Here is a 57671-nt window from a genome sequence, read left to right as displayed (position 1 = left end):
GCTCGTCGTCGGGCGCAGCGCGCGGCCGCGTGGCGACCGACATCTCTTCGTGCAGGCGCGCCTCCTCATGGGCGTGCGGCTTGGCGAAGCGGGCAAGCAGCAGATAGGCGACCGGCGTGATGAACAACGTCACCAGCGTCGCGAAACCAAGACCGCCGACGATCACCCAGCCGAGCGCAATACGCGCTTCGGCACCGGCGCCATGGGCAAAGACCAGTGGCACGCCGCCGAGGATGGTGGCGATCATCGTCATCATCACAGGGCGAAGGCGTAGCGCGCAGGCCTTCTCGATCGAGGACCGCACATCTTCGCCCCGGTCGCGCAGCTGATTGGCAAATTCGACGATCAGGATGCCGTTCTTCGCCATGACGCCGACCAGGAGCACCAGGCCGATCTGGCTGTAGATGTTGAGGCTGGAGCCGGTGATAACAAGCGCAAAGACGGCGCAGGCAAGACCAAGCGGCACCGTCGACATGATGATCAGCGAGGACAGCACGCTTTCGAACTGCGCCGCCAGTACCAGAAAGATGATGACGATGGCAAAACCGAAGGTGAGCGCCATGCCGCTCGAATTCTCTTCCAGCGTCGCGGCTTCGGCGAGCGGCAACAAACGCGAGCCCGCCGGCAGTAGCGGCGCGGCAAGTTCAGTGACCTGCTTGACCGCATCGCCGAGCGACATGCCGTTCTTGAGGCCGGCGGTGATTGCCACCGAGGCCAGCTGCTGCTCGCGGTTGAGCTGCGGCGCGACCGAGCCTTCCTTCATCGTGGCGATGACCGACATCGGCACGATCTTGCCGTCGCCGGTCTTCAGGAACACGTTCTCAAGGTCGGTCGGATCGTCGATCGGCCGCGTCGTCGAGGTCAGAAGCACGGGATAGGATTCGCCGTCGACGAAGACGTCGACCACCGAGCGCCCTTCGAGCAGTGACTGGATCGCCGTCGAGAGCCCGGTTATGTCGATGCCGAGATCGGACGCGCGCTCGCGATCGATCGCCACCGATACCTGCGCTTGGCTGGGCTCGTTGGTCAAGCGCGGCGTATCATACTGCCCAGTGGCCTCCAGGGCCTGCACCAGCTTGGCGGCCGCCGCCGTCAACGCCTCGTGATCATTGCCGATCAGCGCCATCTGCAGACCACTGCCGGCCCCGCGGATGCGCAAGCTGTTGGAGGAGATGGCATTGCCGCGCAGCGCCGGCACCCTGGAGGCTGCCTGGTTGATATCGCCGACGATCTCCGTCTGTGTCCTGTCACGTTCTCCCCAGGGGGCGAGGGTCAGCACCATGAAGCCGCTGTTCAGCGACCCGCCCTGCCCCGAGATCGAGAAGACGTTGCGGATGTCACCGCTGTCGACCAGCGGCTGCAGATATTCCTCGACGAGCTGCATCTTGTCGCGGGTATATTCGAGGCTCGATCCCTGCGGCGTCGTCAGCCGCATCATCACCATCGAGCGGTCCTCTTCGGGCGTCAACTCGCTCTTGACCGTCGAGAAGGCGACGAGTGCCGCGCCGGCAAAGATCACCGAGAAGAGGATGACGACGAAGGGCGCGTTGAGACAGGCGTGCAGGGCCCATTTGTAGAGACTGGCAAGCGCGCCGCCGAAGCGACCGAGCGCGCCGTGATCTTCGAGCATCGGCTTCGTCAGCATGCGCGAGGCAAGCATGGGACACAGCGTCAGCGCCACGATCGACGACAGCCCGACCGAGAAGGCGAGCACGAAGCCGAATTCGCGGAACAGGCCGCCGACCTGTCCCGGTAGGAAGGAGAGCGGAATGAAGACGGCCGCCAACGTCGCCGTCGTGGCGATCACCGCGAAGAACACCTCGCGCGTGCCGAGCACCGCGGCCGCGCGCGGCCCCATGCCTTCGGCGCGCCGGCGCACGATATTTTCGAGCACGACGATCGCGTCATCGACGACGAGGCCGGTCGCCAGCACGATCGCGAGCAGCGTCAGGATGTTGATCGAGAAGCCGACCATGTAGATCGCCGCCAGCGTGCCGATCAGCGCCACCGGCATGCTGACCGCCGGGATCAGCGTCGCCCGCCAATCGCGCAGGAAGAGATAGATGACGGCAGTGACGATGACGGCGGCGAGCACCAGCGCCAGCACCACCTCGTGGATCGCACCTTGGATGAAGACGGCGTCATCGCTGGTGATGGCGATCGTCGTGCCCTCGGGCAGCGTCTTCGACAGTTGGTCGACGGCCGCCTTGATGCCGGTCGAGATGTTCAGTGTATTCGACTGCGCCTGGCGGATGATGCCGAGGCCGATGCCCAGCTTGCCGTTGGAGCGCAGCGCCGTTTCGCCGTCGCGCGGCCCGAGCATCACCGTCGCGACGTCGCCGAGCCTGACGCGGTCCTGCAGGATGACGTTGGAAAAATCCGCCGGCGTCTGCAGGTTGGCGGTCGCGCGCACCACGATATCCTGCGTATTGCTCTTCAGCGAGCCGGCCGGTACGTCGAGTGCCGCATTATCGAGCGCCTTCGTCAGGTCGCCGATGGTCAGCCCGCGACTGGCGAGAGCGCCCTGGTCGACGTCGACGCGGAACACCTTCTCCTGGTCGCCATATTCCTCGACGTCGGCAACCCCGTCGACGGAGGCGAGGCGATCGATCACCTCGTTTTCGACCAGTTGGGTCAGGTCGTCCATGTTGAGCTTGGTGGAGGTGACGGCGAGGCGCATGATCGCCGAGGAATCCGAATCCGCCTTGACGATCTGCGGCGCATCCGCTTCGTCGGGCAGGTTCTGGGTAATGCGGCCGATCGCGTCGCGCACGTCGTTGGCGGCGACCGAGAGATCGATCGCATCCGAGAATTCCAACGTCACCCGGCTCTGACCGAAGGACGAGGTCGACGAAATCGATTTCAGGCCGCTGACGCGCGCGACCGCCCCCTCGATCACCTTGGTCAGCTCCTGGTCGATCGTCTGCGGCGATGCGCCGTCGAAGGTGGTGCGCACGGTGACGACGGGACGGTCGACATCGGGCAGTTCGCGCACTTCGACGCCGACATAGGCGGCAAGGCCGGCAACGACCATCAGCGTGTTGAACACCAGCGCCAGGATCGGCCGGCGAACGAAAAGCGCGGTGAAGCCCTGTTTGCCCGAGCCTCTGTCCTGATGAATCTCGGTCACGCTCATCGGGCGACGACCCCCGCATTCGCGGCGACGTCGGCGTTGACACGCACCGCCCCACCCTCACGCACGCGCTGCAGGCCCTGTGTGACGATCACGTCGCCGTCCTTGAGGTCGGCTTTGACGAGTACGAAATCCGGGTTGCGCTGCACGATGCTGACCCGCACCTTGCGTGACTTGTCGTCGTTGACCTGCCAGACGAAGGAGCCCTGCGAGTCCCACTGCACGGAGACCGGATCGACCGCCGGATATTTGTCGCCGGCAAATTTCATGCTGACGTTGAAGGACATGCCGGCGCGCAGTTCATCCGAACTATTGTCGATCTTGGCGCGCAGGCGAAGCGTGCGGCTTGCCGCGTCGATGCGGTTATCGACGGCTTCGACCACGCCCGAAAACACCTGTCCCGGCCGTGCGACCGACATCGCCTCGACCGGCTGGCCGACCGATACTGTATTGGCGAAGCGCTCCGGCACCCAGTAATCGACGAGGATTTCCGAACGGTCGTCGAGCGTGACGATCGGGATACTCGTCGTGACGTTGTCGCCGATATTGACCGGTACGATGCCGACGATGCCGTCGATCGGCGCGGTGATATTACGCCGTGCGAGATTGAGCTCGGCGGCCTGCAGTTGCAACCGAGCACCCTGCTCGGCGATCTCGGAATCGAAGACGTCCATGCGCGACACGCTGGACTTGATGTTGTGATAGAGATTGGATTTCTCGACGGCGGCCTTGACCGCCACATCGGCCTGGCCGCGGGTGATCACCTGCTCCTCGCTGTCGAGCTTGGCGAGCACCTGCCCGGCCTTGACCCTATCGCCCGACTTGATGAGGATTTCGCGGATCGTGCCCGATGCCTGCGGCGTGACCGCGACCGAGCGGATCGCGTCACCCGTGCCGATGGCGTTCAGCCGGTCGTTGACGACGCCCTGGACGACAGCCTGCGTGGCGACGAGAATGGCGCTGTTGCGCCCGCCGCCACCTCGGCGGTTCTGTCCCTGCCCGACCTTGCCCGTCGCCACGCTGCTGCCCTTGCGCCCGGGCAGGAGCGTCGGCATCCGCTGTCTCTTCAGCCTTCGGCGCGATCTTGGAAACGATGCTGTCTGGAATACCTGCATCGCGCATCATATCGCCGGCGCCGGGCACAAAGAAAACCCACGCGGCAAAGCCGGCAACAATGGCGATGATCGACAGTATGAACTGCTTCCAAAAGGCCATTCACGTCTCCGGAGGGACTCGAGGTTGGACCAGGGTCGGTCGAAAGAGGCGTTGCGGGATCAAGATTCCCCTCTGATGCGACAATATCGCGCGTTTGCAGCTTACCGGCAAGCATAAGCAGGCGGCATTACCGATTTGTAATATCAGCAAAGAATGGAAATAACCCGGCCGCTCACTTTTGCTTGAACGGACACTCGCCCATGTCCTTGACACCGCCGATTATCGGCCGAGATACCGTACAAATCCCTGGCGATGCGGGTTGGACGTCTATCGGCGCATCGACCACCGCAGGCCCATCACGGCCGCAATGCCCAGTATCGGCCACACCGCCCAGAACTGCCCCGTCCAAGTGAAGAGGTTGATACCGGCAATGCCGAGCGCCAGGATTGCCAGCGAGGTGATCCTGCGATTGAACAGGATCTGATCGCGGTTCCAGGCAAGCGCCGCGACGACGGCGAGCGCAAGCACCGGAAAACGCCCCCAGAAGACGCCCTGCCATGACAGCAGATTGATGCCGATCAGGACAGCGGCGATGACGGCGAGCACGCCGTACAGCCTGCGTCCGCGCGGTATCGGCCTTGCCTCGGCCGTATCAGCCGCCATAACCGCCGCCGGCTGCGGCTGCGGCTGCGGACGCGCGGAGCCGGATCGTTGAGCGGGCGGCGTCTCGTCCTTGGCGTCGCCGATCTTCACCGCGTAGCTCGGCACGCCTTCATCGACGTTCTTCACCATCAACGGTCCGAGAAACTCGAAACCAACAGTCACCTTGTTGCGGACCTGGTCGTAAACGGAACTTGATATGACGATGCCGCCGGCCGCAGCCGACGCCTGCAGCCGCGCCGCTATATTGACCCCGTCGCCATAGATGTCGTCGCCTTCGACGATCACGTCGCCGAGATTGATGCCGATGCGGAAGAGCATGCGCCCGTCGGCCGGGCGGCGGGCGTTGAAGCCAGCGAGTTCGTTCTGAGTGTCGACGGCCGCGCGCACCGCTTCGACCACGCTCGGGAAATCGGCGATCAGTCCATCGCCCCAGGTATTGATGACGCGGCCGCCATGGCTTTCGATCAGGCGCCCCATCGCCTCCCGGCAGCGCTTCAGGCTCGCAAGCGTCCCCTCCTCATCAGCCCCCATCAGCCGCGTATAGTCCTGCACGTCAGCACAGAAGATCGTCGTCAGCTTGCGCCGCGTGTCACTCATGGTCTCTCGTCTCCGCGCTATCCGCCCTCGGGAAAGATTGCTGCAAAGGCTAAAACTGGTCGATTGGAGATCATGGGCTATTGCAGCGGCGGTAAGTTACTAAGCCTTTGTCTTCGTTGCCACCGATAATTGTTGATCGTCGACCCGCATTTTCCCGGACATGAGAGGCGGCGTGGACGATTCAGCTTTCTTCATTCGCCCAGTCATTGACCTTCAAACGCTCCGAAACACACGGAAAAGCCTTGTCGCGCGTGACGAGGGTTGCGGCAGTTGCAACTGAATGAGCGGCAATCATCATATCGAGGGGCGACAGGGTCATGCTTTTGGCTTCGCAGGCAGTGCGCAGGTCGCCATAAGTTCGCGTGATGTCGTGATCCCAAGGAACAACGTCGACCCGGTGCAGGAAATGCTTGATCCGTTCTGACAGCGCCTTCAGATAGCCTCGCTTTGCAAGACCGTAACGGCTCCAGATCTATCTAAGTCCGGCAATTCAAGAAAAACGCCAGGTTACTGAATGATCTTGCGCGGGCTCGCCGTGTGTTCTCTCGCGACGCTGTTGGAATCATCGATTTCCTGAAGCAGGACCTCGTAGCCCCAGAGATCGGCAAGATGCTGCAAGACCAGTTTCATGTCGGCTTCCTGAAGATAGCAGCCATTCATGACGATGTGCTGCAGCAACAGGCGGCGGTCGCCGGCGAGGTCGACATCGACGATATCGATGGCCGGATCGGTCCAGCCGATATCGTATTCGCGGGAGAGCTGGCGGCGGATGCGCAGGTATCCGCGCTCATTATGGATCGCCGAAACCAGCACCCCCTCGGTCTGTTCGGGATCGTCGTAGAGATGGAACAGCCGCAGCTGCCGGATCAGGTTCGGGCTGAGGAACTGGCTGATAAAGCTTTCGTCCCGGTAATTGGCCCAGATGTCGCGCAGGACCGCCATCGCATCGCCTCTTCCGGCGATATCGGGGAACCATGCGCGGTCCTCTTCCGTCGGCGTCGTGACGATCCGCTCGATATCCTGCATCATCGCAAAGCCAAGCGCATAGGGATTGAAGCCCGAGAACCGACGGTCGTCATAGCTCGGCTGGAACACGACGTTGGCATGCGACTTCAGGAATTCGAGGAAGTTTCCGTCGCTAATCTGCCCCCGCCCGTGAAGCCGGTTCATGATCTGGTAGTGGACGAAGGTGGCGGTTCCCTCGTTCATTACCTTGGTCTGCCGCTGGGGGTGAAAATATTGTGCGACGTGGCGGACGATGCGAAGGATTTCACGCTGCCACGGCTGCAACCGCGGCGCTGATTTTTCGAGAAAATAAAGGATGTTGTCCTGCGGAAGACCGAGGGCGGCGCGGCGCTTTTCCAGGCCGCTGTCGCCCGCCTTCCGAGCCTTGCCGACAGGGACAGTGCGCCACAGATCGTTGAACATCTGCTCCTCGTGGGCGCGGCGCTCCTGCTGTCGCTTCTCCTCCTGGCGAAGATCGATCGTGGTCTTGCCCGCGTATCGATGCACCCCGTGCGACATCAGCGCATGGGCTGCATCCAGCGTGCGCTCGACGGCCATCTCGCCGTAACGCTCCTCGCAGCGGGTGATATAACCCTTGGCGAAATCGAGGTAATCGAGGATACCCTCGGCATCGGTCCATAGCTTGAAGAGATAATTGTTCTTGAAGAAATGGTTGTGGCCGAAGGCCGCATGCGCGGTGACGAGCGTCTGCATCGTCGCCGTGTTTTCCTCCATCAGGTAGGAGATGCAGGGAGAGCTGTTGATGACGATCTCATAGGCGAGGTCGCGCATCCCGCGGCGGTAGAAGGTTTCGTGATGCGCGAAGTGTTTGCCGAAGGACCAATGGCGGTAGAAGAGCGGCATGCCGGTCGACGAATAGGCATCGAGCATCTGCTCCGAGGTAATGACTTCAATCTGGTTCGGATAGACGTCGAGGCCAAGTTCGCCGAGCGCGATCTCCTCGCAGGCGTCGTGAATGCGTTGAAGTGTTGAAAAGTCCCAGTCGGCCCCCTCGAACAACAGCCGTTCTCGTGGCCTCATCGTCATGGTCATGGCGTCACCTTCGACTGTGCGTCACGTTTCTGGAAGAGATCATGGAAAACAGGGAAAATTTCGTTTCGCCGGCAGACCTTGCGCATCGAAAGCGGCTGCAGCTCGGAACGGATCCCGTCATAGAGCATCCAAAGCGGTGAGCGTGATATCGAGGAGTCACCGCCTTCTTCGCCGACCTCGATATAGGCGAAATACTGGCACAGCGGCAAAATCTCGCGCAGCAGCTGTCCGCTCAGGTTCCCGTCGGAATGGGCGTTGTCGCCGTCCGATGCCTGGGCGCCATAGATATTCCATTCCGCCGGATCGAAACGCGCCGCGATGATCGCCCGCATTGCCGCTAGCGCACTGGAGACCAGCGTGCCGCCGGTTGCCGGACCATAGAAGAAGGTTTCCTCGTCGACTTCCTCGGCCTTGTCGGTATGGCGGATGAAGACGATCTCGACTTTCTTGTAGCGTTTCGACAGGAAAAGGTAGAGCAGCAGGTAGAACCGCTTCGCCAGGTCCTTCATGTGTTCCGACATGGAGCCGGAGACGTCCATCAAGCAGAACATCACGGCCTTTGCCACAGGCTTCGGCTCGTTTTCGAAGCGGCGATACCGCACGTCGAGCGGATCGATATAGGGAATGCGCCGGCTTTTTTCCGTCAGAGATTTGAGTTTTGCCTCAAGCGCCAGCCGGCTCTCGTCGTCCTCGCATTCCTCGATCTGCCGCTGCAGGGCTTCGATTTCTTCGCGGCGCGGACGGTGAAGCGCGACACGGCGCATCATCGCGAGCCTGGTCGTGCGACCGACGGCAATGTTGGACGGCGATCCCGACACGGAATAGCCGGCACGGAAGGGAGTTTCCTCCTCGGTTTCGGCCAGACGCCGCTTGGCAAGATCGGGCAGTTCCAGATCGTCCAGGAACACATCGAGGAATTCCTCGCGCGTCAGCACAAAGCGGAAGCCGTCCTCGCCGTCACCTTCGCCCGCATCCTTGGGTTTTCCGCCCCTGCTCCCCGGCGGGCGCGGAAGAATGTCGCCTTCGACAAAGGCCCTGTTTCCAGGCAGGATGTGGTCGCGAATGCCGCCATCGCCCCTTCTCAAGTTCGGCTCGGCCATTCCATCGATCGGCAGGCTGATTTCCCCGCCGTCGAGCACATCGCGAATGTTCCGGTTTTGCAGAGAACGCTTTACCGCCTGCTGCACGGCGCCCTTCATGCGCCGAAGAAACCGTTGCCGATTTTCCAGACTTTTACCGCGCGGATTTAGCCGACGGTCGACAATGTGCATATTGGCTCCACATTAACTTGCCTGTTTGACGCGCATGTACCATTCGACGAGGCGCCGAACCTGCCTCTCCGTGTAGCCCCGCGCAGCCATGCGCGAGACAAACTCGCTGTGTTTCTTTTCTGTTTCCGAATCCTTCTTCGAACCGAAGGATATGACGGGCAAAAGATCCTCGACCTGCGAGAACATTCGTTTCTCGATGACTTCCCGGATCTTCTCGTAGCTCGTCCATGACGGATTCTTTCCGCCGTTGGCTGCCCGTGATCTCAAGCAGAACTTGACGATTTCGTTGCGGAAATCCTTCGGATTGGCAATTCCCGCCGGCTTTTCGATTTTCGTCAGTTCCTGGTTGAGGAGCTCGCGGTCGAGAAGCTGGCCGGTATCGGGATCCTTGAAATCCACATCTTCGATCCAGGCATCGGCATAATCAACGTAGCGATCGAACAGGTTCTGTCCGTAATCCGCATAGGACTCAAGATAGGCCTTCTGAATCTCATTGCCAATAAACTCTGCGTAACGCGGCGCAAGATCGGCCTTGATGAATTCCAGATAGCGCTTCTCGACATCGTCGGAAAACTGCTCGCGTCGGATCGACTGCTCCAGCACATACATCAGATGAACCGGATCGGCGCCGATATCCGTGGTGTCGTGATTGAAGGTGGAGGCGAGCACCTTGAAGGCGAAGCGGGTCGATATGCCGTCCATGCCCTCGTCGATGCCAGCGGCATCCCGATATTCCTGGACACTGCGGGCGCGCGGATCCGTTTCCTTCAGGCTCTCGCCGTCATAGGTGCGCATCTTCGAGAAGTATGTCGAATTCTCATGCTTGCGCAGACGCGAAAGCACGGAGAAGCGGGCCAGCATTTCGAGCGTCGCGGGGGCGCACGGCGCATCGGCGAGTTCCGATCCCTCGATCAGCTTCTCGTAGATCTTCTGCTCTTCCGTGACGCGCAGGCAATAGGGCACCTTGATCACGCAAATACGGTCGATGAAGGCCTCGTTGTTCTTGTTGGCCTTGAAGGTTTGCCATTCCGCTTCGTTCGAATGCGCAAGGACGATGCCGGAGAAGGGTATGGCGCCGATATTCTCGGAGCCGATATAGTTTCCCTCCTGCGTCGCCGTCAGCAGCGGATGCAGCATCTTGATCGGCGCCTTGAACATCTCGACGAATTCGAGCACGCCCTGATTGGCGCGGTTGAGCCCGCCCGAATAGCTGTAGGCATCGGGATCGTTCTGGGAATAGGTCTCCAGCTTGCGGATATCGACCTTGCCGACCAGCGACGAGATATCTTGATTGTTCTCGTCTCCAGGCTCGGTCTTGGCGATGGCGATCTGGCGCAACCGCGAAGGCTGTACTCTGACGACGCGGAAGCGGGAAATATCGCCTCCGAAATCGTCGAGCCGTTTCAGGCACCACGGACTCATCAGTCCGCTCAGGCGCCGCAGGGGAATGCCGTATTGCTCCTGGAGGAGCGATCCCATCGTGTCCGGGTCGAACAGGTTGAGAGGACTTTCGAAAACGGGGCTGATCTCGTCACCCGCCTTCAGAACGTAGATCGGATGAACCTCCATCAGCAGCTTCAGCCGCTCCGCCAGCGATGACTTGCCGCCGCCGACCGGGCCGAGCAGATAAAGGATCTGCTTGCGCTCCTCGAGCCCCTGCGCCGCGTGCCGGAAAAAGGAAACGATGCGTTCGATTGTCTCTTCCATGCCGTGGAAACCAGCAAAGGCCGGATAGATCCGCATGGTCCGGTTCATGAAGATCCGGCCGAGGCGCGCGTCCTTGGCGGTATCGACCATCTGCGGCTCGCCTATCGCGGCGAGCAGGCGCTCGGTCGCATTGGCATAGGCAAGCGGTTCCTTTTTGCAAAGGTCGAGATATTCCGCGATCGACATATCGGTTTCGCGACGCGCATCATAACTGCGGGTGAACGCATCAAATACGGATTCGCTCAGCATGGGCCCTCCATTCAAGGTTAATGCCACAGGCTTCAGGTGTCCCTATAACCATCGAGATGGCCATGACGTTCCTGAGAATCAATAGTTTCTTCGGCTATTCCACGCTCACCGGCCATTTCTAGCAATGCACAAAATTGTGCATCCACCGGTTCTTTAATTACTGTACGAAACTGTCGATCAGTATAGTTGAGAAAGCCCCCATGGCGGTATCAGCACATTTCACGACGTGACAGAAAGATGAAAAAGGTGTGCAATGTCGCCCGTGATTCGAGATCACGAAAGTCAGCGATTGGCAGGCGGCGAACCTGCTTCGATCGGTGAATATCGATGCGCGACGGATCGTATGTCATCGAAATTTGGGGATATTCTTAGAGAATCAGGCGCATGACTATCATGCGCCTGATTTGCGATCATGTCTCCACAGGCCTCTCAGCCGTTGAACGCATTCTCGAGCACAGCGACGTCGATCTTGACCATGCCGAGCATCACTTCGGTCACGCGCCTCGCCCGCTCAGGGTCGCTGTCGGCGATCATCTCCGATAGCACGCGCGGCACGATTTGCCAGGAAAGGCCCCAGCGGTCCTTCAGCCAACCGCAGGCCTCCGGCGTACCGCCATTGGCGAGGAATGCCTCCCATATTCGATCGATCTCGGCCTGACCTTCGACGAGGATCGCAATCGAGAAGGAATGGTTGAAGCTATCGAGCGGGCCGGCCTTCATGGCCAGGAAGAACTGGTCGGCGAGCGTGAACTCGATCAGCTCGACGCTGCCGGGAGGCCCGCTCGGCGTTTCCGCCTGAAGTATGGTGGTGCGGCCGATCCTGGAGTCCGGGATAACAGACACGTAGAATTCGACGGCTTCGCGCGCTTCCTCGGCGAACCAGAGATTTGAAACGACCTTCGGCATGAAACGGCCTCCTTGTTGACGGGTGTTGATCCGGACTGCTGTCCGATGCCTCAAGGACGCCTTACTGGCGCCGGTTCCGACACGCCGTGATCGGAATTTTAGCCCTGCCCGCCCGCATCTTGACCGCAGCCGGGCTCGGCGGCGGCCTTGCCGCCTGTAACATGCCGCCTGGATAGCGCCGGCTCGGGAATGAAAGCAGAACATCTTTTCTGGTCTTTCCTTCCCGAATCACTACATTACGCGCCATGAGCAATAGTTTCGACGATATGCCCTTCTTCGACGAAGAGCCGGGCGAGATGGCGCGCAAGCCGCAGCCGCCTGCCGCACCCGCCGAAAGGGCGCCCGCCACCGGTGGCGGCATCGCCGCACGCGCCATGGCGGCCCGCGACGGCGGCAAGCGGCCGGATTACCTCACCGGGCTGAACCCCGAGCAGACCGAAGCCGTCGAAACGCTGGAAGGCCCCGTCCTCGTGCTCGCCGGCGCCGGCACTGGCAAGACGCGGGTGCTCACCACCCGCATTGCCCATATCCTCAATACCGGCCGCGCCTTTCCCTCGCAGATCCTCGCCGTCACCTTCACCAACAAGGCCGCCCGCGAGATGAAGGAGCGCATCGCGCTGCTCGTCGGCGGCGCCGTCGAAGGCATGCCCTGGCTCGGCACCTTCCATTCGATCGGCGTCAAACTTCTGCGCCGCCACGGCGAGCTCGTCGGCCTGCGCTCCGATTTTACCATTCTCGATAGCGACGACGTCGTTCGCCTGATCAAGCAGTTGATCCAGGCCGAGGGTCTCGACGATAAGCGCTGGCCGGCCAAGCAGTTCGCCGGCATGATCGACACGTGGAAGAACAAGGGGCTCGGCCCGGCCGATATCCCCGAGGGCGACGCTCGCGCCTTTGCCAATGGCCGCGGCCGCGATCTCTATTTCGCCTATCAGGCGCGCCTGACGACGCTGAACGCCTGCGATTTCGGCGACCTGCTGATGCATCCGATCGCGATCTTCCGCAAGAACCCGGACCTCTTGAAGGAATATCACGGCCGCTTCCGCTATATCCTCGTCGACGAGTACCAGGACACCAACACCGCCCAATACATGTGGCTCAGGCTTCTCGCCCAGCGATCCAAAGGCGAGCCGCAGAACGTCTGCTGCGTCGGCGACGACGACCAGTCGATCTACGGCTGGCGCGGCGCGGAGGTCGACAATATCCTGCGCTTTGAAAAGGATTTCCCCGGCGCCAAGGTCATCAAGCTCGAGCGCAACTATCGCTCGACTGAACATATCCTTGGCGCCGCCGCCCATCTGATCGCCCATAATGAGGGTCGTCTCGGCAAGACGCTGTTCACCGACCGCTCCGATCCGGACGACGTCAAGGTGCAGGTCCACGCTTCCTGGGATTCGGAGGAGGAAGCCCGCGCCATCGGCGAGGAGATCGAGCAGCTCCAGCGCGGCAAGCATCTCTTGAACGACATGGCGATCCTCGTGCGCGCCTCGTTCCAGATGCGCGAATTCGAAGACCGCTTCGTCACCCTCGGCCTCAACTACCGCGTCATCGGTGGCCCGCGCTTCTACGAGCGCCTCGAGATCCGCGACGCCTTGGCCTATTTCCGCCTCGTTGCGCAAGCCTCCGACGACCTCGCCTTCGAACGCATCGTCAACACCCCGAAGCGGGGCCTCGGCGATACGACGGTGCGCGCGCTGCACGACTATGCGCGTGCCCGCGATATCCCGATGCTTGCGGCGGCCGCCGACATCATCGAGACCGACGAGCTGAAGCCGAAGGCGCGAAAGGCGCTCTTCGACGTGATTCAATCTTTCCGCCGATGGCAGGAACTGCTTGAAAAGACACCGCATACCGAGCTGGCCGAGCAGATCCTCGAAGAGTCCGGCTATACCGACATGTGGAAGAACGACAAGAGCGCCGAAGCGCCGGGCCGCCTTGAGAACCTCAAGGAACTGATCCGCTCGATGGAAAGCTTCGAATCGATGCGCGGCTTCCTCGAACACGTCTCGCTGGTGATGGATGCCGAGACCAACGAGAACCTTGATGCCGTCTCGATCATGACGCTGCACTCAGCCAAGGGTTTGGAATTCGACACCGTCTTCCTGCCCGGCTGGGAGGAAGGCCTCTTCCCGCACCAGCGCTCGCTGGACGAGAGCGGCCGCGCCGGCTTGGAGGAGGAACGCCGCCTCGCCTATGTCGGCATCACCCGCGCCAAGCATCGCTGCCACATCTGGTTCGTCTCCAACCGCCGCATCCATGGCCTCTGGCAATCGACCCTGCCCTCACGCTTCCTCGACGAACTGCCGGAAACCCATGTCGAGGTCGCTCAAATGGAACAGAGCTACGGCGGGTACGGCCGCGGTGGCTACGGCCAGTCCCGCTTCGACAAGGCCGAACCCTTCGCCAATTCCTATTCCACGCCCGGCTGGAAACGCGCCCAGGCCAACAAGACCGACGCCACACGCGACAATTGGGGCACCCGCTCCGGCCACGCCGTCGAACGCATCGGCTACGGCGAGAGCGGCCCGAAGGGGCGCACGATCGAAGGCGAGCTGGTTGCCAAATCGACCTCGTCGGAACCGTCGAGATTCACCCTCGGCGACCGCGTGTTCCACCTGAAATTCGGCAACGGCAACATCACCGGCATCGAAGGCAACAAGCTGACGATCGAGTTCGACCGGGCCGGACAGAAGCGGGTCTTGGACGGGTTCGTCGAGCGCGTGTGATCTCACCTCGGCACGACGCGAGAACGTTTACCCGAGCATCCGCATCCTTCCGATCCCAACAATATCGTTGATCAGCGCAATGCCGATTCCGGTGGCGACGATTCCCAATCCGATCAGGAAGAGCCGGCGAGACCGATCATATTTGACGGCAAAGAGAGAGTCGCGCGCCAGCAGATCGGCAAAGACCTTCACCTGGATGGCGATGCCGATCGTCAAGAACAGCATCGGCGGAATATCGATGCGACTCCAGTCGTTGGGGTTGGAAACCCAGACACTGATGAAATTGAGCGAGAAACCGAGGATGATCCCGGCCGCTGTCAGCGACCCGTTGCGAAATGTCGCATCGATCTTTTCGTCGGGATCCGGCTCGGACATGGCTTCGCTTCCCGCTGCTGAGGGTAAGAAAGGCAGAAATCATGATCCAGAGCAAGCTCGACCTGACATCGCCCTCACAGGAAGCAGACGAAATGTCGCAGCCGCGCAAACCCCGGCACTCCGCCCATGGCTCCTCCGCACGCTTCATTACGACAATTTCAGGCAAACACGGACATGGATTTAATCGCCTCCAGACGAAGCAATCGCTGAAAAAAGCCAATAATTCCAATGAAACAACTTTGGTAACCGAAAGGTTAACGTGCGTCGCCCCGCGCCGTCAATCGCACTTCTACCCTGTCAAAACGTCGCTTTGACGCCTTGTGCAAATCAGCTTAGCCCAAAGGCTGCCCACCCATGAAAGGCGGGCTTCATGACGAACTTTTCGAAGGAGGTTCAAGTGACCAGTGTTTCATCTCTCGGCAGCACAATGACCCAGTACCAGTCTCCGCTTTCCAGTCTGGACAAGAATGGCGACGGCGTCACATCGGCGGACGAGTTGGCCGCCGCCTCGCAGTCCTCGACATCGGCCATGGCGTCGACCGACGGCGACGACAGCGGCACCGATATCGTCAAGAAGATCACCGCCGACATTCTGTCGCTGATGCTGTCCATGCAGAAGACCGACAGCAGCGACGATCAGGCCGACGGCAGCGATCAGAGCGACGACAATTCCAAGGGCGTCTTCGCCGCGATGGATACGAATGGCGACGGCAAGTTGACCGAATCCGAATTTATTGCCGCCGAACCGAACAGCATCAAGACTTCGGGCGACAGCGATCCGCTCCTCACCAAAGTGCTGAGCGACATGCAGACGGCCCTTCAGGCCTACCGCAATACCTACGGCGCTTCCGCCGCAGCAGGCGATTCCGCAACCGAAGACGTGGCGGCGGTCTAGCTGGCTGAAATCCGGGCTCTGCCGGGGGAGCCTCGATCCATCGATGCCGCACAAAAGTGTCCACGCAGGCAGATCGATTTGGCGGCACTTGCCACCGTCGTCGGCCGTGTCTGCGATCCGGAAATCATGCACGTGCCTTGCCGCTCCGCTCCATTTCACCACGAGAACCGCCACCAGCTATCGCAATGATTGCATTAGAGCATTCTGCTTTGACGACTTACTGCCGCTAGCGCCAGAATTAACACTTGCGCGTTCGCGCCTGGAAATCCACTAGTTGATCCATTCGGTGTGCTTAGCGTCCTACACTGCAATAAAGCGAAGGGATTGGCCTTGATGAAAGCGCTGCTGCTCGTCGACATTCAAAACGGCTTCTGTCCAGGCGGCAATCTGCCGGTGCCTGACGGCGACAAGGTGGTTCCCGTCGCAAACAGACTGATCGACAGCGGCAAATACGACCTGATCGTCGCCTCGCAGGACTGGCATCCGCCGGGCCACGGCAGCTTTGCCTCCGCCCATCCGGGTGCCGCCGCCTTCGAGATGGGCGAACTGTCGGGCAAGCCGCAGATGATGTGGCCTGACCACTGCATTCAGGGTACGCTTGATGCCGAACTGCATCCCGAACTCAAATCCGAAGAGATCGACCTGATCCAGCAGAAGGGCGAGAATCCTGATATCGACAGCTATTCGGCCTTCCGCGACAATGACCGCGATGCCTCGACCGGCCTTTCCGATTTCCTCGAGGATCAGGGCGTCACCGACCTCGACGTCTGCGGACTGGCGACCGACTATTGCGTCAAGTTCTCCGCGCTCGACGCGCTGGAGATGATGCCTGGTATCCACGTGCGCTTCATCGAGGACGCAAGCCGCGGCATCACGCCCGAAGGCGTCGCCGCCGCCATCGAAGAGATGCGGGCGCATGGCATCGCGATCATCGACAGCGTCAAGGCCTTGGCCGGCTAGTTCAGCTCGGATACCGCCAGAAAAAACCGCGTCGAATGTCGGATCGGTGCAAGTTAATCCGTCCTCGGCTCTGAACACACCAACAATGGGAGTTGAGAGATGAGAAAACTAGTTGCTGCAGCCTTCGTCAGTTTGGACGGTGTCATGCAGGCGCCGGGCGGGCCGCGGGAGGATCCGACCGGCGGCTTCACGCAGGGCGGCTGGACCGTCAATTATTGGGACGAGCCGATGGGCCAGTTCATGGGCGGGATCTTTACCGATCCCTTCGAACTGCTGCTTGGCCGCAAGACCTACGAAATCTTCGCCGCGCACTGGCCCTTCGTCGGGAAAGACGATCCAATCGGCAAGGTCTTCAACGCCGTGACCAAATATGTCGCGACCACTTCCACCGAGCCGCTCACCTGGGCAAATTCCGTCGCCCTGCGTGGCGAAGCCGCCGCCGAAATCGCCCGGTTGAAACGAGAGGACGGTCCCGTCCTCCTGACACAGGGCAGCAGCGGCCTGTTGCAGACCCTATTGGCGCATGACCTGATCGACGAATTCCGGCTCCTGACTTTTCCGCTCGTCCTCGGCCAGGGCAAACGCCTGTTCGGTCGAGGCGCCAAGCCGCAGGCGCTGAAGCTCACTGCCAACACGATATCGACGACGGGCGTCATCATGAGCGTCTACGAGCGCGCCGGCGCAATCAAGACAGGCACATTCGAGCTGGCGCAGCCCTCGGAGGCCGAGATCGAACGCCGGGAGCGGATGAAGCGTGAAGGCTGAACGCGCCTTTGCGATTGCGGGGCCGCGGGCACTGTCGCGTCCCGTCTAGAGGCTCGTGCCCTTGTTCGTCTATTCGCGCTCCAATCGCGGCGCCACTCCCGAAGGTGTTGCCGCCGCAATCGACGAAATGCGGACGCAAGTCACAATGATCAAATGCGTGGACGTGTGTAAATAAGCTGCCGGCCGGTAGCTTATTTCAGGACGTAGACGTCGAACGTCTCATCGCTTCCGACAACCGCGCCGAAACGCTTGACGAGGCTTGTCGCGCTCTGGAAAGCAGAAATATCTTCCGGCGTCAGAATCAACCGCCAAACATAGCTTTCACGCAGGGAAACGGGCGCAGTAATCTGATCAAGTCGTTGTGAAAGAAGGATGACAACAGGGACATGCTCACTCTGCTGCAATCGGTGTGCCGTTTGCAGAATATCGGCAAGGCTGAGCGAAAGCCGCGCATTCCAGGTATATCGTACGACGGCGCCGAACCGCTCCTCCCGCAGAAGATAGGTGCGGTTGCGGACGTAATAGGGCAAGGCTTCCACCAGATAGTCGGGATCCGCCATGATGACCGCATCCTTGAGATCGGGGCGCGATTGAATGAACGCACCGAGATCCTTGCTTCGGCTCAGGGGTATTTCGGCTATGAAGGCCTGGTGGACCTTCTCGACGCCGGACACGACCTGTAGCGCCAGCAATATCAGGAAGCACAGGCGCCCGAACTTTACGATGCCGCCAACAGCCTCGATGCCTGCAACGCCCGCCCCGTCGCGCTGAGACTCTATGGCAGGCGGTGATCGCGATCATGAAAACCAGCCAGAGCGCCTGATGTCTGTATCCGCCGGGATAGACAAGCGTAAAAAGCAGCGAAAGCCCCAAGAGAACCAGTCCCGCTGCGATCATAGCCGGCCATCGGTTCGCCAGCGCCAACAGGCTGCCGTAGATGAGCGCGGACATCAACGCTGCGAAAATCTGGGCGGCCAACGGATACGCAACGACCAGTTCAAGGACGCTGTTGGGATAGAACGCCATAAAATGGGAACTGGTCAGGGCAAAAGCGCGAAGGACAAGCAAAGCGAAATTCTCGCCGCTGAGATCGTTCTGCCCCGTATCGTTGAAGGTCGGATAGACTGTTACGAAACATAAAACAATTCCAACCGCGGCAATGGCAGCGGCGGTCGCAAAGGCCCGATATGCCGTCAGAGGCGGCCTTGGCCGGGCCAGAATTAAATCGAAAAACCAATAGGCGAGGAAGCCGCCGACGAGGACGACCGAATGGACGTTCGTATTTGCCAGCAGGGCAAACAACAGGCCGAGCAATATCCCGTTGCGTGCTCCTTTCTCCCAACTGAGGACGATAAGGAAAATCACCAGCATGCTGATGCCGTAATTTCGCGACATCGCGGCATAATCGAAAATCGAAAAGCTGCCGAACAGCGACAGAAGCATGATGGAAAGCGGCAGTTTCAGCCTGAAAACAAGAAGATAGGCCGCGGTCGCTGCAATCGTCAGTGCGACGATCTTCAGGACGACAGGTGAGCCGACCACGGCATAGGCGGCGCGCAGCAGAATATACCAGACAGCAGGATGACCCTCACCATGCATCCGGCGAAGCATATCGATGAAGTTATCCCCTTGAAGCGCGAGTGACAACGCACGAACCTCGTCACGCCAGACCGTTTCGGACCAGCAGAGCGCAGACGCCAGCGCAAGCCAGACCATAAGGATCAACGCCTTGCCGAGCTTGGCAGATCGAGGTTCATCGATAACAGAGACAATCACGGCCAAATAACACGCAACCCGGTGAACGAAAGCGTCACGACCATATCGGCGCAGAAATAAATTGGCGTTAAGTGAAGGCCTCTTTTGGTTTCAGGGCGCTGAAGCATGTCGCGCGAAACTGTGCAGCGGTTTAAGCGCGACAAGCGAATTTGAAGATCGCGACGCGCTTTAGAATTTTTCCTCCCTCTCAAGCAGATGGATATCCTCGGCGACGTCGTCCATTCTCTGCAATAATGCGGCCTGGGCATCTCGTAGCCCTCGATTGTAAAAGTACGGCCCGATCTCCTCGGCGAAGAAGTCAAGCAGGAATTCAGCCGGCAATGCACCGATGGGATCGAGTTCCCGGTCGAAATAAGCGCGGATGCGCGAAACGATTTCAGCCTTTTCTTCCTTGGAAAATTCGATCTTTTTCATAGCTGCCTCTTTGCCGAATGCGATCGGGACTTTGATGGTTCAGCAAAATCGATTGGTCAATCAAGGAAATTCAATTGCCGTCGCAAGCCGTAGACCATAAGGGAAAACTTGAATTCCAACTGGACAAGATCGCATGAATCGCGCCGACTTTGTTGAAGGTTTGCGGGGCGGCTCCGCCGTTGCGTTGGCATCGGCGCCCTTTGGCGCTCTCTTCGGAGCGCTGGCGGTCGAAAATGGCATGTCGCTTTCCGAAGCCGCCTTCATGAGCGCCACCGTCTATGCCGGCGCCAGCCAGATGGTCGGCATTGAACTCTTCGGTCACAATGTCCACGCCTGGCTGATCGTACTGTCGATCCTCGCCGTCAATTTCCGCCACGTGCTCTACTCGGCGGCGCTGGCGCGCTACATCGGCCATTTCACGCCGGTGCAGAAATTCTTTACCTTTTTCCTCCTCGTCGATCCGCAATTCGCCGAAGCAGTCAAGCGCGCCGAGGCCGGCCGGCAACTCACCTTCGCCTGGTATTTCGGCTTCGCCATCATCATCTACATTCCGTGGGTGCTGATCAGCATCGCCGGCGGCCTGCTCGGCGGTTTCATCGGCGATCCCAAGGCCATCGGCCTCGACATCCTGTTGCCGGCTTATTTCCTCGGCATCGTCCTCGGCTTCCGCAAGCGAGACAATTTCCTGCCCGTGGCGCTCGTCAGCGCGGTGGCATCCGTGTTCGCCTACCGCCACGTCGGCTCGCCCTGGCATGTCAGCCTCGGTGCCGCCGTTGGCATCGTGCTTGCCGCCCTGTTGCCGCTGCCGCCGCAACCGCAAGATCTCGAAGCCGACGCCCTTCAATCCGAAGTGCACGAGGTCTGAGCCATGGAATTCGATCTTCACATGGCGCTCGTTATCCTCGCCGCAGCCGCCGCCACCTTCGCCACCCGCATCGGCGGCTATATCCTCATCACCCGAATGAAAAGTATTCCCCCGCGCATGGAGGCGGCGCTGAATGCCGTTCCGGCGGCCGTGCTGACGACGCTCGTCGCACCCGCCTTCTTCATCGGCGGCTGGGAATCGAAGCTGGCGCTGATCGCCGCCCTCTTCATCGGATTGCGCTTCACCCATACATGGATGCTGGTTGCCGCCTGGATCGTCGTGATGACCTGGCGCCACACGATCGGCGCCTGAGCACCGGCCCGAAGCCGGCGCAGAAACTCAAGGCATTATAGCGTCGCCGACGCCGTAATGCCGTTCTCTCAATATTCCAGCGGCAGCGTCGCGTGTTCGAGCCACGCCCTGACATCGTGATCGTGGATGAGCGGCATCAGCGCCTCGCATGTGCGGCGATGATAGTCGTTGAACCAGTGCAGTTCGTCATGGGTCAGAAGCTCGGGAATGACAAGGCTGCGGTCGATCGGGCAGAAAGTCAGCGTTTCGAATCCGAGCATCGGCGCGTCGCCGCCCTCGATCTCCTCGGCCCCGCGCACATAGATCAGGTTCTCGATGCGGATGCCGAAACTGCCGGGCCGATAATAACCCGGTTCGTTCGAAAGGATCATGCCGGGCAGCAGTTCCTGCGTCGAAAGCCTGGAGATGCGCTGCGGCCCCTCGTGCACCGAGAGATAGGAGCCGACGCCGTGGCCTGTGCCGTGAGCGAAATCGGCGCCGGCCCGCCACAGCGCGATGCGCGCCAGCGGATCGAGGTCGCAGCCGCGCGTGCCCTTCGGGAAACGTGCCGTGCTGATCTCTATCATCCCCTTCAGCACCAGCGTGAAGAAGCGCCGATGCTCTTCCGATACCGTACCTATGCCGACGGTGCGGGTGATGTCTGTCGTGCCGTTGATATATTGCGCACCCGAATCGATCAGGAAGAGTTCGCCGGCCTCGATCAACCGGTTGGTCTCGGTCGTCACGCGGTAATGCATGATCGCCGCATGTTCGCCGGCGCCCGAAATCGTGTCGAAGGAAATGTCCTTCAGAGGGTTCTGCATGCTCTGGCCGACGCGGGCACGCGCCGCTTCGAGATGCTCGGCAGCAGCGATCTCGCTCACCGTGCCAGGCTTCGTCTGCGACAGCCAACAGAGGAATTCCACCATCGCCGCCCCGTCCTGCAGATGTGCGGCGGCCGAGCCGTTGATCTCGACGTCGTTCTTCACCGCGCGCGGCAGCTTGGCGGGATCGGCGCCCTCCACCACTTCGCCGCCCGCCTTACGGATGATCTCCGCCAGCGCATAGGCGGCGATATCAGGGTCGATCAGCACGCGGCCGCCATCTCGCGAAACGGCGGCAAGCCTCTCCTCCAACGCCGAGGGCGGCAATTGTGTGCAGATCTGCGCGAGATAGGCCTCCGGCTCGATGCCGGTCTTGCGCTTGTCGAGGAAGAGCTCTGCCCGGCCGTCGGCATGAATGATGGCGCGCGCCAGCGGATGCGGCGTGTGCGGCACGTCGGCGCCGCGGATATTGAAGACCCAGGCAACCGAAGAAGGATCGGCGATCAGCACCGCCGCAAGGTTCTTCTTCGAAAGATCGGTGGCGATCGTCGCGATTTTGTCCCTGGCCAGCATGCCGGCCTGCGCGAGGTTCTGGATGCTGACCGCGCCGAGCGGCTCGGTTGGCCGGTCGCTCCAAAGCCTGTCGAGCGGATTGTGCGGCAGGAAGACCAGCGTGCCGCCAATCTGCGAAAGCGCCTTTTCCAGACGGCGCACCTCTGCACCCGCATGCAGCCATGGGTCGATGCCTAGCCGCAGGCCCTTGCCGCCGTTTGCGGCAAGCCAGAGGTGCGGCGGTTCGTTCACGAGGTCGCCGCCCGAAAAGACCGAACCGTCGACCTGTTCGGCAAGCTGAGTCACATAGCGCCCGTCGACGAAGACGATCGCCTGCGTGCGCAGGATGAGCGCAATACCGGCCGAACCGGTAAAGCCCGTCAGCCATGCCAAGCGCTCCGAACATGCGGGAACATATTCGCCGTTGAACTCGTCGGCGCGCGGCACGAGAAAGGCGTCGATGCCGAGCGAATCGAAACCGGCGCGCAGCGCCGATACGCGATCCCTGCCGAATTGCGGCGTGGAAGTGACTTCGAAAGACTGGAACATGCTGGAAACCCGAATAATTGAGACGAATCCGGTTAATGGGATGCCGGCCATGTTAGCGAAATTTCAACTGATGGGGAGAAAAAGCGACCAAGCGAGTCGAAAGCCCTGGGACCGCTCAACATTTTGACGGAACTGTGACGCCAAAAGTTAATTTGGCACGCTTTATGCATTGGCCGCATGGCTCCCATGAGCGAAACCCTCTGCCTCCGCATTTCAGAATAGCTATATAGGCGTCATCGAACGGTTCGCGATGAACCTATAACAAAGGAATTCTTGAAATGACCGCCTCTCTCTCGCGCTTCGCATATAGCAGCCCGATGCAGGCTGGCGAACGCCAGACCGTGCGTCACGTGATCGGCGCCCGCCGCCCGCAAAACGAGGACAGCCTCAAGCTGCTCGGCGCCGGCCAGCGGGCCACGCGCCACAAGGGCGCCCCCAGCTACGCGTTCTAAGCCTGAAAGCCAGTCCGTCTCCTCCCTCCCGGACCGGCCTATTGGAATGCAGTAGAGCCCGCTTGAGCGCTCCTCCCCTTGAGCTCGCGGGCATTGACCGGATAGACCGGTCGAAGGCGGTGCCATTGGCACCGCCTTTTTCTTATCTTCAACAAGGCTTGGGAGGTACGCTATCCTGTGGAATGATCCGGTCGCAGCTTGCTCCATCTTCTCCCCTCGGAGAGAAGATGGCCCGAAGGGTCGGACGAGGAGGCCACACGGCAGGCAATTCATTACCCTTCGCTGCGCTCTGCGCATTCGCGGCTTCGCCGCTCACCCCCTCATCGCCTCGCTATCGTTCCGGCACTTCTCCCCGCTGGGGAGAAGAGGACACCGCATTCGCCTCCCCAACTCTCGCCTTCATCAAGGCCGATCGAGGTGGATGGTCACCCAGCCGTTGCGCCAGATGGTTCTGACGTGGCGAAGCCGCGCGCCACTATAGGCGGCAATCACCTTCCAGCGTTGCCCGGCAAGGATGCCGGAGAGAATAACCGATCCGCCAGGCGCAAGATGCGTCGCAAGCTTCGGTGCCATGCGGATCAGCGGCCGCGCGAGAATATTGGCGATGATGAGATCGAAGGGACCGTGCTCGGAAAAGGCCGTCGAGTGGAAGCCCGGCGCTGTCCTGGTGACGATGCCCGAGGCGATGCCGTTGCGGCGCACGTTCTCGGCCGCCACCTTCGTCGCGATCGGATCGATGTCGGTCGCCAGCACCGGTATGTTCCTGAGCTTGCGCACCGCAATCGCCAGCACACCGCTGCCGGTGCCGAGATCGAGCGCGTTGCGGACCGGGCGCGAGCGCAACACGGCATCGATCACCTCGAGGCAGCCCGCCGTCGTGCCATGATGGCCGGTGCCGAAGGCTTGGCCGGCATCGATCTCGATGGCGATGTCGCCGGGGCGGATCTTGTCGCGGTCATGCGAGCCATGCACCAGGAAGCGCCCTGCCCGGACGGGCTTCAGCCCCTCCAGCGATTTCACCACCCAGTCGATCTCGGGGATGACTTCCCGCTCCAGCCGGGCATCGGGAAAAGAGGCCTTCAATGCGTCCTCGACGCGGGATTGCACCTCCGCCTCGTCCTCGGCCATCATGTAGATCGAGGCTTCCCAGATATCCTTCTTCTCATCGATCTCCGTGGTGCCGATGGCAAAGTCTTCTTCACCGAAGACCGCGCTCAGAAGGTCGAGGATCTCTTCGGCCTTGCTTTCGGTCGTCGTCACGTAAAGGCGGATTTCACTCACGATAGGCGGTCTTTCCCGTTTCCGTTGCCCGCCGCCGGTCGAGCCAACGCCCCATCACGCTGAAGCTGTCACCCCTTGCTGGCGAGATTCTCCAGCTTCTTTACCGCCGTGTCCGGGTTTTCGCCATAGGCGATCGTTCCGGAAAACCGCCCGGCCGAATCGAGCAGGAAGACCGAGGCGGTGTGATCCATCGTGTAGTCGCCGTTCGGATCCTTCTCGTCGACCGGCACTTTCTTGGCGTAGACGCGGAAACCCCTGATGACGTCGGCGATCTTGTCAGGCGCGCCTGAAATGCCGATGATGCGCTTGGAAACATTGGAGACGTATTCGTTCATGATCTCAGGCGTGTCGCGCTCCGGATCGACGGTCACGAAATAGGCCTGTAGCTTGTCGCCCTTCGGATCCACCTTCTCCATCCATCCGTTCAACTCGAAAAGTGTCGTCGGGCAGACTTCCGGGCAATGGGTAAAGCCGAAGAACAGCGCCGTCGGCTTACCGCGCAACGCCTGCTCGGTGATCGGCTGCCCGCTTTGGGAGACCAGAGTGAAGGGCACGCCGAAGGGCGGTTCGGCCACCATGTCCCTCGACTTCGTCAGGTTGAGCGTGTAGGCACCAAGAAACCCGGCAAGTATCAGGACACCGACCCAGACGGCGATGCGGAATGTCTTCATTGGCATGATCCTCGATCCGGGCGGAGATGTACCGGCCCCCCCTTGCCCCGCGTGATTATAGCCTCGACCGGACGCGCGCAATTCAAGAATATGTTTTCTGACCGGTGGTTAATTGTCTCACCGATAGAAACTGCAACGGCAGCGAAATCCGACGTCGGGAATCTGCGCGGATCAAAAATGGCGTGTTTGTGAATAGCTTGCCTTTAGAGCGGCGGATAATCGGAAAATACATATCGTTAGGAAAGACTTAAGCCGTCACATCTATATTTAACAGCGGTTCTGCATCGCCTCTCCCGCCGGAGACAACTGGGAAGAATTCTGACCATGAACAACAATAACGCCATCAAGCAGTCGGGCGCTTATCTCGAAATCGTTTCGTTCCACCTGGGCGATCAGGAATTCTGCATCGACATCATGGCTATCCGCGAAATTCGCGGCTGGGCGCCGGTGACGCCGATGCCGCACACCCCGCCCTACGTGCTGGGCCTCATCAATCTGCGCGGTGCGGTGATCCCCGTCATCGACATGGCCTGCCGCCTCGGCATGAAGATGACCGAGCCCTCCGAGCGCTCGGCGATCATCGTCACCGACATCGCCGGCAAGCTGGTCGGCCTGCTGGTCGAGCAGGTTTCCGACATGATGACCATCAAGAGTGAAGACCTGCAGCCGCCGCCGGAAATCATCCCGGAAGCCCAGCGCGCCTTCTGCCGCGGCATCGTCGCTCTCGAAAAGACCATGGTTTGCTTCTTGAACCTCGACACGGTTATTGCCGACGAGCTGACACAGGCCGCATAAGAACAACCGCTCCTCGATCGGAAGGCCGCCTGCAGCCGATCGCTGCGGGCGGTTTTTTTGTATTTAACGGACCGGCAGCGCAAGGTGCCGCAAGCAGACGGACACGCCGTCACCTTCCAATTGCTCGGACGGAGACTACCTCCCCCTCCGATAAAGTGCCCGGTCAGGAGCCTTCCATGCGTGTCAGCACCTACAAGATAAACATCGACGACGATCGGGTCGACGACCTGCAACGGCGCCTGCGCTCGACGCGATGGCCGCCAGCACTCGACGCCGACAGCTGGGAAGACGGAACAAGTCTCGCTTTTCTCAAGGAGCTCCTCGCCTATTGGAAAGACCATTTCGACTGGCGCGCGCAGGAGACGCGCCTCAACACGCTTCCGCAGTTCATTGCCGAGATCGATGACCTGTCGATTCATTTCGTCCACCAGAGAGGAAACGGGCCCTCGCCACTGCCACTCATCCTCACGCACGGCTGGCCGGGCTCCTTCTTCGAAATGGAGGGGATTATCCCAATGCTGGCGGATCCTGCAGCACATGGCGCCGACCCTGCTGATGCATTCGATGTCGTCGTGCCGTCCCTTCCGGGCTACGGCTTCTCGCAGGCGCCAGGCTCAGCCGGGATCGGCCCCTATGAAATATCGGGACTGTGGCTGAAACTGATGCAGGGTTTGGGATACGAGACCTTCTGCCTGCAAGGCGGCGATATCGGCGCGGCCGTTTCGAGCTGGCTCGCCTACCGTTTTCCACAGAATACGACAGCGCTGCACCTGAACTATATTCCGGGGAGCTACCGGCCGCCGCTGGGCGCGGGACAGGCACCGATTTCGACGGAGGAACAGGCCTTTCTCGAACGCGCCGCGCAATGGGCCGATAGCGAAGGCGCTTACGCCCACATGCAAGGAACGAAGCCGCAGACGCTTGCCTATGCACTGACGGATTCGCCCATTGGCCTCGCTGCCTGGATCAGTGAAAAATTTCAGGCGTGGAGCGACGGCGATATCAGGACGACGTTCTCTCTCGACGCCCTCTTGATCGAGATTTCGATCTATTGGTTCAGCGGCACCCTGGATTCGTCGCTTAGGCTCTACAAGGAAAGCCGAAAGCGGCCGATGCATTTCAAGGCGAACGAACGCGTCCTGCCGCCACTCGGCGTGGCGCATTTCGCAAGGGAATTGCCCCAGCCGCCACGCTCTTGGGTCGAACGCGTCTATGACGTCAGGCGATGGACCGAAATACCGAAGGGAGGCCATTTTGCCGCCATGGAGCGGCCCGAGCTTCTGGCCGAAGATATCCGCGCTTATTTCCGCCCATTCAGGACGCGCTGATCACTGCGGCCTCCCATTCTTCCAGACAACGTTCTGCCCATAGAGCGGAATGGTCGAGATCGACATCTTCGCCGAACCGTCGGTCAGTTCGCGCGAATGGGCGAGATAGATCAGCGTGTCGTTCGTCTTGTCGTAGATGCGGTTGACGACCAGGGTCTTCCAGATCAGCGACATGCCTTGGCGGAACACCTCGCTGCCATCCTTGGACAGGTCGATATTGCCGATCTCGATCGGCCCGGTCTGCCGGCAGGCAATGGAATTGTTGGACGGGTCCTCGAACCAGTTGCCGTTCTTGAACCGGTCGATCAGGCTGCGGTCGAAATAGGTGACGTGGCAGGTGATGCCCTTGACCTCGGGGTCGGAGACCGCCTCGACGACGATGTCGTTGCCGATCCAGTCGACCCCGACCTTGCCGACGACTTCGGCCGAGGCAGTACCTGCGGAAACGGCGGCGAAAGAGAAGGCGGCGAGGAGAAGATTGCGCAGTCTGGACATGGCGGCTCCCTGAATAATCCGCATTCTAGATAAGCATGCACCCATGCTTTGCAAGAAATGGAGCTCGCGGAAGGGATCAGCCTTTCCGGCAGGTGCAGGGCTCGTAGGCCCGCGCCGTCAGCCGGCCGGGCCGCATGCCGATCAGCGCCGGTATCGCGTGAACGGCATTGGCCTTTAGCGCTTTCGCCATCTCGATCGCCGCCGCCGCGCAGACCGCGGCATCCTCGGCGGCGTTGTGGTGCACGAAACGCAGGCCGAGATGCTCGGCGATCAGGTTCAGCCGGTGCGAGACGAAATGCGGCCAGATTCGCTGCGCCATCTTCAGGCTGCAGAGATAGGTAAGCTCCGGATAGGATTGCCGGTAGAGATCGAGGCTCGCCCGCCAGACGCTGAAATCGAAGGCGGCATTGTGCGCGATCATCGTCGCGTCGCGAAAATCTTCCTCGAACTCGTCCATCACCTCGGGAAACTCGGGCGCATCCTCGACATGCTCCGGCCGGATGCCATGGATTGCGATGTTCATCCCGGAGAAGCGCATGTCCCGCGGTCGGATCAGCCGCTCCTCGACGCGCGTCACTCTGTCGTCCTCGATCCAGGCAAGGCCGACGGAACAGGCGCTGCCGCGCTGTTCGTTCGCCGTCTCGAAGTCAATTGCGATGGTCTTCAATGCAGTAACCCGAATCGTTTCTTCGGGAACAGGAATACCGCCCCGCTTCCGGCCGTGCAAATTCGACACGACGCAAGGTTGACTTTTTAGCCCACATACCGAAACTTGCTGCCATGATCGTTTCCCTTACCATGGCAGCGCTTATTCATCACACCACGACCCTCGAAGGGTACGCGGGAGCGATGGCGCGTTAGCAGCGATCCGATCATCCCGAAGACCCTGCCGAGGCGAGCAGGGTTTCGGAAACCGGCTCTCCTCGTAAAACCGATGGAGAGCATGAATGTCCGAAAACGAAGAGAATGAACCTCGCGGCCGAGCGCGCCTGCCAGATGGCATCCTCGTGCGTGCCGTCCGCCTGTCCGATGCAGAGGAGATCACCGATCTCATAAATCTGCCGGGCTACCGGGCCGGCACCTTGAGGCCGCCCTACCAGCGGGTCGAGGAGGTTCGCAAGCACATGGAAAACCCGTCGCCAGGCGCGCTCAACCTCGTCGTCACCCAAAATGGCAGGATCGTCGGCAATGGCGGCCTTAACCGCCTCTCCGGCCGTAGGCAGCACGTCGCCAGCATCGGCATGGGCGTGCATGACGATTTCACCGGCCGCGGCTTCGGGCGGATCCTGCTCGGCGCGATGATCGACGCTGCCGACGACTGGCTCGATATCAAACGGCTGGAACTGACCGTCTACACCGACAACGACGTCGCCATCGGCCTCTACCGGAAATTCGGCTTCGAGCAGGAAGGCCTGTTGAAGGCCTTCGGCTTTCGATCCGGCGAGTATGTCGACGCCTATACGATGGCGCGGCTCAGGCAATGAGCAAACGGGTTGGCGGCTTGCCGTCAGCCCCTCAGCCGCTGATCAGCGCCAGCCATTCATCCTCGTCCATCGTCTGCACGCCGAGTTCGCGCGCCTTGTCGAGCTTGGAGCCGGCGCCGGGGCCGGCGACGACGATGTCGGTCTTCTTCGAGACCGATCCCGCCACCTTGGCGCCGAGACTTTCGGCCCTCGCCTTTGCCTCGTCGCGGGTAAACTTTTCCAGCGAGCCGGTGAAAACCACCGTCTTGCCGGCAACCGGACTGCCTGCCGTCTTCGGTTGCTCGGCCTCCTCGGGCGTCACTTCCTCAAGCAGTCGGGTGATCACCTCGACATTGCGCGGCTCCTTGTAGAATTCGACGATAGCCCGCGCCACGACCTCGCCGATGCCCTCGATGGCGTTGAGATCGTTCCAAGCGTCGCCGGCAAGTGTCTCGGCCTCGCGCATCCCCGTCTCAAAGGCGGCATAGGTGCCGTAGGAGCGCGCCAAGAGCTTCGCCGTGGTCTCGCCGACATGGCGGATGCCGAGCGCGTAGATGAAGCGGTGGAGCGCAATGCTGCGCCGTTCGTTAATCGCCGCATAAAGCTTGCCGACGCTCACCTTGCCGAAGCCGTCGATATTCTCCAGCTTGGTTAGCGATTGCTGCTGACGCTTCTCCAGCGTGAAGATATCGGGCGCGGTGCGGATCTGCAGCGACGCGTCCTCATTTTCGAAGAAGAAGTCGATCTGCTTCGAGCCGAGGCCCTCGATATCGAAGGCGTTTCGCGAAACGAAATGCTTCAGATGCTCCGTGGCCTGCGCCCTGCAGATGAAGCCGCCGGTGCAGCGGGTGACCGAATCGAGCTTGCCGGTCTTCTCATGTCTTTCACGCACGGCATGAGAACCGCAGACCGGGCAGGTCTTCGGAAATTCATAGGGGCTGGCCTCGGCCGGCCGCTTCTCCATGACGACGTCGAGCACCTGTGGGATCACATCACCTGCGCGCTGGACGATGACGGTATCGCCGATGCGGATATCGTGCTCGTCGTCGCGGATGCGTTCGCCGCTATTGCCAATGCCCCTGATGTAATCCGCGTTGTGCAGCGTCGCATTGGTGACGACAACGCCGCCGACCGTGATCGGCGTCAAACGCGCCACCGGGGTCAAGGCGCCAGTGCGGCCAACCTGGATGTCAATATTCTCGACGATCGTGAAAGCCTGCTCGGCAGGAAACTTGTGCGCCGTCGCCCAGCGCGGCGAACGCGAGCGGAAGCCGAGACGGGCCTGCAGTTCGAGACTGTCGACTTTATAGACGACGCCATCGATATCATAGTCGAGATCCGGGCGCTTGAGCCCGATCTCGTCATAATGCGCCAGGATGTTGGCGACCGAGTTCAACCTTTTCATCAGCGGATTGACCGGAAAACCCCAGTCCTTGAAGGTCTGCACCACACCGAACTGTGTATCGGCGGGCATCTCCGACATCTCGCCCCAGGCATAAGCGAAGAATTTCAGCTTGCGACTTGCCGTCACCTTGGCGTCGAGCTGGCGCAGCGACCCGGCCGCGGTGTTGCGCGGATTGACATAGGTCTGCTTGCCCTCCGCCTCCATCTGCCGGTTCAGCGCCAGGAAGTCGCTCTTAGCCATATAGACCTCACCGCGGATCTCGACGACGGCGGGAACGCCCTTCGGCAGCTCGTTGGGGATTTCGGCGATGGTCCGGATGTTGGCAGTGACGTTCTCGCCCGTCGTGCCGTCGCCGCGCGTCGCGGCCGTCACCAGCCTGCCGTTCTCGTAACGGATCGACATCGAGAGGCCGTCAATCTTCGGCTCGGCGGTAAAGGCGATCGACTGATCCGGCAGCCGGCCGAGGAAGCGATAGACGCCGGCGACGAAATCCTGCACGTCCTCCTGCGAGAAGGTGTTGTCGAGCGACAGCATCGGCCGCGCATGAACAACAGGCGCGAAGGTGACGGAGGGCGCTGCGCCAACATGCCGCGACGGGCTGTCCTCGCGAATCAGCTCGGGAAACCGCATTTCCAGCGCATCGTTGCGGCGCTTCAGTGCGTCGTAATCGGCATCCGAAATCTCCGGCCGGTCCTTGCCGTGGTAGAGAGCATCGTGATGCGCGATCTCCTTTGCCAGCCGTTCCAGCTCGGCGGCAGCCTCTTCGATCGTCAACGTGTCGACGGTGGAACCTTCGGTGGGCATAGAACATCACTCCAGAGAATCTGGCCAGAAAATCTGGATTGTTTTTAGAGCAAAATTGCCGGATGAAAAGAGCGGCTGGATATACTGCATAGGCAAGATCGCTTTCCCGCGCCTATTCCCAATCCCTGGCATTGCGCAGCCGGATGCCACTGACATGCAGGCTGGTGTTCCAGAGGTTCTTCAACGGCCGCAGGCTATCGACCATCCGAAGCTCCACCCTACGCGGCCCAAACTCCTGGTCGAGCCGCGAGATGGCGGTCCTCTCCATCGGAATGACACGTCTGCGCGCCACCCACATGCCCGCATCATCCAGAGCCTCGAAGCCTTCGGCCGGCATCTCGTAACGATGGATCGTCTCCGCTTCGAGCCTTCCCAGCCAACGGCGCTCGACATAGGCGACGGCGCGCCAGTCGCCGAGCCAGTGCCGCCGTTCGGTCTCCGGCGTATCAGCTGTCGCCCAGAGCAGGATGCGGGGACAATCGCGCGAAAAGAGATACAGGAAATCATGATCGGCATCGATTGCCCAGACGAGCGGACCGTTCAGCCATTCTCGGCCGGGCGCGCGGTCTGACGGAACGCGAACCGGGCGTGGCTCGAACGCCGCGATACCGGCATCGTCGCTGAAATGGAAAAGCCGCATGGCATGAGCTCGCCGCCGATCGGGAAGCTTCAGCGCATATCGCGCCGCAGGATCAATGTCATCCCACCTGCCTAAGCGGAAACAGCATCGGAAATTAGCCGTTGCCGGCCAGCAGCCGCTTCGCTGCGGCCCTCGCCTCTTCTGTGACCGAAGCCCCGGCCAGCATACGGGCGATCTCCTCGGTGCGGTCCTTCTGCGCCATCGTCGCGACGCGCGTGGCAATCTTTTCAGAACCGTCGGCCGTCGGTCCCTTGGAAATCAACAGATGCGTCGCCGCCCGCGCCGCGACTTGAGGCGCATGCGTGACCGACAGCACCTGCACACGCTCCGACAGCCGCTTCAGCCGCTGGCCGATCGCATCGGCCACCGCGCCGCCGACGCCGGTGTCGATTTCGTCGAAGACGAGCGTCGGGGCCGATCCGCGATCTGCGAGCGCCACCTTCAGCGCCAGCAGGAAACGCGAGAGCTCGCCGCCCGAAGCGACCTTCATGATCGATCCCGGCCGCGTGCCCGGATTGGTCTGGACGTGGAACTCGACGACATCGATGCCTTCGGCGAGCGCCTCCTCCGCATCCGTGGTGATCTCGACCATGAAACGGGCGCGTTCGAGCTTGAGCGCCGGCAGCTCGGCCATGACGGCCCCAGCCAGTGCGGTGCCGGCATGATGGCGCTTGTCGGACAGCGAGCGCGCCGCCGCATCGTAATTTTCCCGCGCCAGGCCGACCTCGGCTTCGAGCCGGGCAAGCCTCTCCTCACCCGCATCGAGATCGGCAAGATCGGCGATCATGCGCACCGCAAGCGCCGGCAGCTCGGTGACGGGCACGGAATATTTGCGCGAGGCGGCCCTGAGCGCGAAAAGCCGCTCCTCCACCCGCTCCAGCTCTCTCGGATCGTATTCGGTCTTGCGCAGCGCCGCCTCGACTTCCATCTGCGCGTTGGAAAGCTGGTCGAGCGCGGCATCGAGCAGCGTCACGGTATCTTCGAGCAGTCCCGGCGCCTCATGGCTCTTGCGCTCCAGCCGGCGCACCAGCGAGGCGATATGGGGCACCGGCGAGGCATTGCCGTTCAGGAATTCGGACGCCTCGGCGATATCGCCGGCGATCTGCTCGGCTTTCATCATCTTCTGCCGGCGATCGGCGAGCTCTTCCTCCTCGCCATCCTGCGGCAAGAGCTTTTCGAGTTCCTCGACCGAAGAGCGCAGGTAGTCGGCTTCGCGCGCCGCACTTTCCACTTTCTCGCGGTGCTTCTTCAGCGTCCGCTCGCTGTCGCGCCACAGGCGATAGAGCTTGGAGACCTCCGAAACCTCGTCGGTGAGGCCGGCGAAGGCATCGAGCAGCGTGCGGTGAGCGTTGGTGTCGACCAAGGCGCGATCGTCGTGCTGCCCGTGGATTTCGACCAGCATCTGGCCGGCCTGGCGCATCAGCTGCACGCTGACCGGCTGATCGTTGACATAGGCCTTGGTGCGCCCATCCGCCGATTGCTGGCGGCGGAAAATCAAATCGCCCTCATCGTCGATGCCGTTTTCACGCAGGAGCGTGCGCACGCCGTGTTCCATGCCGACGTCGAACACCGCCGTCACCTGGCCTTTGTCCTCGCCATGGCGCACCATGTCGCCGTCGCCGCGCCCACCGAGCGCTAGCGACAGGCTGTCGAGCAGGATGGATTTGCCCGCCCCGGTCTCGCCCGTCAGCACGGAGAGGCCGGTCTCGAAGGCAAGATCCAGCCGCTCGATCAGGACGATATCGCGGATCGAAAGCTGGATCAGCATTGGCCTCAGGAACCGAGAAGAAGTTTCTTGCCCGCTGCCGCGATCCACGAGCCCTTGTTTTCACGCGGCTCGGCACCGCCGCTCTGCAGCAGCTTGTAGGAATCAGCATACCACTGGCTGTCGGGATAATTGTGACCGAGAACGGCAGCGGCTGTCTGCGCCTCGTTGACAATGCCCATGGCGTAATAAGCTTCGACGAGACGTGCTAAGGCCTCTTCGATCTGGTTCGTATTCGGATATTTCTCGACGACGATACGGAAGCGCGAGATCGCGGCGAGATATTCCTTCCGCTCCATGTAGTAGCGGCCGATCTGCATTTCCTTGCCGGCGAGCTGGTCGCGCGCGAAGCGGATCTTGGCCTGTGCGTCGTCGACATATTCGGAGTTCGGATAATTGTCGATGACGGCCTGCATCGCCTCGATCGTCTTGGCGGAGGCGCGCTGGTCCTGCGTCACGTCGACGATCTGCTTGGAATAGGTAAGACCGATAAGATACTGCACATAGGCGGCATCCTGGGACTTCGGATATTGCGACATGTAGCGGTTGCCGGAAGCAAGCGCATCGTCCAGGCGGCCCTGGCGGTATTTGACGAAGGTGCTCATCACAAGCGCCTTGCGCGCCCATTCGGAGAACGGGTTTTCGCGGTCGATCGCGTCGAACTTGCGCGCCGCTTCAGCCATGTTGCCGGCCTTCATATTGGCAAGGCCCTGGGTGTAGAGCACGTCAGGCGGATCGGTTTCGAGACCGAGCTTGGTGATGTCGATGTCGGGATCCGACTGGCAACCGGAGATCGAGGCGCCTGCGCTGAGCACCAGAAGCGATGCGAACAAGGCGCGCGCTGTCTTCATCATACCTTCAGATCCTGCATAACCCATTCGAAAGAACCCCACTGCCGCCGCTCTCTCCACGGCAGCCACGCCTCGCTGGCGTTTCTAGCCACAAATGTGCATCAAGAGCAACGCAATGATAAGGCATTAACGCATTTTTGTGGCAGCAGCCGCAGAATGACCGGCTTTTCAACTTCTTCCCGACCTGTGGCGGCCAAGCATCAGTCTATCGACGCAGACACGGCCGGACATAAAAAAACCGCCTCCGGGAAAGAGGCGGCCTGGTCTTGAGAATATGCTGGAGGTCATGCCGACCAGGGAGCGAATTCCGAAGCGCTGACTGCGATCAGTTCGCGGGCAGCGACACGCTGGCGCGGCGTCGACGTCTCCACAACCTCATAGGCGGAGGGATCGGCGAGCAGCGCCTTCAGCGCATTGGCATTCATCTTGTGACCACCGCGATACGAGCGGTAGCAGCCGATGAACTGGGCACCGGCAAGCGACAGATCGCCGACGGCATCGAGCGTCTTGTGGCGGACGAATTCGTCCTTGGCGTAACGCAGACCTTCGACGTTGATGACGGTGTTGTCGTCGGAGATGACGACTGAATTTTCAAGCGAGGAGCCGAGCGCGTGACCCGACGCCCAGAGACGCTCGACATCGCGCATGAACCCGAAGGTGCGGGCGCGGGAAAGCTCGGTCTTGAAGACAGCGGCGGTCATGTCACCGGCCCACTTCTGCCGGCCGATCAGCGGGCAGTCGAAATCGATCTCGACTTCGAAGCGCGTACCGTCATAGGGACGGAACTCACTCCAGGAGCCGCCATGCTCGATGCGCACCGGCTTGGTGATACGGATATAACGGCGCTTGACGCCGAGCGAGACGAGACCGACCTGCTCGATCGCCTCGACGAAAGGTAGCGAACTGCCGTCCATGATCGGCATTTCGGAGCCCTGCACCTCGATCACCACATTGTCGAGGCCAAGCGCATAGACGGCGGCCATGACATGCTCGATCGTCGCAACCGAATGGGCGGGTGAGAAGCCGAGCACGGTGCAGAGGTCGGTATTGCCGACCTGCGAGGAAACAGCCTTGAGTTCGGTAATGTCACCATTGTCATGCAGGCGCTGGAAAACGACGCCGGTGTCCGATTCGGCCGGGTTCAGGGTGATCGAGACTTCTGCTCCCGAATGCACCCCGATGCCCGAAAGCGTCACGGGACGCGATACCGTCGTTTGAAAACCCAGCAAGCCAATCGCCATAAATTCTGCCTTTATTCTTCCGCACCGGCGGTCTGTCCGATCGGCGCGGTCATCGTTCATTCTGCAGAAGGAGCCTGTCGAAAGGTCTCCTGGGGCAGTTTCGTTGCACCATACTTACGTGCGCCGGCGCTCCAATCCAAATCACTGTTTCTTTCGCTTTGTTACGAAGTCACGCAATTGAAATCATTTGCGGATCACGGGCGAAAAAACAGCAATGCCCGGGACCTTGATCCCGGGCATGAACGGTGCCGAAGCACGGACTCAGTTCGACTGGCGACGCAGGAATGCCGGGATTTCCAGCTGGTCGTCTTCCTGCATCATCCGGGCCTGCGGAACTGCTCGGCCCTGGTCGTCGAGGTTGCCGCGACGCGGTGCGTAGAGGCTTGCCTCAGGCGACAGCGGACGGCGCTGCTGCGAAGCGGCCGGCGGTGCGGCAGTCATATCGGCGGCAACGGCGTCGTCGTCGCGGCGGCCAAGCGAATTGGTGATTCGCTTGAGCAGGCCCATCGGACCGCGCTCTTCCGCCGCATGCGCGGAGGCCGGCTGCGTGCGGTGGTCGAGTTCGGCCTGGACGACCGGCGGGAAATCCTCGACCTTCGGCATGCGCATCGGTTCGGGCGCCTGGCGGATGATCGGCTCCTGCCGAACCGGCTGCTGGACCGGCTGGCTTATCACCGGCTGGCTCATGACGGGCGCCGGAGCTTGCTGCTGCACCGGTGCCGGACGCATTGCCGGAGCTTCCGGTGCAGGCGCGAAGATCTTGCTCTGCGGACGGAAGGTTTCCTGCTGTACGACCGGCTGCTGTAGCGGTGCGGCGGCACGCGGGGCCGGAATTTCGAGCTCGCGTTCCATCTCGGCTTCGCGGATGGTCTGCGCGATCGGATCCATGGCCTTCGGTGCCTGCATCACGGGGGCAGGCTGAACTGCGGCCGCTGCCGGAGCAACAGCCGCGGAGGGACGGATAGCGGGCCTTGCTGCCGGCTGGAGGTTCCGCTCGGCGGCTTCGTTCATCGCCCGGTCGATGCCGGTTGCGACGACCGAGACGCGGATGATGCCTTCGAGCGATTCGTCGAAGGTGGCGCCGAGGATGATGTTGGCATCAGGATCGACTTCCTCGCGGATGCGGGTCGCGGCTTCGTCGACTTCGAAGAGGGTGAGGTCGCGACCGCCGGTGATGGAGATCAGCAGGCCCTGGGCGCCCTTCATCGAGGTTTCGTCGAGCAGCGGGTTGGCGATCGCAGCCTCTGCGGCCTGCAGCGCGCGGCCGGAGCCGGAAGCTTCGCCGGTGCCCATCATCGCGCGGCCCATCTCGCGCATTACCGAGCGGACGTCGGCGAAGTCGAGGTTGATGAGGCCTTCCTTGACCATCAGGTCGGTGATGCAGGCAACGCCCGAATAGAGAACCTGGTCAGCCATGGCGAAGGCATCGGCGAAGGTCGTCTTGTCGTTGGCAATGCGGAAGAGGTTCTGGTTCGGAATGACGATCAGCGTATCGACAGACTTCTGCAGTTCCTGGATGCCCATCTCGGCCAGGCGCATGCGGCGCCCGCCCTCGAAATGGAACGGCTTGGTGACGACGCCGACTGTCAGGATGCCCTTGTTGCGGGCCGCCTGCGCGACAACGGGAGCAGCGCCAGTGCCGGTGCCGCCGCCCATGCCGGCGGTGACGAAGCACATATGCGTGCCGTTCAGGTGATCGACGATTTCGTCGATGCACTCCTCGGCGGCCGCGCGGCCGACTTCCGGCTGCGAGCCGGCACCGAGGCCTTCGGTAACGTTGACGCCGAGCTGGATGATGCGCTCGGCCTTCGTCATCGTCAGCGCCTGCGCATCCGTGTTGGCGACGACGAAGTCGACGCCCTGGAGGCCGGCGGTGATCATGTTGTTGACGGCATTGCCGCCACCGCCGCCAACGCCGAACACGGTGATGCGCGGCTTCAGCTCTGTGATGTCAGGCTTTTGCAGCTTGATGGTCATGGTACCTGTTCCTTCTCTCTCTGGCCGCATCGCCACGCCGGCCAATTACGCAATTTCAGAAACTTTCCTTCAGCCACTGGCCCATGCGGGCTATGCGGCTGTTATTTCCCCCAAGCGACATGAGCAGACCGCTCTGTGACGCATGTGTCTCCATGTCCGCGACCTGCGGATAGATCATCAGGCCGACGGCCGTCGAAAAAGCCGGCCCCTTGGCCGCCGTCGGCAGCCCCGAAACGCCCATCGGACGACCGATGCGGACGTTGCGGGCAAGGATGCGCCGCGCCACATCGGCAAGGCCGGTCAGTTGGCTCGCCCCGCCGGTCAGCACGACACGCTTGCCGACGATCGGGCTGAAGCCGGAGCGCTGGATACGATCGCGGATCAGTTCCATCGTTTCTTCGATTCGGGCGGACACGATGCGCGAAACCAGTGCCCGCGGCACCTGAGACGGTTGGTCGCGATCATCCTCGCCGATCGGCGGGATCGAGATCAGCTCGCGCTCGTCGGAGGAATTCGAAAGGGCCGAGGCATGCACGACCTTCAGCCGCTCCGCATCCTCGATGCGGGTCGAAAGGCCGCGCGCCAGGTCGGTGGTGACGTGATGGCCGCCGAGACCGACGGCATCCGTATGAACGAGCTTGCCCTCGGCAAAGACCGAGATCGTCGTCGTGCCGCCGCCCATGTCGATCGCTGCGCAACCGAGCTCGACCTCGTCGTCGACGAGAGCCGCAAGGCCCGATGCATAGGGCGTCGCGACGATGCCCTCGACCGACAGATGCGCGCGATTGACGCTAAGCTCGAGGTTCTTCAGCGCCGAGCGCTCCGCCGTCACGACATGCATGTCGACGCCGAGCGCATCGCCATACATCGCCAGCGGATCGCGGATGCCGCGCTCGCCGTCGAGCGAGAAGCCGGTCGCCAGCGAATGCAGCACCGAACGGTCGTGGCGCAGCGACTGCTGGCAAGCCGCCGACAGCACCTTCTTCAGATCGTTGAGCTCGACTTCCTGGCCACCGAGATCGATCGTCGCCGTATAGATGTCGCTGCCGAGGCGGCCGGCCGTCAGGTTGACGATCAGGCTTTCGACGGTCAGCCCCGCCATGCGCTCGGCCGCGTCAACGGCGAGACGGATGACGCCTTCCAGCGCGTCGAGATCGGCGATAACGCCGGTCTTGATGCCACGGGAACGCTGGTGGCCGATGCCGATGATCTCGATATTGTGCGTGCGGCCCGGCAGGATCTGGCTTTCCTCGCGCGGCGTCAGCCGGCCGATCATGCAGACGACCTTGGTCGAGCCGATATCGAGCACCGAAACGACATGCGACCGCTTCGACGAAAGCGGCTTCAGGCGCGGCAATCCGAAATGGGATGAACCGAACAAGCTCATATATTCTGCCCCGCCTTCTTCAATTCTTTCGTACGCTCCGTCACTGCCGTCTGCCTGCAGATCGCCGCCTCCGGCGTCAGCTGGATCGCGGTTCTGTCGGCCAGCCTGAGATCGACTGCAGCAATGTCCCGCTCCAGGAGCTGATGCTCCTTGTCGAACTTCGAAAGCGTCGCCAGTGCTTGGTCGATACCGTCTTCCGGCAGCTTGACGACGACGCCGTTGTCCATGTGCAGGTCCCAGCGACGGCCGGATATCCAGACATAGGCCCTCACGCGGGCCTTCACGTCGGGCCACTTCGAGAAGGCTTCGTCGAGCGAAGCCGCCGCCGTTTCGGCATCGCGGCCGACGACGAGCGGCAGCGCCGAAAACTTGTTGTCGCGCAGCGGCGCAATGACGCTGCCGTTCTTCTCGATCAGGGAAAGCTCCTGTCCGTGCTGCCAGATCGCATAGGCCTGGCGCTCCTTGAGCTTCACTTCGATCGTTTTCGGATAAATCTTGCGGACCTCGACATTTTCGACCCAGGGAAGATGGGCGATCTTCCGGCGGGCGGCATCGACGTCGAGGGCGACCAGCGAGGTCGTGCCGTCAAGGCCGATCAGTTGCAGGATCTCGATTTCGGAGGTCTCCGAGTTGCCAGAGACCTTGACGTCCTCGATCGCAAAACCCGCGGCCGTCGTTGTCGCCTGCGCGACGGCCTCGGTGTGGCCGCCGAGCGACATGCCGTAAAACCCCGTCGCAGCCAGGAAGGCGAGTGCGGAGACCGTGCCCGTATGAACGGGAATATGGATGCGGCCGCTGCAGAGGCTGATCAGGAAGCGCGTGACCCGGCGCAGCGGGCGCGGCAGCACAAACCGCTCTTCGGCTTCCATGATCGGAAGCACGGCATGATGGCTGGGGCGCCCAATCCTCTTGACTGTCAACGCAAACAAGACGCGTCCTCCACCATCCACCGGAGAAACTGACCAAAGGAATAGCCGGCATGACCGGCCATTTCGGGCACGAGCGAGGTTGGAGTCATCCCTGGCTGGGTATTGACCTCCAGCCAGATGATTTCGCCGTCTTCGGAGAAACGATCGTCGTAACGAAAGTCGGACCGACTGACGCCGCGACAACCGATTGCCTGATGCGCCCTTAGGGACAATGTTTGTATTTTTTGGTAAATATTCGGTGAAATTTTCGCGGGGATGACGTGTTTTGAACCACCCGCCGCATACTTGGAGTCGTAATCATAGAAATTGTGTCCCTGCGGCACCACTTCCGTGACACCGAGGGGAGTTTCACCCATGACACCGCAGGTGAGTTCGCGACCGTAAACATAGCGCTCGACGATCACTTCCTCGCCGTAACGCCATTCGGGCGAGCTGACGATCTGTGGCGGATGCGCCTGATCTTCGGTGACGATGACGACGCCGAAGCTCGACCCCTCGCGGACGGGTTTCACCACATAGGGCGGCTTCATCGGATGCGTCGAGGGAAAGGCGAAACGGTTGACCACCTGCGATTCGGCGATCGGAATGCCGGCGGCGCCGGCAACGAGCTTCGCCTTGTCTTTGTCCATCGCCAGCGCCGAGGCAAGCACGCCCGAATGCGTATAGGGGATTTCGAGATATTCGAGGATGCCCTGAATGGTGCCGTCCTCGCCGAACGGGCCGTGGAGCGCATTGAAGACAACATCGGGCTTCAATGCGGCGAGTTTCTCGGAAACGTCGCGCGCCACGTCGATGCGCGTCACGTCGAAGCCCTCAGCTTCGAGAGCTTCTGCGCAAGCCTTTCCCGAGGAAAGGCTGACAGGCCTTTCCGAGGAAAATCCGCCCATCAGGACAGCGACATGCTTGCGACTCATCAACACCCCCAAAAAATAACTTCCATTCTCGAAATCGACGCTTGCGCGAAGCTGTCTGCGCCGTTTCAGGCCTTTGTCCGACCTGGGTGCATTAGAGCATCATTATGGTTAATGAAGTGTTTACTTTCGTTAACTCCGTCTTGCCGCGCCCTTGATTTTTTAACCTTCGCTTCTTCGGGAGTGTCGGAGCGAAGATGCCCGCCGACCCGCGAAAACAGAAAAGCCCGCGCAGAAAAACCGCGCGGGCTCAATGGGATAGATCAGTGTCTTGCAGTCAGTCGGCATCGTCGAGGATTTTCCACACGAGTCCGCCGAGCGCCCCACCCGCAAGCGGCGCAATCCAGAACAGCCAGAGCTGCTGCAGCGCCCAGCCACCGACGAAAAGCGCCTGGCCGGTGGAACGCGCCGGATTGACCGAGGTATTCGTCACGGGGATAGAAACGAGATGGATCAGCGTCAGCCCGAGGCCGATCGCAAGCGGCGCGAAGCCCGCAGGCACCCGGCTGCTGGTCGACCCCAGGATGATGATCAGGAAGAACATGGTGAGCAACACTTCGATCAGCAGCGCCGAAAGCAGTGAATAACCACCCGGAGAATGATCGCCATATCCGTTGGCGGCAAAGCCGCCGAGCTCGAACCCCGCCTTGCCGCTGGCGACGAGATAAAGCAGCGCCGCCGCAGCGATGGCGCCGACAATCTGCACGACGACATAGGGAACGAGACGCGCCGCCGGAAACCGTCCGGCAACCGTAAGGCCAAGCGAGACGGCAGGATTGAAATGACCGCCCGAAATGCCGCCCACGGCATAGGCCATGGTGAGCACGGTCAGACCGAACGCAAAGGCCACGCCGACAAAACCGATTCCAAGCTCGGGATAGGCGGCCGCCAGCACGGCGCTGCCGCATCCGCCGAAGACCAGCCAGAACGTGCCGAGAAATTCGGCAACTAGACTCTTTTGCATGCGCGCCTCCTTAACTCCAACCAAGAGTTTAGATGAATCCGTTACAATTTGATTCCGGTCAAGCTCGCGGACATTGCTGTGGCAAGCTTCACGCAAGGATCGAGAAACGTGTTCGACATGCGATACCTACGGCGTCAGGAGACGTTTTCTCAGATCTGAAATTGCGCTAAGACCCGCCAGCCTCCCAGGGCGCTCCATAGAAATATTGATTGGAATGAAAATGACAGACGCGATCTCCGCATCGCCGACTCCCGCCTCGAACAGCGCGCAAGTCAATTCTCCGGCTCGCGTCCTCATCGCCAGCCTTGTCGGCACTACCATCGAATTCTTCGACTTCTACGTCTACGCGACGGCAGCCGTCCTCGTCTTCCCGCATCTCTTCTTCCCGGCAAGCGATTCGAACGCCGCAACGCTGCAGTCGCTCGTCACCTTCTCGATCGCCTTCTTCGCCCGCCCCATCGGCGCCGTCATTTTCGGTCATTTCGGCGACCGCATCGGCCGCAAGGCGACGCTCGTCGCCGCGCTGATGACGATGGGGCTTTCGACGGTCCTGATCGGCATGCTACCGGGCTATGATGCGATCGGCATCGCAGCACCCTTGTTGCTGGCGCTTTGCCGGTTCGGTCAGGGCCTCGGCCTCGGCGGCGAATGGGGCGGCGCCGTTCTGCTTGCCACCGAAAACGCTCCTCCCGGCAAGCGCAGCTGGTACGCCATGTTCCCGCAGCTAGGCGCGCCGATCGGCTTCATCCTCTCCTCCGGCTTCTTCCTCATCCTGGCGGAAACGATGAGCAACGAGGATTTCCTCGACTACGGATGGCGCATTCCCTTCATCGCTAGCCTCGCCCTCGTCGCCGTCGGCCTCTATGTCCGCCTCAAGATCGCCGAGACGCCGGAATTCCGCAAAGCCGTCGAAAAGCACGAGCGCGTCGCCGTGCCGATCGAGGTGGTCTTCCGCGGTCATCTGCGCAGCCTGATCCTCGGCACCTTCATTGCAGTCGCGACCTTCGTACTGTTCTACCTGATGACAGTCTTCACGCTCTCCTGGGGCACGACACCCTTGGAAAAGGGCGGGCTCGGTTATACGAGAGAGCAGTTCCTGGTCGTCCAGCTTGTCGGTGTCGTCTTCTTCGGCCTGACGATCCCACTCTCCGGCTGGCTCTCCGACCTCTACTCGCGCCGCCTCATCCTGACGCTGACGACGATTGCCATCGTGATCTTCGGCTTCTTCTACGCGACGCTATTGACCAGCGGTCTGACCGGCGCTTTCCTGTGCTCGATCATCGGCCTCGCCTTGATGGGCTTCACCTATGGTCCGATCGGCGCTGCCCTTGCCGCTCCCTTCCCGACCATGGTGCGCTATACCGGCGCCTCGATGACCTTCAACCTCGGCGGCATCTTCGGCGCTTCGCTCGCCCCTTATATCGCCACCTGGCTCGCCACCCATTACAGCCTGGACTATGTCGGCTACTACCTCGCCGCCTCGGCGGTGATCTCGCTGGTCTGCATCCGGCTGTCGGGCCGCGAGGAAGTCTGAGCCATCTGCCGTGCAAGCAAAAAAGCCGCGGCACTCGTCGCGGCTTCAGACGGCTATCCAGCGTGCTTTGTGCGTTTATAGCCTGGCAATCGCGAGGAAGATCATACGGCGGATCTCTGCGTGGCTGGCATCATCGGTCGGCTTCACCCTCGTCGACAGGCATTATTTCTGCATGTTGCTCCGTGCCGGGGAGCGGCTACCGCAACATTCCTTGAGGCTTTTCCCTGAACCGCAAGGACATGGATCTTTGCTCCTGCGCTGCAGGCGACCGATCAGGGGGAGAATAACTGCGGTCGGCAAGAATGCGGCGACAAGAGTAAACAACTTGGCTGAAATGCCGGGAACGACGCGGCGATGGCCGGAGTTGAAACCGCTCCAGGCCCGCTCAGCGACATATTCAGCGTCCAGCTTGGGCAATATCTTGAAGAGAGCCGCCCGGTTCGCGCCGGCCTTTTCAAGGAATTCGGTGGATACCGGTCCTGGCGCCACACATGTCACGGTAACGCCAAAACGGCGCACTTCCTGATGGAGCGCGTCCGAAAAAGAGCGCACAAAACCCTTGCTTGCGTAATACAATGCCATGTACGGCCCGGGAACGAGACCCGCTACGGAGCCGAGATTGATCACGCCGCCACGTCCGCGCGCCAGCATTCCAGGCAGGAAGCGAAGGGTCATGTCGGTCAGGGCGCGTATATTGACATCGATAATCCCCATCTGATCTTTGACAGGGAGTAACGTTGCTGCGCCTCGCAGACCATACCCGGCACTGTTGACCAGGACGCCGCAGACCAAATCGTTGGCAACTAGAAAAGCCTCAAGACGCCCCGACGCATCGGCTGCGAAGAGATCCAGCTCCAGCGTAAACGCCTCACCGCCGGCCTGCCGTACGTCGGCCGCCGCAGCGGCGAGGCCTTCCGGCGAACGCGCGACGAGCACGACGACATTGTGTTCGCGTGCCGCAACCTTTGCGATCGCTCGTCCGATGCCGCGGGAACCGCCAACCACGACGACAGTCAACCGGGGCTCACTGTGCGGTGTCACTTCGATGTTCCTACTACCGTCACGATGGTAGGGGCTCCGATCTGGGCGAGGCTTTTTACTTCGTCGGCGACCTCGCCGTTCAAGATCCTTTCGAACCGTTCCAATGCTCGTGCGACATTCGCTCCATCCATGACCCTGTGGTCGTAGTGGATGCGGACAGCAACCGATCCATGCTCGCCGATCGGGCCGTAGTTGAAAAGTGTGGTCAACGGGCTGAGAGGGTTGAGAGACTCTGCTCCGAGACCCGAATAGACAGACAGTTGGAAGGTGCCAAAATAACGCGCTCGCTTCCGTCCTATATTGAGTCCGAGCCACATGAGCAGCCACCTCACAGGGGCAGGTGCGCGAGCGAGCTTCAGGGAGCGCCGAAACTCCTTGATCTCCAGAACCGGAAGTGACCTCGCTGAACGGATCAGCGTCTCCAGCTCGGTGATTGAGCGTTGCTCGGGACCTTTGATGGTGCTCAGCAGAACGACCCGCTCTCCGTCATGCTCGCGCTCATGGGCAATGGAGGCCACGCTGGCCGGATATTCATAGAGCTGTGGCCACGGAAACTTGATATAAGCACGCCGCAATTCAGGAATTTCTTGAGAGAGCAGGGCGTATCCCTTCAAGAAAAGCACTGTCCAGGACGGCCGGGCATCCGCTCCGTCTCTTGCATCCAGGAGGGGCCGAAGGTTCATTTGCCGCTGGACCGTCACACGCGGCACCCCAATCGAGAATCTCATCAGATCTCCGACAAGGCGTCGCGATGCCGAGAGCTTGATCGTTCGGCCTCTCATCTTGCCACCTCTAATAAAGATAAGGGATGATGCGCTTGGTCTTCGCCATATACGCTTGATATTGCGGGCCGAAAACTTCCAGCATCATACGTTCTTCCTTGTCCACCCTTAGGAAGAATAGAACGGCGAAGCCGATCAGGCCTGCCATGCCTGCCACCCAGTTGGGCAGCAGAAACGCTTGTGAAAGCCCCATCAGAAGAAACGACGTGTACATCGGATGGCGGACAAGGGCGTACGGTCCAGCGCATATCAATTCGTGCTGCTGGCGGATCTCCAGTGTAATCGACCAGTTTCGTCCTAATTGCTTGTGGGTCCTTCGAAAGACCCACATCGCGGCGCAGAACAGTATTGCCCCGATCACGACGGCCCACAAATGGGCGGTATGGTCGGCTGCCTCAGGCATGCCGGTCGCCACGTAAAATCCCGGCACGATCGCAAGTCCGGCGAGGGCTGCTGCAAGCCCGACCGCCTCTGAACCGGTACGGCGATTACTGACGACCGGCACTCGCTTTGCGCGACGCTCAAATGGGTATCGAATGATGCACCATGCAACAATTCCGAGAACCCAGACGACCTCGCCGACGACGGCTGCTGATAAGTTCAAATCAAGTCACCAGAACCTTTCCATGATCTGCCTTCTTGGAGACCCGGTAATCAACCTGTATTCATCTCCCGAAGGTTTGTAATGAATTGTTGCGGCCTTAGCCAAATGCTGGGCGCCTTATAACCCATGTGCCGTGCGATATCCGCCACAAAGGCATTGCAGTTGTATATCGATGCCTCCCAGAGACGAGAGGTTGCCTGCAGTTTGCGTATATACGCAACTGTGTCGTTATATTCATTGTCACTCAGCATCACACGCCAGCTTGCTGATCTGTACTGCTCTTCCAGGTCACCGTCCGTCGCTCCGGTCGTGGCCGGAACCGGTATGAAGTGGCCTATTACATACTGCGCGGCATCGGGAGAAGCTGGGGCAAGCCCTGCAACTTCGGGATTGATCATATTTCCGTTTTTATCCGCCTGCCCAAAAACGACATACGTGTGGCCGTAGGTCAGCGCATAGCGTGAGCGGAATTCGATGAAATGCCGATTTGATTTGTTTTCAGCCGTATTGGTTGGAGCTACGCCTCTGCCGTTGGATGTATAATGCGGTAAAGGCCTTTTGTCTTCTGTCTGGCATGACGATGCCACGAACGCCAACATAACAACTAGCGACACACCGCCTCTTCCAAGCGCCATCACTAAGCTCCATATGCAGGCCCTGACGAATGCGAGCCCGAAGTCAGCATATAAAATGCCACTCTTGCGCTGTGAGTTACGAAGGAGCGCAGCTTGGCGGTTTATGAAGAAGAGGAAGGGTCTATGTGACCCTTCCTAAGAATCAGACGCGATATGCTACTTGTAGACTGCTTCTGCCGGCGGTGGGGCTTTCCCCTTGCCTTTGCCAATCGACCCGCAAGCACTCAGATTGGCCACCGCAAACATCGCAAGGATTACGATTAGAATTCTGCTCATCAAGAAGTCCTCTCCTCATCATGGCATAGCCTTCTAAGCTACACCTTAAAGTTTAGCGACACTCAGTACCCTGGATAGGGCAGACATGATGCAACATGCAACGAATCTACATTAGCAGATACATAATGCTATGGCCAACCCCACGATTTCAAATGGTAAACACCATCAGATGACAACTACGCGCGTGCCTACGCGTGCACGGGAGTAGAGGTCGACGATGTTTGCGTTCGTCAAGCGAATACACCCATTCGAAACAGCACGGCCTATCGACCAGGGGGCATTCGTTCCGTGCAACCGGAACAGGGTATCTTGTCCGCCTTGATAGAGGTAGAGGGCCGCTGCACCGAGAGGATTGAGCGGTCCTCCCGGTACCCCATCGGCATATTTGGCCAGGCGGGGCTTGCGCTGAATCATGTCATTGGTGGGCTTCCACGAAGGCCACTCTGCCTTATAGCCGATGGTGGCCTCGCCCTTGAAACTCAGTCCTTCCTCTCCGACGGCAACGCCATAGCGAGTCGCCAGTCCGTCTGCCTCTACGAAGTAAAGGTAGCGGCTCGCCGTATCGACGACGATAGTTCCGGGCGGTTCACTCCCCGTATAGGCGACCTCCTGTCGTCGATAGCGGGGATCGGAATCCGGATCCCTCGCGAATCGGTAGCCCAGTGGCGGCCCATCGCCCGAAGTACATCCAAAAAGCATTAGAGCCAGGCTCCCCAGCACGAGCCCACGGCGTGTAATATGCTGTTTGTCCATTTCCACCTGCCAAGTAACTCCCTCGATCCCGTTCATTCCAAATTAGCCCGTTCATTCCAAATTAGATTGCGACATCGTTTGATAAAGACACTCAACTCTGTGGAGGATGAGTTCGCAACACTGGCAACATCTGAAGCTGCGCAATACCATGCCCCTCTATTTATCCGTCAAACCCCTTGCATCAACAATCGCGCCGATCGAATATTAGCATATCAACAAGGACGGAGACGATGAAGCTTTGCCTGGAAGGAAAAATCGCGATCGTTACGGGTGGGGCTTCCGGTATTGGTGCCGCCGTTTCCCGTCAACTCGCTGACGAGGGTGCGGAGGTTGTTGTCGCCGATATCAATGCTGACGCGGCACACACGATTGCCGCCGCGATCAGATCAGAGGGAGGCCGCGCCCATGAATTTGTCGTCGATGTCAGTGACAGTGGCGGTGTGCAGAGACTTGTCGATTTTACCGTCGAGACATGTGGCGGCTTGGATCTGGCGGTCAATAATGCGGGAATCGATGGGGTGCGCGCAGCGGTCGCAGACTATCCGCTCGATAATTGGCATAAGGTGATGAACGTCAATCTGAACAGCGTTTTCTATTGCATGAAGTCCGAAATTGGCGCGATGCTCAAGCTGGGCGGCGGCGCAATCGTGAATATGTCTTCCACTCTCGGGACCGTTGGATTACCCACCGCGGCGGCATACACCGCAGCGAAGCACGGGGTCGTTGGACTGACGAAAGTCGCTGCGATGGAGTATGCCAGATTGGGTATCCGCATAAATGCCGTCGGTCCCGGCTGGATCGAAACGCCACTTTTGTCAGCGCATCTTGAGGCGGCGAGCACGCGACGCATGGCAGCACTGCAACCGATGGGCAGGCGTGGAAAACCGGAAGAGGTCGCAACTCTTGTGTGTTTCCTCCTGTCCGAGCAGGCCAGTTTCATCACTGGGGTGCACTATTTGGTGGACGGGGCCTATACCGCTCACTGAAGGGGCTGTGCTGCTGAGTGAGGGACCGGTGTTCTGCCCCAGAAAGCACGATGCGTAGATTCAAAGTGTTAGAGCGTCCTTGGTGCGTCCGAAAGGACGCACGGCGCTCCAACGTGGCGGCTTTTTATTGATGCCGTGGGCACTTCCGGTTAACCGGAACACTCACGGCAAAACGGGGAACAGATCATGCGATGCCTCATTACCGGCGCGGCCGGCTTTGTCGGTGGGCCTCTCGTCGAAAGACTGGATGGAGAGCGGATATGCGAGCTTGCGGTAACGACGCGATCTGCAGCCGCCAGCTTCCCGACATCTGTGCGGCATTTCCCCATCGAGATAACAAGCGAAACCGATTGGACAGCGGTTCTCGAGGGTATCGATGTCATCGTCCATCTCGCCGCTCGTGTTCACATCATGAACGACCGCGCAGCCGATCCGCTTGCGGAATTTCGTCGGATCAACACCACCGCTACGTTGAACCTCGCCGAGCAGGCCGCCCGCGCGGGCGCAAAAAGGTTCGTCTTCATCAGCAGCATCAAGGTCAATGGCGAGGAAAACGTTCGACCCTTCCGGCACGACGATACGCCAATGCCGATCGATCCCTATAGCATTTCAAAGTTGGAAACTGAAATCGGGCTGCATGAAATTGCCGCCCGAACAGGCATGGAAGTCGTGATCATTCGCCCGCCGCTCGTCTATGGACGCGGTGCGAGGGGCAATTTCGCCCTGCTCGTCGGACTTGTCAGGAAGAAGATACCGCTCCCCTTCGCGTCGCTGAAGAACCGCCGGACATTGGTCGCGCTTCCAAATCTCGTCGATCTGATCATCACCGGGATGAAGCATCCCGGCGCAGTCGGCCAGACCTTTCTCGCGGGTGATGGAGTAGATCTTTCGACTCCCGGGCTTATCGAAGGGATTGCCGCAGGATTGGGCGTCAAACCGATGCTGCTCCCCTTCCCCCCCGCCTTGTTGCAGATGGGCGCGAGGATCACCGGAAAGGCCGCCGTCTACCAGCGTCTTTGCGGTTCCCTGCGGGTCGATATATCCCATGCCCGCGACGTGCTTGGCTGGTCGCCCGTCGTCACGCCGCGCGAGGGCCTGAAGCTTGCGGTGACGTAACCGTTACTCGCTCGTCACACCGTGGAACGGACGCACCTCGCGGCCGGGCATGAAGACGCCGAGGCGTTTGATTTCCCATTCGAGCTTGATGCCGTCTTTTTCAAAGACTTCGCGACGCACCTGTTCGCCGAGATATTCGAGGTCGTAGCCGGTTGCCTGCCCCATGTTGATCATGAAGTTGCAGTGAAGCGACGACATCTGCGCTCCGCCGATGACGAGGCCGCGGCAGCCTGCCTCATCGATCAGTTTCCAGGCCGAATGGCCGGCCGGGTTCTTGAAGGTCGAGCCGCCGGTCTTTTCGCGCACCGGCTGCACCGTCTCGCGGTGGTTGCGCACGGCGTCCATCTCGGCGCGGATCTGCGCGCGCTCTTCCGGATAGCCCTCGAACAGCACGGAGGTGAAGATCAGATCTGTCGATGCGGTCGAATGCCGGTAGGAGTAGCCCATCTCGGCATTGGAAAGCACATGCTTGTCGCCCTTACGGTCGACCGCATGGACTTCGATCAGCCGCTCGCGCGTCTCGACGCCATTGGCCCCGGCATTCATGCGCGCCGCGCCGCCGACGCCGCCGGGAATGCCGTAGAGGAAATGGAAGCCGCCGATGCCGTTGTCCATCGCCATCGCCGCCACGTGTTTATCAGGGCAGATGGCGCCGGCGAGAATCCGGTTTTCGCCGGCAAGCTCGACGAAGCCGAACCCCTTGGCCGACAGGCGCAGCACGACGCCGGGAATGCCGCCGTCGCGTACCAGGATGTTGGAGCCGACGCCGACCACCGTCAGCGGCACCTCTTCTGGCAATATCTTCAGGAAGGCGACGAGATCGTCGATGTCATGCGGCTGGAACATCAGCTCGGCCAGGCCGCCAGCCCTGAACCAGGTGACACGGTCCATAGGGGCATCCGGCGTAATACGGCCGCGGATATCCTTTACACCGTCTCCGAGAGACGCGAGAAGCTTTTCCCCATTCACCTGTTTCATACGGACTTTCCCGATAGGCCTTCCAGTTGCTTGGGCAGCGCCGCCGCCCAGGATGTGATGCTCCCAGCCCCCAACAGAACCACGAAATCGCCAGGCTTTGCAACCTCCGCGACCATCTGCGGCAGAAGCTCCGCCGAGCTTAGAAAGCGGGCGTCGCGATGGCCGCCGGATTTGATGCGCGATACCAGCGACACGGAATCGATACCCTCGATCGGATCCTCGCCCGCCGCATAGACGGGTGCCAGGAAGATGCTGTCGGCATCGTTGAAGCAGGCGGCGAATTCCTCGAACAGGCTCGCAAGACGGCTAAAGCGATGCGGTTGGTGGACGGCGATGACACGCCCCTTGCAGGATTCCCGGGCGGCGCGCAGCACTGCCTTGATCTCGACGGGATGGTGGCCGTAATCGTCGAATATCTGCACCCCGTTCCACTCACCGGTCAGCGTGAAGCGGCGCTTGACGCCGCCGAAGGAGGCAAGCCCCTTGGCGATATCGGCGCTCGATATGCCGAGCCGGTTGGCAACGGCGATCGCCGCCGTCGCGTTGGAGATATTATGGCGCCCCGGCATCGGCATGACCAGCCCCTTGAGCTCGATAACCTGGCCGGTGCGGCGGCGACGGATTTGGACGTCAAAGATCGAGCGCGTGCCGTCGATGCGCACATTCATGAAACGCACGTCGGCCTGCGGGTTTTCGCCATAGGTGATGATCTTGCGATCCTCGATGCGGCCGACCAGCGACTGCACCTCGGGATGGTCGAGGCACATGACGCCGAAGCCGTAGAACGGCACATTCTCGACGAACTGCCGGAAGGCGGCGCGCACGGCGTCGAAATTGCCGTAATGGTCGAGATGTTCCGGGTCGATATTGGTAATGACGGCGACATCGGCCGGAAGCTTCAGGAAGGTGCCGTCCGATTCATCGGCCTCGACCACCATCCACTCGCCCTCGCCCATGCGGGCATTGGTGCCGTAGGCATTGATGATGCCGCCATTGATGACGGTCGGGTCAAGTCCGCCGGCTTCGAGCAGCGCGGCAACCAGCGACGTGGTCGTCGTCTTGCCATGCGTGCCGCCGATGGCGATCGCATTGCGGAAGCGCATCAACTCGGCCAGCATCTCGGCGCGGCGCACCACCGGCAGCAGCTTTTCGCGCGCGGCGATGAGTTCCGGATTGCTCTTCTTGATCGCCGTCGAGACGACGACGACTTCGGCCTCACCCAGGTTTTCGGCTCGGTGACCGACAAACACTTCGATGCCCTTGTCGCGCAGGCGCTGGACATTGGCGCTGTCAGCCTGATCCGATCCCTGCACCTTGTGGCCGAGATTGTGCAGCACCTCGGCAATGCCGCTCATGCCGATGCCACCGATGCCGATGAAATGGACGAGGCCGATCGTCTTCGGCAGTTTCATGCGCGTGTCCTCTTGAATTCTGCAATTGTCCGTCTGGCGGCAATAGCCTCAACCATGTCGGCAAGCAAGTTCGCTGCATCGGGTTTCCCGGCGCGTTTCGCCGCCGCCGCCATGTGCAAAAGCTTTTCCGGATCGTTCATGACAGCCGTCAGGATCGCTGCGATCTTCTCCGGCGAAAGCTCCGACTGGGCGATCACCTTTGCCCCGCCGGTCGCAGCAAGTGCCGCCGCATTCGCCGCCTGATCGTGATCGAGAGCGTGCGGGTAAGGCACGAGCACGGCAGGCCGGCCGATGACGGAGATTTCCGAAACCGTCGAGGCGCCCGAACGGCAGATGACGAGATGCGCCCTCGCCAGCCTCTCGGCGATGTCGGTAAAGAAGGGGGCGATATCGGCTCCCATCTCCAGCTTGGTGACGCAGCCGCTGACCATTTCCATATCCTCGGGACGCACCTGCTGGGTGATGCGCAGGCGCACGCGAAGCGCCTCGTCGAGCAGGCTGATCGCCGTCGGCAGCGCCTTGGAGAAATATTGCGCACCCTGGCTGCCGCCGAAGACGACGAGGTTGAAGGCCTCGCGGGGATGCGACGGCGTGTACGGCACCTCGGCCGCAGCGATGATCGCCGGGCGGACCGGATTGCCCGTCGTCACCGTCTTGTCTGGAAAGGCAGCGCCTCCCTCCGGCAGGAACCCGCCGGCGATGGCCTGCACGCGGGTTGCCAGGGCCTTGTTGGCGCGCCCCATCACCGCATTCTGCTCGTGGATCATCGAGGGCACGCCGAGCCGGGTGGCGGCAAGCAGCGGCGGCACGGTGGGATAACCACCGAAACCAACGACGATGATCGGCCGCAACCGCTGGATCAGTTTCTTCGCCGCCCGCATGCCGCTCCAGAGCGTCCATAGCGAGCGGGCGACAGCAACCGGGTTCTTCGAGCCGATCGTCGCCGACGGTACGACATGGATTTCCTCGGCCGGGAACTTGCCGGCATAGCGCTCAGCCCGGCTGTCCGTGACGAGATGCACCGAATAGCCGCGCTCCTTCAGCTTGAAGGCCAGCGCCTCCGCAGGGAACACATGGCCGCCGGTTCCCCCGGCGGCAAGCAGCACGATGCCTTTGCTCATAGTCTTCTACTCCGCCGGCATGCCGTGCGGGACGCGGAAGAGGCTCCGGTCCTGCGCCCGTTTTTCCGGTCGATGGCGCGTCAGCGCCAGAATGAAGCCGGCGGTGACGCAGATCGCGACCATAGACGAGCCGCCGTAGGAAATCAGCGGCAGCGTCATGCCCTTCGCCGGCAGCAATTCGAGATTGACGCCGATATTGATGATCGACTGAATGCCCATCTGCAGCACCAGGCCGGCGACGGCGAAACGGTTGAAGTCGTTGCGCTCGCGATAGGCATGTGACAGGCCGCGCAGCACCAGCACGGTAAACAGCGCAACGAGCGCCATGCAGAAGACGATGCCGAATTCCTCGGCCGCGACCGAGAAGATGAAGTCGGTATGCGCATCCGGGATGATGCGCTTGACGATCCCCTCGCCCGGTCCTTGGCCGAACCAGCTGCCGCGGATGATCGCCTCGCGCGCGGTGTCGATCTGGAACGTGTCGCCTTCGCCGGTCATGAATTTGTCTATGCGCAACGCAACGTGCGGGAAGACGTAGTAGGCGCTGAGCAGGCCGCCGGCGCCGCCGATACCGAGCAGCATGATCCAGATCCATGGCATGCCGGCCATGAAGAACATCCCGCCCCAGACGGCCGTGGTCAGGATGGTCTGGCCGAGGTCCGGCTGCGCGATGAGAAGGGCTGCGACGATGCCGAACAGAATGATGGCAAAGAGATTGCCGGGGATCTCCGGCTGGCGCGCATGTTCGGCAAACAGCCAGGCGCAGACCACGACGAAGGCGGGCTTCATGAATTCCGATGGCTGGATGGAAAGGCCGGCGATCCAGATCCAGCGCCTGCCACCCTTGACCTCCTGCCCGACGAAGAGCACCAGCACCATCATCGCGACCGAGACGATCAGGATCAGGATCGCGGTTCGCCGCACCTGGCGCGGCGTGAGAAACGACAGCCCGAGCATGACGCCGATCGAGGGGATCATGAAGGCCGCATGGCGCTTGACGAAGTGAAAAGGCTCGAGCCCGATGCGTTCGGCGACCGCAGGAGATGCCGCAAACGACAGCATGAATCCGATGCCCATCAGGAAGATGAACATTGCCAGGAAGAAGCGGTCGATGGTCCAGAACCAATCGGCCAGAGGCCCACGTTCCGCGCGGCTTACCATGTCATTTCTCTCCTGTTGCCGGACCGATCAGCATCGCAATCCCGTCAAGCGCCGCCACGTGGCCGACGAAGGCTTCGCCCCTGACTTCGAAATTCTTATATTGGTCGAAGCTTGCGCAAGCCGGGGATAACATCACGGCCGAAGCGGCGCTCTCGTCGCGATCGGCATCGGCGGCCGCATGCGCGACGGCGCGCTCCAGCGTGTCCGATATTTCGTAAGGAACAGCCTCGCCGAGCGTCGCGGCGAATTCCGCCGCCGCCTCGCCGATCAGATAGGCCTTGGCAATGCGCGGAAAATAGGGAGCGAGCGTCGTGATGCCGCCAGCCTTCGGCAGGCCGCCGGCGATCCAGTAGATGCGATCATAGCTCGAAAGGGCCGGCGCCGCAGCATCCGCATTGGTCGCCTTGGAATCATTGACGAAAACCACGCGGCCACGCTGCCCGACCGGCTGCATGCGGTGCTTGAGGCCGGGGAACGAGGCAAGGCCGGCGCGGATGTCTTCGGCGGAAACTCCGACGGCGAGGCAGGCAGCGACGGCTGCGGCGGCGTTCTGCGCATTGTGGCTGCCGCGTAGCGTCTGGATGCCGTCGAGATCGACGAAAGGCAGCATCGCGCCGCCGGCAGCCTGGATGAGCTTGGTGCCCTCGGCATAGATGCCGTCGGCCACGACGTTGCGGCGCGAGATGCGGATCACCTTGACGCCCGCCCGCTCGACGCGGTCGGCAATCAGCGCCGAATGGCTGTCGTCGATGCCGACGATTGCGACATCGCTGCCGGCGACCAGCCGTTCCTTGATATCGGCATAATGCTGCATGGTGCCGTGACGGTCGAGATGATCGGGCGTCAGGTTGAGCAGGATGCCGGCAGACGGGTCCAGCGTCGGCGCCAGATCGATCTGATAGGAGGAGCATTCGACGACATAATAGCGCTCGGCCTTCGGCGGATCGAGCGTCAGCACCGCCGTGCCGATATTGCCGCCGAGCTGCGTGTCGTAGCCTGATGATTTCAGGATATGGGCAATCAGCGCCGTCGTCGTCGACTTGCCGTTGGTGCCTGTTATGGCGATGAAAGGGCAATCCGGCGCATGGGCGCGGCGCTCGCGCACGAAGAGCTCGACGTCGCCGACGATATCGACGCCGGCCGCGCGGGCAAGATCGACAGTCCAGTGCGGCTTCGGATGGGTGAGCGGCACGCCGGGCGACAGCACGAACAGCGCCTGCTGGCTCCAGTCGATACTGTGCAGGTCCTCCGTCCTGATGCCTTCAGCCACGGCCTTGCCAACGCTGTCGGGATTGTCGTCCCAGGCGGTCACATCGGCACCGCCGGATATCAGCGCCCGGGCGGTGGCAAAGCCGGAGCCGCCGAGCCCGAAGAGCGCGACCTTCCTATCCTTGAGCGTCGTGACCGGGATCATCGCTGCCTCACCGGAGCTTCAGCGTCGAAAGGCCGAGCATTGCAAGGCCGACGGCGACGATCCAGAAGCGGATCACCACCTGGCTCTCGGTCCAGCCCTTCTTTTCGAAGTGATGATGGATCGGCGCCATCAAGAAGACACGCCGGCCGGTCATCTTGAAGAAGCCGACCTGGATGATGACCGACAGCGTCTCGATGACGAAGAGGCCGCCGATGATCGCCATGACGATCTCGTGCTTGGTGGCGACGGCGACGGTGCCGATCGTGCCGCCGAGTGCCAGCGATCCAGTGTCGCCCATGAAAATGGCGGCCGGCGGCGCGTTGAACCAGAGGAAGCCGAGGCCGGCGCCGATGACGGCGCCGAGCACGACGGCGAGCTCGCCGGTGCCGGGCACGAAATTGATCTGCAGGTAGTTCGCAAACACCACGTTGCCGGCGAGATAGGCGATGACGCCGAAGGAGGCGGCGGCGATCATCACAGGCACGATGGCAAGCCCGTCGAGACCGTCGGTCAGATTGACGGCATTGCCGGCGCCGACAATGACGAAGCCGCCGAAGACGACGAACATGATGCCGATATTGATCATGAAGTCCTTGAAGAAAGGAAAGGCGATCGAGGAGCCGAAGGTCGAGCCGGCAATCCCCGAGGCAAGAGCGGTGCGCATCATGAAATAGACGGCGATGCCGGCGATGACGAATTCGATGCCGAGACGCGCCTTGCCCGAAAAGCCCATATGGCTCTGCTTCGTGACCTTAAGGTAATCGTCGTAGAAGCCGATCGCGCCGAAGCCCAGCGTCACCAGCAGCGTGGCGACGACATAGACGTTGGAAAGATCGGCCCAGAGCAGCGATGCGCCGATGATGCCGGCGAGGATCATCAGCCCGCCCATGGTCGGCGTGCCGGCCTTCTTGAAATGCGTCTGCGGCCCGTCGGCGCGGATCGGCTGGCCCTTGCCTTGGCGGATGCGCAGCGAATTGATGATCGTCGGCCCGAACAGGAAGACGATCAGCGCTGAGGTGAAGAGAGCGGCCCCCGTGCGGAAGGTAATATATCTGAACAGATTCAGAAATTTGAAATATTCCGACAGTTCGACAAGCCAGATCAGCATTCAGGGCCCCTTGTTTACCCGATCAAAATTCGCGTTGCGTGTCGGCAAATGGCGGGAACTTGTCAAGGAGCGCGGCGACGATCTTGCCGAAACCGATGCCCAGAGACGATTTCACCATCAACACGTCGCCCGGCGCGACCGAGTTCAATACATAGTCCGTCAATTCGCTCGTGTTCTCGCGATATTCGACATGGACGCTTTCCGGCAACGATTCCTTGAGCGTTGCCATCTCGGCTCCGGCCAGCCAGACATGTTCGATACCGGCGGCCAGCAGCGGCACCGCAAGGTCGGTATGGACCTTCTGCGCATAGTCGCCCATCTCAAGCATGTCGCCGAGCACGGCGATACGGCGTCCGCGGCCGGTCGGCTCGGAGGCCGCCAGCAGCGCGATCGCCGCGCGCATCGAGGCCGGATTGGCATTGTAGCTCTCGTCGATCAGCGTGAAGCTGCCGCTGCCGATCGAAAGTCGGTGGCGCTTGCCCCTGCCCTTTTCCGGCTTCAGCGTCGCGAGCGCTTCGATCGCCTTCTGCATATCGGCGCCGACGATCCTGACGACGCCGAGCGCTGCGAGCGCATTCTCGGCGATATGGCGGCCCGGCGCGCCGAGCGCAACTTCCAGCGTCTGGCCGCCAATCGTCAGCCACAGCGTCGAATTCTCGT

The 57671-nt window shown here is 61.1% G+C and carries 50 protein-coding genes and 3 pseudogenes (2 of these 53 cut by a window edge); 14 read left to right on the top strand and 39 right to left on the bottom strand.

Translation table 11 applies throughout. The features are described from left to right. The 8 genes and pseudogenes from ACS4RR_RS10610 to ACS4RR_RS10575 all read right to left on the bottom strand — a co-directional run. Positions 1-3136 carry the 5' portion of an efflux RND transporter permease subunit gene (locus tag ACS4RR_RS10610; RefSeq protein ID WP_222386273.1) on the bottom strand. It extends 20 nt beyond the left edge of the window, so only the first 3136 of its 3156 coding nucleotides appear in the window; its start codon is at positions 3134-3136; its stop codon lies beyond the left edge, outside the window. Then, a pseudogene (locus ACS4RR_RS10605) lies at positions 3133-4348 on the bottom strand (efflux RND transporter periplasmic adaptor subunit). Before ACS4RR_RS10605 ends, ACS4RR_RS10610 begins: the two are co-directional and overlap by 4 nt. A gap of 267 nt (positions 4349-4615) precedes the next feature. Next, entirely contained in the window at positions 4616-5548 is a 933-nt protein-coding gene (locus ACS4RR_RS10600) for an adenylate/guanylate cyclase domain-containing protein (RefSeq protein WP_162115986.1), read from the bottom strand. 181 nt (positions 5549-5729) lie between these two features. Then, positions 5730-6008: pseudogene (locus ACS4RR_RS10595) on the bottom strand (PIN domain-containing protein); the annotation flags it as partial. Positions 6009-6055: 47 nt separating this feature from the next. Continuing rightward, complete coding sequence (locus tag ACS4RR_RS10590; RefSeq protein WP_260109060.1) at positions 6056-7606, bottom strand: SpoVR family protein; 1551 nt, start codon at positions 7604-7606, stop codon at positions 6056-6058. Beyond that, complete coding sequence (locus ACS4RR_RS10585; RefSeq protein WP_162115983.1) at positions 7603-8877, bottom strand: YeaH/YhbH family protein; 1275 nt, start codon at positions 8875-8877, stop codon at positions 7603-7605. Before ACS4RR_RS10585 ends, ACS4RR_RS10590 begins: the two co-directional genes overlap by 4 nt. Positions 8878-8889: 12 nt before the next feature. Then, positions 8890-10833, bottom strand: coding sequence for a PrkA family serine protein kinase (locus ACS4RR_RS10580; RefSeq protein ID WP_017965069.1), 1944 nt, complete (start codon positions 10831-10833; stop codon positions 8890-8892). A 429-nt stretch (positions 10834-11262) separates the two neighbouring features. Then, positions 11263-11739, bottom strand: coding sequence for a VOC family protein (locus tag ACS4RR_RS10575; RefSeq protein ID WP_222386276.1), 477 nt, complete (start codon positions 11737-11739; stop codon positions 11263-11265). A gap of 245 nt (positions 11740-11984) precedes the next feature. Between ACS4RR_RS10575 and ACS4RR_RS10570 the strand changes: the two genes are divergently transcribed. Then, positions 11985-14465, top strand: a complete 2481-nt coding sequence (locus ACS4RR_RS10570; RefSeq protein ID WP_456190070.1) for an ATP-dependent helicase — start codon at positions 11985-11987, stop codon at positions 14463-14465. Positions 14466-14492: 27 nt separating this feature from the next. Here ACS4RR_RS10570 and ACS4RR_RS10565 read toward each other — a convergent pair whose 3' ends face one another. Next, a complete protein-coding gene (locus tag ACS4RR_RS10565; RefSeq protein WP_260296588.1) occupies positions 14493-14840 on the bottom strand; it encodes a hypothetical protein in 348 nt (115 codons plus the stop codon). A gap of 41 nt (positions 14841-14881) precedes the next feature. On the opposite strand from ACS4RR_RS10565, the gene ACS4RR_RS10560 reads away from it, so the two are divergent. The 4 genes from ACS4RR_RS10560 (at position 14882) to ACS4RR_RS10545 (ending at position 17460) form a co-directional block, all read left to right on the top strand. Continuing rightward, positions 14882-15154 carry a hypothetical protein gene (locus ACS4RR_RS10560; protein WP_456190069.1) on the top strand — a complete coding sequence of 91 codons (273 nt, stop codon included), beginning with the start codon at positions 14882-14884 and terminating at the stop codon, positions 15152-15154. A gap of 83 nt (positions 15155-15237) precedes the next feature. Then, positions 15238-15735 (top strand): EF-hand domain-containing protein, encoded by a 498-nt coding sequence (locus ACS4RR_RS10555; RefSeq protein WP_407768399.1) that lies wholly within the window; start codon positions 15238-15240, stop codon positions 15733-15735. A gap of 333 nt (positions 15736-16068) precedes the next feature. Continuing rightward, positions 16069-16695 carry a bifunctional nicotinamidase/pyrazinamidase gene (gene pncA, locus ACS4RR_RS10550; protein WP_162115980.1) on the top strand — a complete coding sequence of 209 codons (627 nt, stop codon included), beginning with the start codon at positions 16069-16071 and terminating at the stop codon, positions 16693-16695. A gap of 99 nt (positions 16696-16794) precedes the next feature. Next, positions 16795-17460: a dihydrofolate reductase family protein gene (locus ACS4RR_RS10545; protein ID WP_260296590.1), complete on the top strand. Its 666-nt coding sequence runs from the start codon at positions 16795-16797 to the stop codon at positions 17458-17460. Between the two features lie 191 nt (positions 17461-17651). Here the strand turns inward: ACS4RR_RS10545 and ACS4RR_RS10540 are convergent. Together ACS4RR_RS10540 and ACS4RR_RS10535 are read right to left on the bottom strand one after the other, a co-directional pair. Further along, a pseudogene (locus tag ACS4RR_RS10540) lies at positions 17652-19242 on the bottom strand (hypothetical protein). 162 nt (positions 19243-19404) lie between these two features. Next, positions 19405-19650, bottom strand: coding sequence for a DUF2164 domain-containing protein (locus tag ACS4RR_RS10535; protein WP_033181033.1), 246 nt, complete (start codon positions 19648-19650; stop codon positions 19405-19407). 133 nt (positions 19651-19783) lie between these two features. Here ACS4RR_RS10535 and ACS4RR_RS10530 point away from each other — a divergent pair, with 133 nt between their 5' ends. Then, a complete protein-coding gene (locus ACS4RR_RS10530) occupies positions 19784-20515 on the top strand; it encodes an AzlC family ABC transporter permease (RefSeq protein WP_456190068.1) in 732 nt (243 codons plus the stop codon). A 3-nt stretch (positions 20516-20518) separates the two neighbouring features. Beyond that, on the top strand, positions 20519-20827 hold the full coding sequence (locus ACS4RR_RS10525) for a branched-chain amino acid transport AzlD family protein (RefSeq protein ID WP_017965080.1): 309 nt from the start codon (positions 20519-20521) through the stop codon (positions 20825-20827). Positions 20828-20895: 68 nt separating this feature from the next. On the opposite strand, the gene ACS4RR_RS10520 is transcribed toward ACS4RR_RS10525, so the two are convergent. Next, on the bottom strand, positions 20896-22731 hold the full coding sequence (locus tag ACS4RR_RS10520; protein ID WP_260296592.1) for an aminopeptidase P family protein: 1836 nt from the start codon (positions 22729-22731) through the stop codon (positions 20896-20898). A gap of 278 nt (positions 22732-23009) precedes the next feature. Between ACS4RR_RS10520 and ACS4RR_RS10515 the strand changes: the two genes are divergently transcribed. Continuing rightward, positions 23010-23183, top strand: a complete 174-nt coding sequence (locus ACS4RR_RS10515) for a hypothetical protein (protein WP_222359857.1) — start codon at positions 23010-23012, stop codon at positions 23181-23183. A gap of 402 nt (positions 23184-23585) precedes the next feature. Here ACS4RR_RS10515 and ACS4RR_RS10510 read toward each other — a convergent pair whose 3' ends face one another. Together ACS4RR_RS10510 and ACS4RR_RS10505 are read right to left on the bottom strand one after the other, a co-directional pair. Then, positions 23586-24464 carry a 50S ribosomal protein L11 methyltransferase gene (locus ACS4RR_RS10510; RefSeq protein ID WP_170276409.1) on the bottom strand — a complete coding sequence of 293 codons (879 nt, stop codon included), beginning with the start codon at positions 24462-24464 and terminating at the stop codon, positions 23586-23588. Between the two features lie 68 nt (positions 24465-24532). Further along, positions 24533-25135, bottom strand: a complete 603-nt coding sequence (locus ACS4RR_RS10505; protein ID WP_222386284.1) for an SCO family protein — start codon at positions 25133-25135, stop codon at positions 24533-24535. Positions 25136-25459: 324 nt separating this feature from the next. Between ACS4RR_RS10505 and ACS4RR_RS10500 the strand changes: the two genes are divergently transcribed. After that, the gene (locus ACS4RR_RS10500; protein WP_003541378.1) at positions 25460-25930 is read left to right on the top strand and encodes a chemotaxis protein CheW; all 471 of its coding nucleotides are present in this window, start codon (positions 25460-25462) and stop codon (positions 25928-25930) included. 176 nt (positions 25931-26106) lie between these two features. Next, positions 26107-27258 carry an epoxide hydrolase family protein gene (locus ACS4RR_RS10495; protein ID WP_222386285.1) on the top strand — a complete coding sequence of 384 codons (1152 nt, stop codon included), beginning with the start codon at positions 26107-26109 and terminating at the stop codon, positions 27256-27258. On the opposite strand, the gene ACS4RR_RS10490 is transcribed toward ACS4RR_RS10495, so the two are convergent. Then, the gene (locus tag ACS4RR_RS10490) at positions 27259-27753 is read right to left on the bottom strand and encodes a CreA family protein (RefSeq protein WP_456190067.1); all 495 of its coding nucleotides are present in this window, start codon (positions 27751-27753) and stop codon (positions 27259-27261) included. Positions 27754-27829: 76 nt separating this feature from the next. Next, on the bottom strand, positions 27830-28420 hold the full coding sequence (locus ACS4RR_RS10485; protein WP_222386286.1) for a 3'-5' exonuclease: 591 nt from the start codon (positions 28418-28420) through the stop codon (positions 27830-27832). 280 nt (positions 28421-28700) lie between these two features. On the opposite strand from ACS4RR_RS10485, the gene ACS4RR_RS10480 reads away from it, so the two are divergent. Next, on the top strand, positions 28701-29237 hold the full coding sequence (locus ACS4RR_RS10480; protein ID WP_222386287.1) for a GNAT family N-acetyltransferase: 537 nt from the start codon (positions 28701-28703) through the stop codon (positions 29235-29237). A 31-nt stretch (positions 29238-29268) separates the two neighbouring features. Here the strand turns inward: ACS4RR_RS10480 and ligA are convergent, their stop codons facing one another. The 10 genes from ligA to aqpZ form a co-directional block, all read right to left on the bottom strand. Then, positions 29269-31425 (bottom strand): NAD-dependent DNA ligase LigA, encoded by a 2157-nt coding sequence (gene ligA / locus ACS4RR_RS10475; RefSeq protein WP_456190066.1) that lies wholly within the window; start codon positions 31423-31425, stop codon positions 29269-29271. A 112-nt stretch (positions 31426-31537) separates the two neighbouring features. Then, complete coding sequence (locus tag ACS4RR_RS10470) at positions 31538-32065, bottom strand: DUF6886 family protein (protein WP_222386289.1); 528 nt, start codon at positions 32063-32065, stop codon at positions 31538-31540. Between the two features lie 94 nt (positions 32066-32159). Beyond that, positions 32160-33833 carry a DNA repair protein RecN gene (recN, locus tag ACS4RR_RS10465; protein WP_456190065.1) on the bottom strand — a complete coding sequence of 558 codons (1674 nt, stop codon included), beginning with the start codon at positions 33831-33833 and terminating at the stop codon, positions 32160-32162. 5 nt (positions 33834-33838) lie between these two features. Then, on the bottom strand, positions 33839-34708 hold the full coding sequence (locus ACS4RR_RS10460) for an outer membrane protein assembly factor BamD (RefSeq protein WP_222386291.1): 870 nt from the start codon (positions 34706-34708) through the stop codon (positions 33839-33841). A 257-nt stretch (positions 34709-34965) separates the two neighbouring features. Beyond that, positions 34966-35922, bottom strand: a complete 957-nt coding sequence (gene lpxC, locus ACS4RR_RS10455; RefSeq protein ID WP_162115970.1) for a UDP-3-O-acyl-N-acetylglucosamine deacetylase — start codon at positions 35920-35922, stop codon at positions 34966-34968. 261 nt (positions 35923-36183) lie between these two features. Beyond that, a complete protein-coding gene (gene ftsZ / locus ACS4RR_RS10450) occupies positions 36184-37899 on the bottom strand; it encodes a cell division protein FtsZ (protein WP_222386292.1) in 1716 nt (571 codons plus the stop codon). A 55-nt stretch (positions 37900-37954) separates the two neighbouring features. Then, a complete protein-coding gene (ftsA, locus tag ACS4RR_RS10445; protein ID WP_260296602.1) occupies positions 37955-39286 on the bottom strand; it encodes a cell division protein FtsA in 1332 nt (443 codons plus the stop codon). Next, a complete protein-coding gene (locus tag ACS4RR_RS10440) occupies positions 39283-40215 on the bottom strand; it encodes a cell division protein FtsQ/DivIB (protein ID WP_456190064.1) in 933 nt (310 codons plus the stop codon). The genes ftsA and ACS4RR_RS10440 overlap by 4 nt, the downstream gene beginning before the upstream one ends. Further along, a complete protein-coding gene (locus ACS4RR_RS10435; protein ID WP_222386294.1) occupies positions 40203-41129 on the bottom strand; it encodes a D-alanine--D-alanine ligase in 927 nt (308 codons plus the stop codon). Before ACS4RR_RS10435 ends, ACS4RR_RS10440 begins: the two co-directional genes overlap by 13 nt. 274 nt (positions 41130-41403) lie before the next feature. Beyond that, positions 41404-42090, bottom strand: coding sequence for an aquaporin Z (gene aqpZ / locus ACS4RR_RS10430; RefSeq protein ID WP_162115966.1), 687 nt, complete (start codon positions 42088-42090; stop codon positions 41404-41406). 220 nt (positions 42091-42310) lie between these two features. On the opposite strand from aqpZ, the gene ACS4RR_RS10425 reads away from it, so the two are divergent. Continuing rightward, complete coding sequence (locus ACS4RR_RS10425; RefSeq protein ID WP_260109073.1) at positions 42311-43624, top strand: MFS transporter; 1314 nt, start codon at positions 42311-42313, stop codon at positions 43622-43624. Between the two features lie 162 nt (positions 43625-43786). Here ACS4RR_RS10425 and ACS4RR_RS10420 read toward each other — a convergent pair whose 3' ends face one another. The 6 genes from ACS4RR_RS10420 to ACS4RR_RS10395 all read right to left on the bottom strand — a co-directional run bounded on the left by ACS4RR_RS10420 (position 43787) and on the right by ACS4RR_RS10395 (position 47715). Next, a complete protein-coding gene (locus ACS4RR_RS10420) occupies positions 43787-44665 on the bottom strand; it encodes an SDR family NAD(P)-dependent oxidoreductase (protein ID WP_456190063.1) in 879 nt (292 codons plus the stop codon). Then, complete coding sequence (locus tag ACS4RR_RS10415; protein WP_222386298.1) at positions 44662-45447, bottom strand: hypothetical protein; 786 nt, start codon at positions 45445-45447, stop codon at positions 44662-44664. The genes ACS4RR_RS10420 and ACS4RR_RS10415 overlap by 4 nt, the downstream gene beginning before the upstream one ends. A 10-nt stretch (positions 45448-45457) precedes the next feature. Continuing rightward, complete coding sequence (locus tag ACS4RR_RS10410) at positions 45458-46051, bottom strand: protein-S-isoprenylcysteine O-methyltransferase (RefSeq protein WP_222386299.1); 594 nt, start codon at positions 46049-46051, stop codon at positions 45458-45460. A 50-nt stretch (positions 46052-46101) separates the two neighbouring features. Continuing rightward, complete coding sequence (locus ACS4RR_RS10405; protein ID WP_222386300.1) at positions 46102-46686, bottom strand: hypothetical protein; 585 nt, start codon at positions 46684-46686, stop codon at positions 46102-46104. A 156-nt stretch (positions 46687-46842) separates the two neighbouring features. Next, positions 46843-46962, bottom strand: coding sequence for a hypothetical protein (locus tag ACS4RR_RS10400; RefSeq protein WP_026171022.1), 120 nt, complete (start codon positions 46960-46962; stop codon positions 46843-46845). A 165-nt stretch (positions 46963-47127) separates the two neighbouring features. Beyond that, a complete protein-coding gene (locus ACS4RR_RS10395; protein ID WP_026237152.1) occupies positions 47128-47715 on the bottom strand; it encodes a L,D-transpeptidase in 588 nt (195 codons plus the stop codon). Between the two features lie 230 nt (positions 47716-47945). Between ACS4RR_RS10395 and ACS4RR_RS10390 the strand changes: the two genes are divergently transcribed. Together ACS4RR_RS10390 and ACS4RR_RS10385 are read left to right on the top strand one after the other, a co-directional pair. Next, the gene (locus ACS4RR_RS10390; RefSeq protein ID WP_222386301.1) at positions 47946-48701 is read left to right on the top strand and encodes an SDR family NAD(P)-dependent oxidoreductase; all 756 of its coding nucleotides are present in this window, start codon (positions 47946-47948) and stop codon (positions 48699-48701) included. 186 nt (positions 48702-48887) lie between these two features. Next, entirely contained in the window at positions 48888-49817 is a 930-nt protein-coding gene (locus ACS4RR_RS10385; RefSeq protein WP_222386302.1) for a UDP-glucose 4-epimerase family protein, read from the top strand. A gap of 3 nt (positions 49818-49820) precedes the next feature. Here ACS4RR_RS10385 and murB read toward each other — a convergent pair whose 3' ends face one another. The 7 genes in view from murB to ACS4RR_RS10350 are tightly spaced (at most 22 nt apart) and all read right to left on the bottom strand, a layout consistent with a single transcriptional unit that may run on beyond the window. After that, entirely contained in the window at positions 49821-50795 is a 975-nt protein-coding gene (gene murB, locus ACS4RR_RS10380) for a UDP-N-acetylmuramate dehydrogenase (protein WP_222386303.1), read from the bottom strand. Further along, entirely contained in the window at positions 50792-52207 is a 1416-nt protein-coding gene (gene murC / locus ACS4RR_RS10375; protein ID WP_017965101.1) for a UDP-N-acetylmuramate--L-alanine ligase, read from the bottom strand. The genes murB and murC overlap by 4 nt, the downstream gene beginning before the upstream one ends. Continuing rightward, on the bottom strand, positions 52204-53328 hold the full coding sequence (murG, locus tag ACS4RR_RS10370; protein ID WP_456190062.1) for an undecaprenyldiphospho-muramoylpentapeptide beta-N-acetylglucosaminyltransferase: 1125 nt from the start codon (positions 53326-53328) through the stop codon (positions 52204-52206). The genes murC and murG overlap by 4 nt, the downstream gene beginning before the upstream one ends. Positions 53329-53334: 6 nt before the next feature. Beyond that, positions 53335-54489: a putative lipid II flippase FtsW gene (gene ftsW / locus ACS4RR_RS10365; protein ID WP_017965103.1), complete on the bottom strand. Its 1155-nt coding sequence runs from the start codon at positions 54487-54489 to the stop codon at positions 53335-53337. Position 54490: 1 nt separating this feature from the next. Next, on the bottom strand, positions 54491-55903 hold the full coding sequence (gene murD / locus ACS4RR_RS10360; RefSeq protein ID WP_222279958.1) for a UDP-N-acetylmuramoyl-L-alanine--D-glutamate ligase: 1413 nt from the start codon (positions 55901-55903) through the stop codon (positions 54491-54493). Positions 55904-55910: 7 nt separating this feature from the next. Beyond that, a complete protein-coding gene (gene mraY, locus ACS4RR_RS10355) occupies positions 55911-57011 on the bottom strand; it encodes a phospho-N-acetylmuramoyl-pentapeptide-transferase (RefSeq protein WP_017965105.1) in 1101 nt (366 codons plus the stop codon). Positions 57012-57033: 22 nt separating this feature from the next. After that, positions 57034-57671 carry the 3' portion of a UDP-N-acetylmuramoylalanyl-D-glutamyl-2,6-diaminopimelate--D-alanyl-D-alanine ligase gene (locus ACS4RR_RS10350; RefSeq protein WP_260109074.1) on the bottom strand. It continues 796 nt past the right edge of the window, so 638 of the gene's 1434 nt are visible here — the last part of the coding sequence; its start codon lies off the right edge, out of view — the gene reads right to left on this strand; it ends in the stop codon at positions 57034-57036.

The organism is Rhizobium zaerense (assembly GCF_051810725.1).
Taxonomy (GTDB): domain Bacteria; phylum Pseudomonadota; class Alphaproteobacteria; order Rhizobiales; family Rhizobiaceae; genus Rhizobium; species Rhizobium leguminosarum_I.
The sequence above is the reverse complement of the archived record's forward strand: the minus strand, read 5'-3'. Positions and strand labels throughout refer to the sequence as shown.

What these genes read in the sequence shown, in the direction of transcription:
- ACS4RR_RS10470 (WP_222386289.1), bottom strand. Translation starts at nt 32,065, where the DNA reads ATGCGGCTTTTCCATTTCAGCGACGATGCCGGTATCGCGGCGTTCGAG.
- ACS4RR_RS10560 (WP_456190069.1), top strand. Translation starts at nt 14,882, where the DNA reads ATGATCCAGAGCAAGCTCGACCTGACATCGCCCTCACAGGAAGCAGAC.
- ACS4RR_RS10515 (WP_222359857.1), top strand. Translation starts at nt 23,010, where the DNA reads ATGACCGCCTCTCTCTCGCGCTTCGCATATAGCAGCCCGATGCAGGCT.
- ACS4RR_RS10495 (WP_222386285.1), top strand. Translation starts at nt 26,107, where the DNA reads ATGCGTGTCAGCACCTACAAGATAAACATCGACGACGATCGGGTCGAC.
- ACS4RR_RS10385 (WP_222386302.1), top strand. Translation starts at nt 48,888, where the DNA reads ATGCGATGCCTCATTACCGGCGCGGCCGGCTTTGTCGGTGGGCCTCTC.
- ACS4RR_RS10400 (WP_026171022.1), bottom strand. Translation starts at nt 46,962, where the DNA reads ATGAGCAGAATTCTAATCGTAATCCTTGCGATGTTTGCGGTGGCCAAT.
- ACS4RR_RS10390 (WP_222386301.1), top strand. Translation starts at nt 47,946, where the DNA reads ATGAAGCTTTGCCTGGAAGGAAAAATCGCGATCGTTACGGGTGGGGCT.
- ligA (WP_456190066.1), bottom strand. Translation starts at nt 31,425, where the DNA reads ATGCCCACCGAAGGTTCCACCGTCGACACGTTGACGATCGAAGAGGCT.
- murG (WP_456190062.1), bottom strand. Translation starts at nt 53,328, where the DNA reads ATGAGCAAAGGCATCGTGCTGCTTGCCGCCGGGGGAACCGGCGGCCAT.
- murB (WP_222386303.1), bottom strand. Translation starts at nt 50,795, where the DNA reads ATGAAACAGGTGAATGGGGAAAAGCTTCTCGCGTCTCTCGGAGACGGT.
- ftsA (WP_260296602.1), bottom strand. Translation starts at nt 39,286, where the DNA reads ATGAGCTTGTTCGGTTCATCCCATTTCGGATTGCCGCGCCTGAAGCCG.
- ACS4RR_RS10590 (WP_260109060.1), bottom strand. Translation starts at nt 7,606, where the DNA reads ATGACCATGACGATGAGGCCACGAGAACGGCTGTTGTTCGAGGGGGCC.
- ACS4RR_RS10480 (WP_222386287.1), top strand. Translation starts at nt 28,701, where the DNA reads ATGTCCGAAAACGAAGAGAATGAACCTCGCGGCCGAGCGCGCCTGCCA.
- ACS4RR_RS10505 (WP_222386284.1), bottom strand. Translation starts at nt 25,135, where the DNA reads ATGAAGACATTCCGCATCGCCGTCTGGGTCGGTGTCCTGATACTTGCC.
- ACS4RR_RS10575 (WP_222386276.1), bottom strand. Translation starts at nt 11,739, where the DNA reads ATGCCGAAGGTCGTTTCAAATCTCTGGTTCGCCGAGGAAGCGCGCGAA.
- ACS4RR_RS10490 (WP_456190067.1), bottom strand. Translation starts at nt 27,753, where the DNA reads ATGTCCAGACTGCGCAATCTTCTCCTCGCCGCCTTCTCTTTCGCCGCC.
- ftsW (WP_017965103.1), bottom strand. Translation starts at nt 54,489, where the DNA reads ATGGTAAGCCGCGCGGAACGTGGGCCTCTGGCCGATTGGTTCTGGACC.
- ACS4RR_RS10395 (WP_026237152.1), bottom strand. Translation starts at nt 47,715, where the DNA reads ATGGACAAACAGCATATTACACGCCGTGGGCTCGTGCTGGGGAGCCTG.
- ACS4RR_RS10565 (WP_260296588.1), bottom strand. Translation starts at nt 14,840, where the DNA reads ATGTCCGAGCCGGATCCCGACGAAAAGATCGATGCGACATTTCGCAAC.
- ACS4RR_RS10580 (WP_017965069.1), bottom strand. Translation starts at nt 10,833, where the DNA reads ATGCTGAGCGAATCCGTATTTGATGCGTTCACCCGCAGTTATGATGCG.
- ftsZ (WP_222386292.1), bottom strand. Translation starts at nt 37,899, where the DNA reads ATGACCATCAAGCTGCAAAAGCCTGACATCACAGAGCTGAAGCCGCGC.
- recN (WP_456190065.1), bottom strand. Translation starts at nt 33,833, where the DNA reads ATGCTGATCCAGCTTTCGATCCGCGATATCGTCCTGATCGAGCGGCTG.
- ACS4RR_RS10520 (WP_260296592.1), bottom strand. Translation starts at nt 22,731, where the DNA reads ATGTTCCAGTCTTTCGAAGTCACTTCCACGCCGCAATTCGGCAGGGAT.
- pncA (WP_162115980.1), top strand. Translation starts at nt 16,069, where the DNA reads ATGAAAGCGCTGCTGCTCGTCGACATTCAAAACGGCTTCTGTCCAGGC.
- ACS4RR_RS10535 (WP_033181033.1), bottom strand. Translation starts at nt 19,650, where the DNA reads ATGAAAAAGATCGAATTTTCCAAGGAAGAAAAGGCTGAAATCGTTTCG.
- ACS4RR_RS10425 (WP_260109073.1), top strand. Translation starts at nt 42,311, where the DNA reads ATGACAGACGCGATCTCCGCATCGCCGACTCCCGCCTCGAACAGCGCG.
- ACS4RR_RS10545 (WP_260296590.1), top strand. Translation starts at nt 16,795, where the DNA reads ATGAGAAAACTAGTTGCTGCAGCCTTCGTCAGTTTGGACGGTGTCATG.
- mraY (WP_017965105.1), bottom strand. Translation starts at nt 57,011, where the DNA reads ATGCTGATCTGGCTTGTCGAACTGTCGGAATATTTCAAATTTCTGAAT.
- murC (WP_017965101.1), bottom strand. Translation starts at nt 52,207, where the DNA reads ATGAAACTGCCGAAGACGATCGGCCTCGTCCATTTCATCGGCATCGGT.
- murD (WP_222279958.1), bottom strand. Translation starts at nt 55,903, where the DNA reads ATGATCCCGGTCACGACGCTCAAGGATAGGAAGGTCGCGCTCTTCGGG.
- ACS4RR_RS10415 (WP_222386298.1), bottom strand. Translation starts at nt 45,447, where the DNA reads ATGAGAGGCCGAACGATCAAGCTCTCGGCATCGCGACGCCTTGTCGGA.
- aqpZ (WP_162115966.1), bottom strand. Translation starts at nt 42,090, where the DNA reads ATGCAAAAGAGTCTAGTTGCCGAATTTCTCGGCACGTTCTGGCTGGTC.
- ACS4RR_RS10600 (WP_162115986.1), bottom strand. Translation starts at nt 5,548, where the DNA reads ATGAGTGACACGCGGCGCAAGCTGACGACGATCTTCTGTGCTGACGTG.
- lpxC (WP_162115970.1), bottom strand. Translation starts at nt 35,922, where the DNA reads ATGGCGATTGGCTTGCTGGGTTTTCAAACGACGGTATCGCGTCCCGTG.
- ACS4RR_RS10585 (WP_162115983.1), bottom strand. Translation starts at nt 8,877, where the DNA reads ATGCACATTGTCGACCGTCGGCTAAATCCGCGCGGTAAAAGTCTGGAA.
- ACS4RR_RS10525 (WP_017965080.1), top strand. Translation starts at nt 20,519, where the DNA reads ATGGAATTCGATCTTCACATGGCGCTCGTTATCCTCGCCGCAGCCGCC.
- ACS4RR_RS10405 (WP_222386300.1), bottom strand. Translation starts at nt 46,686, where the DNA reads ATGGCGCTTGGAAGAGGCGGTGTGTCGCTAGTTGTTATGTTGGCGTTC.
- ACS4RR_RS10460 (WP_222386291.1), bottom strand. Translation starts at nt 34,708, where the DNA reads ATGGGTTATGCAGGATCTGAAGGTATGATGAAGACAGCGCGCGCCTTG.
- ACS4RR_RS10500 (WP_003541378.1), top strand. Translation starts at nt 25,460, where the DNA reads ATGAACAACAATAACGCCATCAAGCAGTCGGGCGCTTATCTCGAAATC.
- ACS4RR_RS10570 (WP_456190070.1), top strand. Translation starts at nt 11,985, where the DNA reads ATGAGCAATAGTTTCGACGATATGCCCTTCTTCGACGAAGAGCCGGGC.
- ACS4RR_RS10435 (WP_222386294.1), bottom strand. Translation starts at nt 41,129, where the DNA reads ATGAGTCGCAAGCATGTCGCTGTCCTGATGGGCGGATTTTCCTCGGAA.
- ACS4RR_RS10530 (WP_456190068.1), top strand. Translation starts at nt 19,784, where the DNA reads ATGAATCGCGCCGACTTTGTTGAAGGTTTGCGGGGCGGCTCCGCCGTT.